Source organism: Mycobacterium sp. IDUB_21 (assembly GCF_055419425.1).
This window is the reverse complement of sequence record NZ_JBVAXQ010000006.1, coordinates 211,704-264,390: the sequence shown is the minus strand read 5'-3', so window position 1 is coordinate 264,390 and position 52,687 is coordinate 211,704. Positions and strand designations below refer to the sequence as shown.

The 52,687-nt window shown below is 67.8% G+C and carries 47 protein-coding genes; 22 read left to right on the top strand and 25 right to left on the bottom strand.

Annotated elements, in window-relative coordinates; translation table 11 throughout:
• The first annotated feature begins 456 nt into the window (after positions 1-456).
• A complete protein-coding gene (locus ACZYY4_RS12060) occupies positions 457-1,275 on the top strand; it encodes an SDR family NAD(P)-dependent oxidoreductase (RefSeq protein WP_463810204.1) in 819 nt (272 codons plus the stop codon).
• Complete coding sequence (locus ACZYY4_RS12055; protein WP_463810203.1) at positions 1,268-2,233, top strand: phosphotransferase family protein; 966 nt, start codon at positions 1,268-1,270, stop codon at positions 2,231-2,233. The genes ACZYY4_RS12060 and ACZYY4_RS12055 overlap by 8 nt, the downstream gene beginning before the upstream one ends.
• Before the next feature lie 52 nt (positions 2,234-2,285).
• Here the strand turns inward: ACZYY4_RS12055 and ACZYY4_RS12050 are convergent, their stop codons facing one another.
• The 6 genes from ACZYY4_RS12050 to ACZYY4_RS12025 form a co-directional block, all read right to left on the bottom strand.
• The gene (locus ACZYY4_RS12050) at positions 2,286-3,584 is read right to left on the bottom strand and encodes an acyl-CoA dehydrogenase family protein (RefSeq protein ID WP_463810202.1); all 1,299 of its coding nucleotides are present in this window, start codon (positions 3,582-3,584) and stop codon (positions 2,286-2,288) included.
• Positions 3,585-3,614: 30 nt separating this feature from the next.
• On the bottom strand, positions 3,615-4,391 hold the full coding sequence (locus ACZYY4_RS12045) for an enoyl-CoA hydratase/isomerase family protein (RefSeq protein ID WP_463810201.1): 777 nt from the start codon (positions 4,389-4,391) through the stop codon (positions 3,615-3,617).
• 1 nt (position 4,392) lies between these two features.
• Positions 4,393-5,607 (bottom strand): acetyl-CoA C-acetyltransferase, encoded by a 1,215-nt coding sequence (locus tag ACZYY4_RS12040; protein ID WP_463810226.1) that lies wholly within the window; start codon positions 5,605-5,607, stop codon positions 4,393-4,395.
• Positions 5,608-5,776: 169 nt separating this feature from the next.
• Complete coding sequence (locus ACZYY4_RS12035; RefSeq protein WP_463810200.1) at positions 5,777-7,915, bottom strand: DNA gyrase subunit A; 2,139 nt, start codon at positions 7,913-7,915, stop codon at positions 5,777-5,779.
• A gap of 11 nt (positions 7,916-7,926) precedes the next feature.
• Positions 7,927-9,960, bottom strand: coding sequence for a toprim domain-containing protein (locus tag ACZYY4_RS12030; protein ID WP_463810199.1), 2,034 nt, complete (start codon positions 9,958-9,960; stop codon positions 7,927-7,929).
• Between the two features lie 77 nt (positions 9,961-10,037).
• Positions 10,038-10,667, bottom strand: coding sequence for a TetR-like C-terminal domain-containing protein (locus ACZYY4_RS12025; protein ID WP_463810225.1), 630 nt, complete (start codon positions 10,665-10,667; stop codon positions 10,038-10,040).
• A gap of 111 nt (positions 10,668-10,778) precedes the next feature.
• Here ACZYY4_RS12025 and ACZYY4_RS12020 point away from each other — a divergent pair, with 111 nt between their 5' ends.
• Positions 10,779-11,756, top strand: a complete 978-nt coding sequence (locus ACZYY4_RS12020; protein WP_463810198.1) for a TIGR03617 family F420-dependent LLM class oxidoreductase — start codon at positions 10,779-10,781, stop codon at positions 11,754-11,756.
• A gap of 4 nt (positions 11,757-11,760) precedes the next feature.
• On the top strand, positions 11,761-14,163 hold the full coding sequence (locus ACZYY4_RS12015) for a PEP/pyruvate-binding domain-containing protein (protein WP_463810197.1): 2,403 nt from the start codon (positions 11,761-11,763) through the stop codon (positions 14,161-14,163).
• 46 nt (positions 14,164-14,209) lie between these two features.
• On the opposite strand, the gene ACZYY4_RS12010 is transcribed toward ACZYY4_RS12015, so the two are convergent.
• Entirely contained in the window at positions 14,210-14,929 is a 720-nt protein-coding gene (locus tag ACZYY4_RS12010) for an SDR family NAD(P)-dependent oxidoreductase (RefSeq protein WP_463810196.1), read from the bottom strand.
• 53 nt (positions 14,930-14,982) lie between these two features.
• The gene (locus ACZYY4_RS12005; RefSeq protein ID WP_463810195.1) at positions 14,983-15,615 is read right to left on the bottom strand and encodes a TetR/AcrR family transcriptional regulator; all 633 of its coding nucleotides are present in this window, start codon (positions 15,613-15,615) and stop codon (positions 14,983-14,985) included.
• A 126-nt stretch (positions 15,616-15,741) separates the two neighbouring features.
• On the opposite strand from ACZYY4_RS12005, the gene ACZYY4_RS12000 reads away from it, so the two are divergent.
• The 5 genes from ACZYY4_RS12000 to ACZYY4_RS11980 are packed head-to-tail and all read left to right on the top strand — an operon-like array spanning position 15,742 to position 21,437.
• The gene (locus ACZYY4_RS12000) at positions 15,742-17,112 is read left to right on the top strand and encodes a flavin-containing monooxygenase (RefSeq protein ID WP_463810194.1); all 1,371 of its coding nucleotides are present in this window, start codon (positions 15,742-15,744) and stop codon (positions 17,110-17,112) included.
• On the top strand, positions 17,109-18,023 hold the full coding sequence (locus tag ACZYY4_RS11995) for an alpha/beta hydrolase (protein WP_463810193.1): 915 nt from the start codon (positions 17,109-17,111) through the stop codon (positions 18,021-18,023). The genes ACZYY4_RS12000 and ACZYY4_RS11995 overlap by 4 nt, the downstream gene beginning before the upstream one ends.
• A 9-nt stretch (positions 18,024-18,032) precedes the next feature.
• Positions 18,033-19,640 (top strand): fatty-acid--CoA ligase FadD1, encoded by a 1,608-nt coding sequence (gene fadD1 / locus ACZYY4_RS11990; protein ID WP_463810192.1) that lies wholly within the window; start codon positions 18,033-18,035, stop codon positions 19,638-19,640.
• A complete protein-coding gene (locus ACZYY4_RS11985) occupies positions 19,637-20,407 on the top strand; it encodes an SDR family NAD(P)-dependent oxidoreductase (protein WP_463810191.1) in 771 nt (256 codons plus the stop codon). The genes fadD1 and ACZYY4_RS11985 overlap by 4 nt, the downstream gene beginning before the upstream one ends.
• 4 nt (positions 20,408-20,411) lie before the next feature.
• On the top strand, positions 20,412-21,437 hold the full coding sequence (locus ACZYY4_RS11980) for an alcohol dehydrogenase catalytic domain-containing protein (RefSeq protein WP_463810190.1): 1,026 nt from the start codon (positions 20,412-20,414) through the stop codon (positions 21,435-21,437).
• A 21-nt stretch (positions 21,438-21,458) separates the two neighbouring features.
• On the opposite strand, the gene ACZYY4_RS11975 is transcribed toward ACZYY4_RS11980, so the two are convergent.
• Positions 21,459-22,436 (bottom strand): pirin family protein, encoded by a 978-nt coding sequence (locus tag ACZYY4_RS11975; protein ID WP_463810189.1) that lies wholly within the window; start codon positions 22,434-22,436, stop codon positions 21,459-21,461.
• A 48-nt stretch (positions 22,437-22,484) separates the two neighbouring features.
• Positions 22,485-22,901, bottom strand: a complete 417-nt coding sequence (locus ACZYY4_RS11970) for a WhiB family transcriptional regulator (RefSeq protein ID WP_463810188.1) — start codon at positions 22,899-22,901, stop codon at positions 22,485-22,487.
• 151 nt (positions 22,902-23,052) lie between these two features.
• On the opposite strand from ACZYY4_RS11970, the gene ACZYY4_RS11965 reads away from it, so the two are divergent.
• The 5 genes from ACZYY4_RS11965 (at position 23,053) to ACZYY4_RS11945 (ending at position 26,758) form a co-directional block, all read left to right on the top strand.
• A complete protein-coding gene (locus ACZYY4_RS11965; RefSeq protein ID WP_463810187.1) occupies positions 23,053-23,829 on the top strand; it encodes a helix-turn-helix domain-containing protein in 777 nt (258 codons plus the stop codon).
• Positions 23,826-24,659, top strand: a complete 834-nt coding sequence (locus tag ACZYY4_RS11960; protein ID WP_463810186.1) for a C40 family peptidase — start codon at positions 23,826-23,828, stop codon at positions 24,657-24,659. The genes ACZYY4_RS11965 and ACZYY4_RS11960 overlap by 4 nt, the downstream gene beginning before the upstream one ends.
• Positions 24,660-24,782: 123 nt before the next feature.
• A complete protein-coding gene (locus ACZYY4_RS11955) occupies positions 24,783-26,102 on the top strand; it encodes a DUF4226 domain-containing protein (protein WP_463810185.1) in 1,320 nt (439 codons plus the stop codon).
• A 15-nt stretch (positions 26,103-26,117) separates the two neighbouring features.
• Positions 26,118-26,432, top strand: coding sequence for a type VII secretion target (locus ACZYY4_RS11950; RefSeq protein ID WP_463810184.1), 315 nt, complete (start codon positions 26,118-26,120; stop codon positions 26,430-26,432).
• On the top strand, positions 26,432-26,758 hold the full coding sequence (locus ACZYY4_RS11945; protein ID WP_463810183.1) for a DUF2694 family protein: 327 nt from the start codon (positions 26,432-26,434) through the stop codon (positions 26,756-26,758). Before ACZYY4_RS11950 ends, ACZYY4_RS11945 begins: the two co-directional genes overlap by 1 nt.
• Here ACZYY4_RS11945 and ACZYY4_RS11940 read toward each other — a convergent pair.
• Positions 26,755-26,913, bottom strand: a complete 159-nt coding sequence (locus ACZYY4_RS11940; protein WP_463810182.1) for a hypothetical protein — start codon at positions 26,911-26,913, stop codon at positions 26,755-26,757. The two genes, ACZYY4_RS11945 and ACZYY4_RS11940, sit on opposite strands and share 4 nt — an antisense overlap.
• Before the next feature lie 146 nt (positions 26,914-27,059).
• Between ACZYY4_RS11940 and ACZYY4_RS11935 the strand changes: the two genes are divergently transcribed.
• Together ACZYY4_RS11935 and ACZYY4_RS11930 are read left to right on the top strand one after the other, a co-directional pair.
• The gene (locus ACZYY4_RS11935; protein WP_463810181.1) at positions 27,060-28,805 is read left to right on the top strand and encodes a DUF5631 domain-containing protein; all 1,746 of its coding nucleotides are present in this window, start codon (positions 27,060-27,062) and stop codon (positions 28,803-28,805) included.
• Positions 28,806-28,854: 49 nt separating this feature from the next.
• A complete protein-coding gene (locus ACZYY4_RS11930) occupies positions 28,855-29,172 on the top strand; it encodes a DUF2710 family protein (RefSeq protein ID WP_463810180.1) in 318 nt (105 codons plus the stop codon).
• A gap of 16 nt (positions 29,173-29,188) precedes the next feature.
• Here ACZYY4_RS11930 and eccA read toward each other — a convergent pair whose 3' ends face one another.
• From eccA to eccB, 12 genes are all read right to left on the bottom strand, one after another.
• Positions 29,189-31,000 carry a type VII secretion AAA-ATPase EccA gene (eccA, locus tag ACZYY4_RS11925; RefSeq protein WP_463810224.1) on the bottom strand — a complete coding sequence of 604 codons (1,812 nt, stop codon included), beginning with the start codon at positions 30,998-31,000 and terminating at the stop codon, positions 29,189-29,191.
• 103 nt (positions 31,001-31,103) lie between these two features.
• The gene (gene eccE, locus ACZYY4_RS11920; RefSeq protein ID WP_463810179.1) at positions 31,104-32,663 is read right to left on the bottom strand and encodes a type VII secretion protein EccE; all 1,560 of its coding nucleotides are present in this window, start codon (positions 32,661-32,663) and stop codon (positions 31,104-31,106) included.
• A complete protein-coding gene (gene mycP / locus ACZYY4_RS11915) occupies positions 32,660-34,345 on the bottom strand; it encodes a type VII secretion-associated serine protease mycosin (RefSeq protein ID WP_463810178.1) in 1,686 nt (561 codons plus the stop codon). The genes eccE and mycP overlap by 4 nt, the downstream gene beginning before the upstream one ends.
• Positions 34,330-35,928 (bottom strand): type VII secretion integral membrane protein EccD, encoded by a 1,599-nt coding sequence (gene eccD, locus ACZYY4_RS11910; protein WP_463810177.1) that lies wholly within the window; start codon positions 35,926-35,928, stop codon positions 34,330-34,332. Before eccD ends, mycP begins: the two co-directional genes overlap by 16 nt.
• A gap of 5 nt (positions 35,929-35,933) precedes the next feature.
• Positions 35,934-36,950: a MinD/ParA family ATP-binding protein gene (locus tag ACZYY4_RS11905; RefSeq protein ID WP_463810176.1), complete on the bottom strand. Its 1,017-nt coding sequence runs from the start codon at positions 36,948-36,950 to the stop codon at positions 35,934-35,936.
• A gap of 94 nt (positions 36,951-37,044) precedes the next feature.
• The gene (locus ACZYY4_RS11900) at positions 37,045-37,893 is read right to left on the bottom strand and encodes an ESX secretion-associated protein EspG (protein ID WP_463810175.1); all 849 of its coding nucleotides are present in this window, start codon (positions 37,891-37,893) and stop codon (positions 37,045-37,047) included.
• Positions 37,894-37,983: 90 nt separating this feature from the next.
• Positions 37,984-38,271, bottom strand: coding sequence for a WXG100 family type VII secretion target (locus ACZYY4_RS11895; RefSeq protein ID WP_463810174.1), 288 nt, complete (start codon positions 38,269-38,271; stop codon positions 37,984-37,986).
• Positions 38,272-38,304: 33 nt separating this feature from the next.
• Positions 38,305-38,622 carry a WXG100 family type VII secretion target gene (locus ACZYY4_RS11890; protein WP_463810173.1) on the bottom strand — a complete coding sequence of 106 codons (318 nt, stop codon included), beginning with the start codon at positions 38,620-38,622 and terminating at the stop codon, positions 38,305-38,307.
• A gap of 114 nt (positions 38,623-38,736) precedes the next feature.
• Positions 38,737-39,921, bottom strand: a complete 1,185-nt coding sequence (locus ACZYY4_RS11885; protein ID WP_463810172.1) for a PPE domain-containing protein — start codon at positions 39,919-39,921, stop codon at positions 38,737-38,739.
• Between the two features lie 3 nt (positions 39,922-39,924).
• Entirely contained in the window at positions 39,925-40,227 is a 303-nt protein-coding gene (locus tag ACZYY4_RS11880) for a PE domain-containing protein (RefSeq protein WP_463810171.1), read from the bottom strand.
• Positions 40,228-40,334: 107 nt separating this feature from the next.
• Positions 40,335-44,537: a type VII secretion protein EccCa gene (eccCa, locus tag ACZYY4_RS11875; protein ID WP_463810170.1), complete on the bottom strand. Its 4,203-nt coding sequence runs from the start codon at positions 44,535-44,537 to the stop codon at positions 40,335-40,337.
• 3 nt (positions 44,538-44,540) lie between these two features.
• The gene (gene eccB / locus ACZYY4_RS11870) at positions 44,541-46,040 is read right to left on the bottom strand and encodes a type VII secretion protein EccB (RefSeq protein ID WP_463810169.1); all 1,500 of its coding nucleotides are present in this window, start codon (positions 46,038-46,040) and stop codon (positions 44,541-44,543) included.
• A 216-nt stretch (positions 46,041-46,256) separates the two neighbouring features.
• Between eccB and ACZYY4_RS11865 the strand changes: the two genes are divergently transcribed.
• The 6 genes from ACZYY4_RS11865 to ACZYY4_RS11840 all read left to right on the top strand — a co-directional run bounded on the left by ACZYY4_RS11865 (position 46,257) and on the right by ACZYY4_RS11840 (position 49,993).
• Positions 46,257-46,811, top strand: a complete 555-nt coding sequence (locus tag ACZYY4_RS11865) for a hypothetical protein (RefSeq protein ID WP_463810168.1) — start codon at positions 46,257-46,259, stop codon at positions 46,809-46,811.
• 99 nt (positions 46,812-46,910) lie between these two features.
• Complete coding sequence (locus tag ACZYY4_RS11860) at positions 46,911-47,153, top strand: type II toxin-antitoxin system Phd/YefM family antitoxin (RefSeq protein ID WP_463810167.1); 243 nt, start codon at positions 46,911-46,913, stop codon at positions 47,151-47,153.
• A 3-nt stretch (positions 47,154-47,156) separates the two neighbouring features.
• Positions 47,157-47,576 carry a PIN domain-containing protein gene (locus ACZYY4_RS11855; protein ID WP_463810166.1) on the top strand — a complete coding sequence of 140 codons (420 nt, stop codon included), beginning with the start codon at positions 47,157-47,159 and terminating at the stop codon, positions 47,574-47,576.
• Positions 47,577-47,700: 124 nt separating this feature from the next.
• On the top strand, positions 47,701-48,912 hold the full coding sequence (locus tag ACZYY4_RS11850) for a DUF4226 domain-containing protein (RefSeq protein WP_463810165.1): 1,212 nt from the start codon (positions 47,701-47,703) through the stop codon (positions 48,910-48,912).
• The gene (locus tag ACZYY4_RS11845; protein ID WP_463810164.1) at positions 48,909-49,454 is read left to right on the top strand and encodes a hypothetical protein; all 546 of its coding nucleotides are present in this window, start codon (positions 48,909-48,911) and stop codon (positions 49,452-49,454) included. The genes ACZYY4_RS11850 and ACZYY4_RS11845 overlap by 4 nt, the downstream gene beginning before the upstream one ends.
• A complete protein-coding gene (locus tag ACZYY4_RS11840) occupies positions 49,451-49,993 on the top strand; it encodes a hypothetical protein (protein WP_463810163.1) in 543 nt (180 codons plus the stop codon). Before ACZYY4_RS11845 ends, ACZYY4_RS11840 begins: the two co-directional genes overlap by 4 nt.
• 35 nt (positions 49,994-50,028) lie before the next feature.
• Here the strand turns inward: ACZYY4_RS11840 and ACZYY4_RS11835 are convergent, their stop codons facing one another.
• Positions 50,029-50,982 (bottom strand): hypothetical protein, encoded by a 954-nt coding sequence (locus ACZYY4_RS11835; protein ID WP_463810162.1) that lies wholly within the window; start codon positions 50,980-50,982, stop codon positions 50,029-50,031.
• Positions 50,979-51,686 carry a DUF5631 domain-containing protein gene (locus tag ACZYY4_RS11830; protein WP_463810161.1) on the bottom strand — a complete coding sequence of 236 codons (708 nt, stop codon included), beginning with the start codon at positions 51,684-51,686 and terminating at the stop codon, positions 50,979-50,981. Before ACZYY4_RS11830 ends, ACZYY4_RS11835 begins: the two co-directional genes overlap by 4 nt.
• Positions 51,687-52,687: the final 1,001 nt, after the last annotated feature.

Below are 52,687 nucleotides of genomic sequence, written 5' to 3'. Positions count from 1 at the left end.
CGACTCATCGACCATCCCTACTGGTGTCACCCATGACGCGACTCACCTGTCACCTATGTCGTGAACTCACACACCCCTTCGCCCACATATGTGATGAGTCGCGTCATAGGTGACATCTGAGTCGCGTCATCGGTTACAGATTGCCCTGGCTCCGCCGGGGCTTTTCTGTTAGTTGGGCCGGTAGTTGTTGTTGGGGCCGATGCCGCACTGACCGGGATGTCCTGACGGATCAAATCCCTCGGACACAGTGCGCGAAAAGCCGGCGAGGACACCTGGCCGAAGAGTTCGAACAACCGCGGCGTCGACGGCCCAAAAGGGCCCAGCCCGTCCTGGGACACCCAGTACTACCCGCAGTACACCCCGGGGTTTCCCTCTCGGTGCCCGAAGCGTCGTCGTCGGCGCGCAGCTCTTCCCATACCTCACCGCAGGTGGTAACGATGTTCTCAGTACCGGAGAATGCGTTATCAACCGGCGAAAGGAACACTTCGGGTGGGACGTTGTGACGGCAAAGTGGCATTGGTGACCGGCAGCAGCCGGGGGCTGGGCAAGGCCATCGCGCAGCGCCTGGCGCGCGAAGGCGCAACAGTTGCGCTCACCGCCCGCACCCTGGAGCCCGACGCGAAATACGAGGGGTCGCTGAGCCAGACCCGAGACGAAATTCTCGCCGACGGCGGCCGGGCCATCGCGGTGCAGGCCGACCTGTCGGCGACCGAAGACCGCGAGCGGCTGTTCGAACAGGTCACCGCCGAGCTTGGCGCTCCCGACATCCTCGTCAACAACGCCGCGGTGACATTCCTGCGCCCGCTCGACGGGTTCCCGGAGCGCCGTGTGCGGCTGATGCTGGAGATGCACCTGGTGGGTCCGCTGCATCTGAGCCAACTCGCTATTCCCGCGATGCGGCAACGCGGCGCCGGCTGGATCCTCAACCTCACCTCGGTCGGCGGAGACTTACCGCCTGGTCCCCCGTTCTCCGAATTCGACACCTCGGCCGGCTTCGGCATCTACGGCACCGTCAAGGCCGGACTCAACCGGCTCACGAAAAGCCTTGCCGCAGAGCTGTATGCCGACGGTATCGCAGTCAACGCCGCGGCCCCGACCAATCCGGTGGCCACACCGGGCGCGGGAACGCTGGATCTGGCCAAGGTCGACACCGAGGACATCGCGCTGATCACCGAGACCGCGTATCGGCTGTGCACCGCGGACCCCCAGACGCTGACCGGGCAGATCGTCAAAACCCAATCATTCCTGCGTGACATCGGCTGGCTGCGTGACTGATGCGGTCCTGACCGCGCTGCGCCGACGGCTGGCGTCGCGTGGTGTGACCGACGTGGCGCCGCTGACCGGTGGCGCGTCGAGTCTCACCTACCGGGGCAGCCAGGACGGCCGCCCGGTCGTAGTGAAGATGGCCCCGCCCGGCCGCGCCCCGGTGGCACACCGCGATGTCTTGCGCCAAGCCAGGATGATCGCGGCACTGTCGGCTAGCGACGTGCCGGTCCCCCAGCTGCTCTGGTGCGACGACGGCGCTCCCCCCGAGGTGCCGCCGCTGTTCGCGATGACGCTCGTCGCCGGCGAGTCCTTCGAGCCGCTGTTCGATGCCCCCTCAGCCGTGGTCGACAACGCTGTCGCGCGACGCTATTGCCATGCCGCGCAGGTGATGGCTCGACTGCATCGGCTGGATCCGGGTTCCTTGGGTTTCGGCGACGAGCCCGTGGGTGATGCAGCCAGCGAGATCGAGCGGTGGAGCGCCACCTTGACCACCGTCGACCCGGAACTGGCGCCCGGCTGGCGGGAGGTCGGCGATGCACTGTGTGCCGGCCTGCCCGCTCCGGTCGCCCCGGCGGTGGTACACGGCGACTTCCGGCTCGGCAACCTGCTGGCCGTCGGCGCCGAGATCACCGCCGTGATCGACTGGGAGATCTGGTCGGTCGGCGACCCGCGTATCGATGCGGGCTGGTTCCTGATCAACTCCGACCCGCAGACCTATCGTCGCGAAACCCCGTATGCCGGCCGTTGCCCCGGCGTTGACGAACTGGCGGACTGCTACATCCGCGTAAGCGGCATCGACGGCACAGACCTGCGGTACTTCATGGCGCTGGCGTGCTTCAAGTCGACGGCGACGTGGTCGTTGATCGTCAAGCACAACCGGCGCAGTAGCGCACCCCGAGCGGAACTCGAAGCGATGGCGGCAGCCCTGCCCGGACTGCTGAACAGGGCGCGGACGTTACTGAGCTGATGTGGCGCCGACCGGCTGCACCCGGCGCCGCCGGTCTTGCGATCGACGCGGGCTAGCTCCGCGGGATCCCGGCCAGCTTGTCGGCGAACTTGGCCTCGGCCGCCGCCCGCAACCGCAGCAGATGTTCGGAGGGGAACAGATCCGGTGCTGGCGCAACATCTTTGAGGAGAAGCTTCGCCAATGTCACCTTGTGCACCTCGGTGGGGCCGTCGGCCAGCCCCAGCACGAACGATTCGGTCAGGTACTGCACGAACGGCATCTCATGCGAGGTGCCCAGTGAACCGTGAATCTGCAAGGCACGCGACGACACGTCGTGCAGCACCTTCTGCATCATCGCCTTGACCGCCGAGATGTCCGCGCGCACCGCCTGGTAATCGTTGTACTGGTCGATCTTCCAAGCGGTCTGCAAGGTCAACAGCCGGTAGGCCTCGATCTCCATCCAGGAGTCGGCGATCATCTCCTGCACCATCTGCTTGTCGGCCAGCACCGTGCCCTGGGTGTAGCGCGACACCGCCCGCTCGCAGATCATGTCGTAGATCCGGCGCACCAGACCCACGGTCCGCATGGCGTGGTGAATCCGCCCGCCGCCCAGCCGGGTCTGCGCCACGACGAAGGCCCCGCCGCGCGGTCCGAGCATGTGGTCGGCCGGCACCCGGACGTTCTCATAGCGGACGTAGCCCTCGCGTCCCCCGCCGTCGGCGGGCTGATACCCCAAGCCGACGTCGCGCAGCACGTTGATGCCCGGGGTGTCGCCCGGCACCACGAACATCGAATACCGCTGATACGGCGGCGCATCCGGGTCGGTCATCGCCATTACGATCAGGAACGAGGCCATGGACGCGAACGACGAATACCACTTCTCGCCATTGATCACCCAGTGGTCGCCGTCCTGGGTCGCGGTGGTGGTGAAGACCTTCGGATCCGCGCCGCCCTGCGGTTCGGTCATCGAGAAACACGAGATGATCCGGTTGTCCAGCAACGGTTCGAGATAGCGGTCCTTGAGCTCCGGGGTGCCGTAATGGGCCAGGATCTCACTGTTCCCGGAATCTGGTGCCTGCGAACCGAACACGATGGGCGCGCATTCCGAACGGCCCAGGATCTCGTTGAGCAGTGCCAGCTTGACCTGACCGTAGCCGGGGCCGCCGAGGTGCGGACCCAGATGGGTGGCCCACAGGCCGCGCTCCTTGACGATCCTCTGCAGCGGCGGGATCAGGGCTTGGCGGACCGGATCGTTGAGGTCATGGGATTCGGTGACCACCATGTCGATCGGCTCGCACTCGGTGCGTACGAACTCGTCGACCCAGGCCAGCTGTTCGGCCCATTCCGGATCGGTGGAGAAGTCCCAGGCCATGGTGGTGATTCCTTTCGGTCGGCGAGCCGGTCAACGAGACCACTTCTGCCGGCGGGCAGCCGCGTCGTCGGTGGCATGGGTCAACACCTGGTTACGGTTCTCCAGCTCAAGGGCGGCGTCCAAGGTGGCGGCGTCGACGTTGACCTGCAACGCGCGTTTGGTCAGCTCCACCCCGAGCGGGGCCAATCCGGCTATCAGACCGGCCATTTCGACCGCGCGTTCCAACAGTGCGTCCGGCTCCACCAGCTGGCTGACCAGTCCCCGCTGGTCGGCTTCGGTGGCGCTCACCGTCCGGCCGGTGAGCATCCAGTCCGCGGCCACGCTGGTGCCAACAATGCGAGGCAGGTGATAACTCATGCCCATCTCTGCTCCCGAGAGGCCGAGCAGGATGGCCGCGTTGCCGAATTTCGCGGCGGTCGAGGCGATCCTGATGTCGGAGGCAAGACACATCGCCAGCCCGGCGCCCACACAGGCGCCGTTGACGGCGGCGACGACGGGCTGCGGCATGGCCCGGATCGCCTGGGGCAGCGCGGCCATGGACTCCTGGAAGCGCATCCGGTCGATCGCCGGGTCGTCGGCCTCGGGGATGCCGGGCCCGAAGTCGCGGACATCCAGGCCCGAGCAGAAGCCCCGGCCCGCACCGGTCAGGACTACCGCCAGCACCGAACGGTCGGCGCCCAGCGCCGTGAACGTCTGCAGTAGCGCGCCGCGCATCACCTCGTTGACGGCGTTGAGCCGGTCCGGGCGATTCAGCGTCACGACGGCGACGCCCCCGTGGGACCGGTCGATCTGCACGGTGTCGCTCATCTCAGACCCTTTCGATGATGGTGGCCGTGCCCATGCCGCCCCCGGTGCACATGGTGACCAGGCCGGTGGTCAGGTCGCGGCGCTCGAGTTCGTCGAGCAGCGTGCCGATGAGCATCGCTCCGGTCGCGCCGATCGGATGTCCCAGGGCGATGGCCCCGCCGTTGACGTTGACCCGAGCCGGGTCGAGGCTCAAATCGCGAATCGTCTTGAGCGGCACCGCGGCGAAGGCCTCGTTGATCTCCCACAGGTCGATATCGCCGGGTCGCATACCGGCGCGCTGCAGGCAGCGCTGCGCCGCCGGACCGGGTGCGGTGAGCATGATCACCGGTTCGCTGCCAAGTGCGGCGGTGGCCCGGATGCGGGCCCGGGGCGTGGCACCGTGGGCGCCTAGCCACGCCTGCGACACCACCGCCACGGCTGCGGCGCCGTCGACGACGCCCGAGGAGTTGCCGGCGTGATGGACATGCTCGATCGCGGTGAGCCCCGGATAGCGGTCCAGGCAGATTTCGTCGAAGGTGCGGGCCTCCCCCTCGACCCGTGCGGTACCCAGCTGTGCGAACGCCGGTGGCAGGCCGGCCAGCTTCTCGGCGGTGGTGCCCGGCCGCGGATGTTCGTCGCGGGTGCACACCTCCGTGCCGTGGGAGTCGGTGACCGCGATCAGCGAGCGGTCGAACCGCTCCTGCGCGATGGCTTCGGCGGCGCGGCGCTGGCTCTCGGCGGCGTAGGCGTCGACATCAGCCCGGCTGAAGCCCTCCAGCGTGGCAATCAGATCGGCGGAAATGCCTTGCGGGACGGTCGGATAATTGCGGCGCAGGGCGGCGTTGTCGCCGTCGATGGTCGGCACCCCGACGGTCACCCCCCAACGGGACATCGATTCCACGCCACCGGCCAGCATCAGGTTCTCCGCTCCCGCGGCGACCGCGGTGGCCGCCACCGTGACGGCCTGCTGGCCTGACCCGCAGAAGCGGTTGAGCGTCATCCCCGGTACCGATTCGGGCCACCCGGCCAGCAGCACCGACAGCCGGGCGATGTCGTCGCCGTGGTCGCCGGACAGGATCCCGTTGCCGGCGATGACGTCGTCGACCTCGGCGGGGTCGAACCCGGTGCGGGCGGCCAGGGCGGTCAGGCACTGCGCGAACAAGGCCTGAGGATGAATGTCGTGCAGCGCCCCTCCTGGGCGGCCCTTGCCCCGCGGCGTCCGCACGGCGTCGAGAATCCAAGCGTCGATGGTGACACTCCCGTCGCATTCACCGTGGCCCGATGAGAAGACTGTTCGTCTAAACCGCACACTAGCAATGTCTGTAAACGGAAACGGTCTTTCCCTCAGCAGTCCGAGGGTTACGCCCTCGAGATGCCGGCGCGTCGGAGGATTCCCAGCTCGCCGATTACGGCGCGGGCGTCACGCCATCACCCGGACTCTTGATCGTGGCCTTCGCGCGGGTCTCGGCCCGCACCGCCCGCTTACCTCGCACGAACCCGGTCGCAGAGACCGTCGCCGAAAACAGCGCGTCCTCACCGTTGACGAACGGGTGGAACCCGACGCCGGCGCCCCCGCGCCCTTTCACCGGGATATCGGCTACTTCGGTGACCTTCCAGCCTTTGTCAGACCTCGACAGGATGGCTTCGCCGTTCTGGCAGGTGAGCGGCAGCGCGGCGATGACCTCATCGCCGTCGGCCGCCAGCTTCACACCCGCGACCCCGTTGCCGGCCGCGCCCTGCGGGTTCACCGCGGCCGGGTCGATGCGCAGCACCTTTCCGCGGCGGGTCACCAATGCCAGGTGGTGACCATCAGCCAGTACGCCCGAGCACAGCAGCCCGGTGATGTCCGGTGCGACGGGAATGTCGCGGATCTTGTACGGCAGACCGCCGCCGGAGGTGAGTTTGATCCGCCCGTCGGTCCACACCGCCCACCCCAGTCCCGAGGTGAGCAGCTCACCGTGGCTGTCGGAGAACACACCACGGTCATCGAGGCGCCAGGCGGCGTTGACCTTGCGCTCGCGCGGCCCGTCCTCATCGACGCTGGACGTCACGGGCGTGGCCTCGGAGTCCAGCACGGTGCGACGGTCGAACTCGGCGCCTTTGAACAGTTTTGCGGTCTCGACCAGCTCCTGGTCGATCACCTTCCGGCGTGCGCCGGGGTCGGCAACCAGCTCGGTCAGTTCCGCGAACTCGGCGTCCAGCTTGTCGGCTTCGGCCTGCAGCTCGATGACGTCGAGCTTCGTCAGCCGACGAAGCTGCAGCGCCAGAACGTAATCGGCCTGCTCGGCGTCGATCTTGAACCGTTCCTGCAGGCCCTGGCGGGCCTCATCGACGGTGTCGGACCCGCGGATCACCGCGACCGCGGCGTCGATGTCGAGGTGAATGGTCATCAGACCGGACACCAGATGCCGGCGCGCAGTGACTTTCTCCAGACGATACTCGCTGCGCCGCAACACCACCGAGTCGCGCAGGGACAGGAACGCCGCGATCAGCTCGCGCACCGACCACCACCGCGGCACCCGGTTCTCGTCGAGTGCGACCAGGCTGGCAGCGAATGTCGACTCCAGCGGGGTAAGCGCGAGCAGCTGGTCGCGGATGGTTTCGGCACTGTGGCCGCGCTTTGCGGTGACCACGATACGAAGCCCGTTGCGCCGGTCGGTCAGGTCGGACATGTCGGCGACGCCGGACATCTCCCCGGACTCGATCAGCGCCCGGATCCGCTCCTGCACGGTGTTACTCGCTACGCCGGGCGGTAACTCCGTGACGATGACGTCCTTCCCGTCTACGGACACTGTCCCGCGTACCGTGAACGCGCCTCGGCCGGTGGTCAGGTATTCGCGTAGCCCGGCTGTGCCTACCACCGTGGCGCCGCACCCCCAGTCCGGGCCGGGAATGAGTCTTGCCAACCTGTCGTCGGTCATGTTCGGGGTGGCCAGCAGCGCCCGGCAGGCAACCATGATCTCGCGCGGGTTATGGGCGGGAACCTTGGTCGCCCAGCCTTCGGCGATGCCGACGGCGCCGTTGCACAGCAGCACCGGCCACCGCGCCGGCAGCACCGTCGGTTCGGTCCACTCGCCGTCGAACGTCGACATCATCGGCACGGCGTGGTTGTCGAGTTCGGCGGTCAGCGCCGCACCGGGCGCCGACAGCCGCATCTCGGTGTAGCGGTCGGCGGCAGGAATGTCACCTTGGATGCGCGGGAATGCGCCCTGTCCGTCAATGACTTTCACCCGCTGGAACTCAGCAGCCATGAGTGCCGCGGCCCCGTACATCGACGCGCCACCGTGCGGGTGCAGATTGCCCGTGACGGCCGAGCAGACCTTCGAGGACTTCTGCGGCTTGTTCCCGGGCAGCAGTTTCGAGTCGTGCATCTGATAGAGCAGACGCCGCTGGCCGGGCTTGAGCCCGTCGAACGCGGAAGGGATGGCCCGGTCGCTGACGCTGTAGAGCGCGAACGTCAGCTGGTAGTGGTTCCAGTAGTCATCGGCACTCTGGTCGAGCACCAGGTCGGGGTTCTGTTCAGCAGCATTCAGGGTGGCGGTCACGATGTCTCTCCCTAGTCAAGATCCAGCGCGGAGGTGTCGACACGGGAGGCGACGTCGGCCATCCAGGTGCGCCGGCCCTCGGGCGGTCCGCCGAACAGCGTGTGGTGCAGGTTGCTCGCACCGTCATCGAGATGCACCCGAATCACCGTGCGCCGCTGCGGATCCAGCACGGTGTTCCAGAAGTCATCGGCGTCCATCTCGCCGAGACCTTTGTTGCGCTGCACTTCCACCTTGCGTTTCGAGGTGGCTTTCAGCTGCGCCACCGCGGCGTCGCGCTCGGACTCGTCCTGGCAGTAGACCCGCTGGCTACCGTCCTTGACGACGAACAGCGGCGGCAGGGTGACGTAGACCATCCCGGCCTCGACGAGCGGGCGATAGAAGTCCAGGAACATCGAGATCAGGCTGGAGTTGATGTTGCCGCCGTCCGGGTCGGCGTCGGAGGCGAACAGGATCCGGTCGTACCGGCACCGTTCCGGGTCGCAGCTGTCTCGCACCCCGCAGCCCAGGATGCGTTCGATCGAATCGAACTCGTCTTTGATCCGCGCCTTACTCAGGGTGAAGCCGTAGACGTTGGGCGGCTTACCTTTGAGCGGGAAGGCCGCCTGAAACGTGGCGTCGCGCGCTGCTTTGATGGTGCCCAACGCCGAGTCGCCCTCACACAGAAACAATTCGGCACCCGATCCGCGACCGGTTTCCTTGCTGGGCAACAGCTTCGGTGGCAGCGACAGGTTGGTCCCCAGGCCCTTGGCCTTGGACGCCGCGCGGGATCGGGCCTTGGCGCCCTCGGCGCTGCGTCGGGCCCGGGCGGACTCCAGTGCCAGCTTCGTCCACAGCGACACGGTTTCGGCGTTGGCGGGGTTGGCCGCCCAGATGGTGACGCTGCGCGCCACGTCCGGGGCCATCGCCATGTTCAGCGACCGTGATGACACGGCGGTCTTGGCTTGGGAGTCCCAGGCCACGTCGGGTGCGCGGGTGTCGACGGCAAGCGCCGTGACGGCCGCGAAATCCTGTCCCTCCGGGCCTTCTTCGCCCTTGGCCAGGCCCAGGTCGCGAATCCGCGATGCCCGGTCGGCCAGGGCTTCCGACAGCCCCTTGACCGCGGCGGTCAGGTGCGATCCGCCGCCGGGGGTGCGCACGGTATTGCAGAACGCGGCCACAGTCGCCGGTTCGGCTGGGCCCGCGGTCAACGACCAGCGGAACGGGGTTTGGCCCCGGCCGGTGGTGTACTCGCCGCGGCCCTCCACGACGGCGCGGACGCCGGGCTTGGGCGTCCCGGCGGCGGTGCACATGAGGTCCAGCAGGGTGTCGGTGCCCCAGGGGCCGCTGAACGCCTCGGTCAGCGCCGGCGGAATCTCCTCGCCGGGCCAGCCTTCGTCGACGACGACCAGGTGCACACCGGGCGACATTCGAGACGCCGCGTGTGCCCGCAGCAGCACCTCGGCGATGTCCACGCTGGAGTCGGGCACCACGGCCGGGTCGAACAGGATCCGCACGGTGGTGCCGTGTGCGTCGGGTTTGCGGTTGGCGGCGCCGCGCAGCTTCTGCGCGTCGGCGCGGGTGAACGGGGCGTCCGGGTCGAAATCTTTGCCGTCGAACACCCCGGGGTAGCCGCGGCCGAAACTCTGCAGATAGGTCTTTCCGGCGCGGCGCACCGTGACATCGGTACGCGCGGAGATGAACACGGCTGCTGCGGCGCCGATCCCGTTCAGGCCGGCACCGGTGCTGGCTGCGTCGGTGTGTGCGGAGAACTTGCCGCCCGCCCGCGCGGTTCCCAGCGTCTTGACGATGCCGTTCTTTCCGTTCACCGGATCAGAGTCGACGGGCAGGCCCCGGCCGTCGTCGGCGACGCTGACCGATCCGTCGGGGTGCAAGGTGATGGTCACGCATGCGCCACCGTGGCTGGGATCCGCCACCTCTTCGATCGCGTTGTCCACCAGTTCGCGCATCGCGGTGTTGAGCACGTCCAGGCCGAGGTTCACCGCCGGCCGCAGGCGGGTGTGCTGGACATCGTCGAGTTCGGTGATGTCGGCCGCGGTGTAACTCACTGCCGGTCCTTCCATCGATGCTCGGGTGGGGTGCCCGAGGAATGGTAGACGGCCGAGGCGACATCTCGGCGCATCACCTACCGAGTGGCCGAACCATGCGTCATCGATGTCCAACCGGAGCTGATCAGATTGGTCACGTCGTCCACCCACGCCGCGTCCAGCGGGGCGTCGTGCCGCACGATGATGCGGAAGATCGCGCTGCCGACAACGACTTCGGCGAGCAGGGGGAGGACGCCATCGTCGCTGGGCCGGCCGGACTCCTGCGCCATGCGGGTCCGGAAGGTAGCGAGACTGCCGGCGAATCGAGAGGTCATTGCGCTGTGCACATCCGGATCGGCGACGGTGTCGGCGATCAACGCGGGAAGCGCGACCCGAACCTCCGGACGGTCGAACATGGTGCGCGTTGCCTCCACCAGCGCTCGGATGTCCTCCTCGACGTCACCAGAAGCACTCGGCATGGCCATGACTTCGGCCGGCAGGATCGCCTCGTGAACGAGTTGTGCCTTGCCTGGCCAGCGCCGGTAAATGGCAGCGGTCGTGGTTCCGGCGCGGGCCGCGATCGCCGACAACGACAGCGCGGGATAGCCCGTCTCGAGTAATAGCTCTCGGGTGGCCTGCACGATCGCGGCGTCGATCTTGCCGTCGCGCGGTCGTCCCGGGGACGACCGGTCTGAGCCCTTGTCATCCTCGGGCCGATCTGTTTTCATGATTCCAATATAACCCGCATCGTATTTATATTTGGAGGGTCTGTTGATCCTGAGTCCGCTCGACGAGTACCCGATCCACCAGGCGCCGGTGCCCATCCGCGCCCCGGCCACGTGAAGGTCATGACCGCCCTGTTCGGCCCGACGGATGCGGTCGAACGGGCGGCACTTCTGCGTGAGGCCGGGGCATCGGGGGTGTTCACCTTCGAGGGCCCCCGGGAGGTCTTCACCCCGTTGACCCTCGCATCGGCGGTCAAGGGCCTTGACCTGATGACCAACGTGGCCATTGCGTTGCCCCGCAATCCGATCCAGCTGGCCCATCAGGCAAACGACCTGCAGGAGATCTCCGAGGGGCGTTTCATCCTCGGCCTCGGCACCCAGATTCGCGCGCAGATCGAGAAACGCTACGGCACCGACTTCGACCGCCCGGTGGCACGGATCAAGGAGATGGTGGGCGCACTACGGGCGATCTTCGCCGCGTGGAACGACGGCGAACGACTCGACTTCCGCGGTGAGTTCTTCCGCCACACATTGATGACGCCGACGTTCAATCCTGGGCCGAACCCGTTCGGGCCGCCGCCGATCTATCTCGGAGCGCTGGGTCCGCGAATGACCCGGGCCACAGCCGAAGTGGCCGACGGCCTGCTGGTGATGCCCTTCGGGTCGAAGCGGTTCCTGCACGAGAAGACCATGCCGGCGGTACTCGAGGGATTGGCGGCCGCTGGGCGAGACGCCAAGGACTTCGCGGTGGTGCCCGAGATCATCGTGTCGGTCGGTGAGGACCACACGTCGACGCGGATGCTCCTGGCGTTCTACGGTTCCACACCCGCCTACCGGCCGGTGCTGGATGCGCACGGCTGGGGGCACCTGCAACCCGAACTGAACGCGATGTCCAAGCAGGGGCGTTGGCAGGAGATGGCCACGCTGATCGATGACGAGGTGCTGCACACGATCGCCGCGTGTGGCACTCCGGCCGAAGTGGCTGCGCACATCCGAGACCGGGTGGACGGCGTCTCGGACCGGATCTGCCTCTATCAACCCGGGCCCATCGCCGTGGATGCACTGGCCGAGATCATCGACGCGTTGGACTGAGGACGTGCACACCACAACGATCGAGTTCGGCGACATCGTCGACGACCGGTTCGGCGGGAAGGCGCTGGGGTTGGCCGAACTGACCCGACTCGGGCTCTGCGTCCCAACGGGTTTCGTGATCGCGCAGGCCTCCCTGCATCCGCTCCCGGACGCAGTGATCGACCGCTTCAGCCGGATGCAGGCCTCGGGTGACTCCCCGGTGGCCGTCAGATCCTCGGCCACCGGGGAGGACGGCGCCGAGCAGTCGTTCGCCGGACAGTACGACACCGTGCTCGGTGTCGATTCCCGTGATGGCCTCGCCGCAGCCGTCCACCAGTGCGTTGCCTCCGTCAGCTCCGACCGGGCCTCCTCCTACGCCGGCCGCGATGCCGACACGGCGGCGGTCACGATGCATGTCGTCGTCCAACAGATGGTCGATGCGCGCGCGGCCGGAGTCGTCTTCACCGCGGACCCGGTGTCCGGCCGGCGGGACCTCATGGTGATCGATGCCATCGCCGGGCTGGGCGAAGCGCTTGTCGACGGATCTGCCCTCTCGGACCATCTTGTGTTGACGACGGACGGCACTCCGGCGGTGCGCGAGGTCGGGGACGTCCCCGTCCTGTCTGAGGAGGATGTCGCGCAGATCCGTGCCGGCGCGTTGCGCGCGTCGCAGCACTGGGGCAGGCCAATGGATCTGGAGTGGGCGATCGACAAGGCCGGGCAGCTGTGCTGGCTTCAGGCCCGGCCGATCACCACGCTGCCCGGGGACCTCAACGAGATGGACACCCCGGTGGCCGGCCCTACGCACGTCTACACACGATGCAACATCGGCGAGATGATGCCGGGGGCTTTCTGTCCGCTCACCGCATCGGTCTCGGGACACGCGATCGACTACGCGATGCAGATGACCCAGGTTGTCGCTCGGTCACAGGACCGCTACGACAAGCCGTGGCTTCAAGTGGGGTACTTCTACGGGCACATGTTCTTGAACATGACCGAGGGGACGGCTCTGAGCTCGGGCCTTCTGGGAAACTCGTTGGAACAGTTCTCGATGTCCATCTGCGGTCGCGTCATCGATGAACTCGAGGCGAAACCACCGAAACCGTTCTTCGCGAAGCTGATCAACACGGTTCTGCTCACCTCCCACGCGCTGTCCGCCGGGCCGGCGATCCGCCGGCTCGCAGATCAGATCACCGCCTTTCCCATCCCTGCCGGTCGCGACGCCAAACAGGTTCTGCGGCAGCTGGAGTCAGGTGTCGAGCTGTACTGCCACGTCACCCTGGTCCACGTCCGATCCTCGTCGCGAGCTGCGGTGGGGGCGAATGTGCTGGAGAGCTATCTGGTGCGCAGCGCGATCAAGGACGGTCGCGACGAGAACGCGGGCCAGGCCGAGGCCGCCCGGCTCATGGCCGGTGCCGCCGATGTCGAGAGCGCCATGATGGTCGACGAACTGCATGAGGTGGTACGTCAGATCGCCACCGAAGACAGCACCGCCGAACAGTTCCTCTCGGCGGCGCCGTCGGAGGCCGTTACCCGGCTACGGAACGCGGAGTGCCCTGGCGGTGTGGCATTGCGGCAGTTCTTGATTCGGCACGGCCACCGTGGGTATCGCGAGTTGTGCATGCGTGACCCCGCGTGGGCCGAGGATGCCGAGGGGCTCGGTTCGATGATGCAAGTGATGTTGCAGGCAGCCCGGGATTCCGCTGGTGAGCGTCCACCTCGCAAACGCGTCGAGAGGCCCGCGTCGCGGACGGTCAGGCTGCTCGCGCGGCTGGCCCAGGGCGGAGCACGCGGCCGTGAGGAGACCAAGTCGAAGATGGCGCTGATGGCGCACCGGCTCAAGCTGGGATACCGCCATCTGGGTGAGGTGCTGGCCGACACCGGGCGACTCCCCGATGCGGATTTGGTCTTCTTCTTCGATCGCGCAGAATTGCCACAGGTGGTGGGCGACAGGGCAGACAGCGCAGATATCGCACACCTCGTGCAGCGGGCATGCCAGCGCCGCGATGCGCTGGGATTCCAACAGGCACTGGAGTTCGATGACGTCTGCGTCGGACGGCCCGCACCCATCCTCGTTCGGCCCTCCGGCGCCGTGACCGACGGGCAGATCCAGGGACGGGCGGCAAGCCGCGGGATCGTGGAAGGAACTGTACGGGTGGCGAAGTCGATCCAAGATGCGCGTGAAGTGCAGCGTGGGGAGATTCTCGTCGCACCCGTCACCGATGTGGGCTGGACACCGTACTTCACGGTGATCGGCGCACTGGTCACCGACATCGGCAGCTCGGTGTCGCACGGCGCGGTGGTGGCGCGCGAGTATGGACTTCCCTGCGTTGTCAACACACTGGTGGCCACCCAAGTGCTCAAGACCGGCGATCGCGTCAGGGTGGACGGCGACCGAGGCCTGATCACGCGGCTCGCATCCAGCTGAGCACCCCATCGACCGGCCTGACCGGCGGCGGGACACTCGGCGCTCGCTAGACCGCTGAACCGCCGCCGTCGACGTGGAGCGTCGATCCGGTCACGTAGTTGGCGCGCGGCGACGCCAGGAACAGCACCGCCTGGGCGATCTCCTCCGGCCGGGCGGTGCGCTGCAGCGGCAGCGTCGCCGCGACGTCGTCGATGAACTCTCCCAATGCCGCGGTGCCCTGTGTTCGCGTCGGCCCCGGCGAAACACTGTTGACGCGAACGCCATTGGCGCCGAATTCCGCTGCCCAGGTGCGGGTCAGCGATGCCAGCGCGGCCTTGGTGGCGCTGTAGACCGACGTGCCGGGGAACCCCTTGTCCGCGGAGGTGGAGGTGATGTTGATGATGCTGCCTCGACCGCGCTCGACCATGCCCTTCGCTACCTCTGCCACCAGGAAATAGCTGCCGCGCACATTCGTGTCGAACATCTGCTGGAACGACGCGACGTCTTGCTCGAGCGTCGGCGCGACCGGGAACACCGCGGCGTTGTTGACCAGGATGTCGACCTCGCCGGCCTGCCCGACCAGCCTCGCGACCGAATCCAGATCGCTCAGATCGGCCTGTACGTATGTCACCTTGCCGCCGATCTCGGCGACCGCTCGCGCGCCGCGTTCGCCATCGCGACCCGAGATCACCACCTCGGCACCTTCTGCCGCCAGCAGGCGCGCCGATTCCAGACCGATTCCAGCAGTGCCGCCGGTGATCACGGCGATCCGATCGAGTAGCTCCATGCGTCGGTGCAACGCATCGGCGAGGAAATTAATCCCCCGCCCGACGATTCGTACTACCCGCCCGAACAGGTTGGACTCGGTGCTACCCGCAGCGCCGGCAGCACGTAGCGCCGCAGATGTCGCCGCAGCGAGGCCGGGTCATCGGGATCGATGTGGCTTCCCGGCACGCTGCCCAGGCTGATCATCACCCGCGCGATCCATTCGCCGGCCTCGGGAATGTCGGTGTCGGGATGGATGTCCCCGGACTCGGCGGCGGCCTCGACGAAGGGTTGCCAGAACGCCGCGAGGTCCGGGACCAGGCCGCGTACACCGGCCCCGGCGCACGCGGTGAACTCGTCGGGTTCGGATGTACGCAGCCGCATCAACAGCGTGCCCGGGTCGTCGTAGGCGCGTCGGCCGATCTGCACGCCGGCCACCAGCTGCTCCTCGAAGTCGCGCAGCGTCGACAGCTCGGCGCGGGTCTGCGCCCAGCTGGTCTCGACCAGCCGGATGATCGCGGCGCCCACCAGCGCGGGCTTGTCCGGGAAGTTCCGGTACAGCCAGGCGCGGGAGACACCGGCGCGCTCGGCAACGTCGATCATCGTCGTGGCCCGGATCCCCTTGTCGGCCAGCAGCTGCTCGGTCGCGTCCAGCAGCCGGTCGGTTGTCGACGACGCCGACGGTGCCGCCGGCTGCTTTGCGTTCACGGTCCACCTCCTGGCCGGTAAGCCTAGCAAGACAGTAGACAGATTCATCGATCTGTGTACTATTGCCAGGCATTGCGTAGACACTCCCGCCGGACCTGTCTACCCCGACGCCGGAGGTTCACCGCCATGCCCGCACCCCGCACCGCGATCATCGGCGCCGGCATCAGTGGCCTGACCGCTGGAAAGATGTTGTCCGACTACGCCGTCGACTACACCTGCTTCGAATCCTCGGACCGAATCGGCGGCAACTGGGCCTTCGGCAACCCGAACGGGCATTCCAGCGCCTACCGCTCACTGCATATCGACACCTCGAAGCACCAACTGTCTTTCAAAGACTTCCCGATGCCCGCCCACTACCCGGACTTCCTGCACCACACCCTGGTCAAGGAGTACCTGGAGTCCTACGCGGAGGCTTTCGAGCTCAAACGCAACATCGAGTTCGACACCGAGGTCGCCCATGCGCAGCGGCTGCCCGGCGGCGGCTGGGAGCTGGAACTGGCCGGCGGGCAACGCCGCCGCTTCGACCTGCTGGTCGTGGCCAACGGCCACCACTGGGACCCGCGGTTGCCAGAATTTCCGGGCGAATTCACCGGTGAGACCCTGCACGCGCACCACTACATCGACCCGAAGACGCCGCTGGAGTTCACCGGCAAGCGCATCCTGGTCGTGGGCCTGGGCAACAGCGCCGCCGACATCGCCGTCGAACTGTCGTCAAAGGCCCTGGACAATGAGCTGACCCTGTCGACGCGCTCGGGTGCCTGGATCGTGCCGAAGTACCTGGCCGGCAAGCCCGCCGACAAGTACTACCGCACCAGCCCGTATCTGCCGCTCTCCTGGCAGCGCAAGTTCCTGCAGTTGACCCAGCCGCTGATCGCCGGACAGCCCGAGGATGTCGGGTTGCCGACGCCCAATCACAAGTTCTTCGAGGCCCACCCCACCCAGTCGCTGGAGCTGCCGTTGCGGCTGGGCTCCGGCGATGTCATCCCCAAGCCCAACATCAGCCGATTCGACGGTGACACCGTGCATTTCACCGACGAAACCAGTGGCAGATTCGACATCATCATCTACGCAACCGGCTACAACATCACCTTCCCGTTCTTCGACTCCGGCTTCATCAGCGCACCGAACAATCGGATCGATCTGTACAAGCGGATGTTCTACCCCGGCATCGAGGATCTGGTGTTCGCCGGGTTCGCCCAAGCCACCCCGACTCTGTTCCCGTTCGTGGAAGCTCAGGCCCGCCTGATCGGCGCCTACGCGGCCGGCCGGTACCGGCTGCCGTCGGTCGCCGAGATGCGCCGGGTGATCGACGCGGACATGCGCAAGTACACCGGCCACATGCTCGACACCCCGCGGCACACCCAGCAACTCGACTACTTTCTCTACGAACACGACATGCGCACCGCCGAGATCCCGCGCGGCACAAGACGAGCCGCCGAACTCGGGGCAGCGCGCTGGGCCGGGGTCGCCGTGGACGAGACGGGAGCATCCGCATGAGCACCACGGTCCGTTTCGACAGCGACGGCACCACCTGCGTCGGGCAGTTCTTCCCGGCCGCCGGTGACCACGACGGCGCGCCGGTCGTCGTGCTCGGGCACGGCTTCGGCGGCACCGTCGACTCCGGGCTGGTTCCGTTCGCGCAGCGGCTGAGTGCCGCGGGCTTCGCCGCGTTCGCCTTCGACTACCGCTATTTCGGGGCGTCCGGTGGGCAACCGCGGCAACGCATTTCGATGAAGGAACAGGTAGCCGACTTCCGAGCGGCATGTGCGGCCGCGGCAGGCCAACCCGGTGTCGATCCGCAGCGGATCGTGGTGTGGGGGGTCTCGCTGGCCGGCGGCCACGTCTTCGAGGTTGCCGCCACCACGAACGGCGTCGCCGCCGCGGTCGCGCTGACCCCGCTCGTCAGCGGACCGGCCGCCGCCGTCGCGGCGCTGCCGCACCACCGCCCGGCGACGCTGCTGCGCTCGACGGTGACCGGGTGGCGCAGCGCGCTGGCCCAGCGGGTTGGCCGCGCACCCGTGACGATCCCCCTGGTGGGCCGGCCCGGCGAGCTGGCCACTCTCACCGCCGAGGGCTACTACGAGGCCTACCTGGCGATGGCGGGCCCCACCTGGCGCAATGAGGTCGACGCCCAAGTCGGCCTGCAGTTGGGCGGCTACCGCCCGGCCGCCAAGCACGCCGCGGCGGTCAAGTGCCCGATGCTGGTGCAGATCGCCGACTTCGACCGGGGCGCTCCCCCGCAGGCCGCGGCGAAGGCGGCGTTCGCCGCGCGCGCCGAAGTACGCCACTATCCGTGCGATCACTTCGACGTCTTTTCCGGCGGGAGCTGGTTCGATCAGGCTGTCGACCACCAGATCGCGTTCTTGGTCAGGCATCTGGCCACACCGAGCGCTACCGTCACGGGTTAGGAGGGCGCAATGGCCGACACGATGCAGCAACTGCTTACCGAACGCGCTGACGCGGACGGGCTGGCAGTGCTCTACAACGACGCCCACGGCGGGCAGACCCGCTGGAGCTGGCGCGAATACATCGACGGCGCGGCCCGTCACGCCGCCGTGGTGATCGCCCGCGCCGACCACGACCGCCCGATGCATGTGGGCGCCCTGCTGGGCAACACCCCGGCAATGCTCACCGCGGTGGCCGGCGCCGGACTCGGCGGATATGTGCTGTGCGGGGTCAACGACACTCGTCGCGGCTCGGCGCTGGCCGGTGACCTGCGCACCGCCGACGTGCAGATCCTGCTCGTCGATGCCGAACACCGGGGCCTGCTGAACGGATTGGACCTGGCCGGCATCACCGTCATCGAGGTCGACGACCCGGACTGGGAGCAGGCCTGCCAGGAGGCCGGTGAGCTCGAAGCCCACCGGCAGGTCGAGCCGTTGGACCCCTTCATGCTGATCTTCACCTCGGGCACCAGCGGCGATCCCAAAGCCGTTCTGGTCAGCCACTTCATGGTGCTGGTCGCCGGGCAGAGTCTTACCGAACGCTTCGCGCTGGGCGCCGACGACGTCGTCTACCTGTCCATGCCGCTGTTCCACTCGAATGCGATCGCAGCCGGTTTCGGGCCCGCGGTGGCCGCCGGTGCGGCGATGGCGCCGGCGAAGTTCTCCGCGTCGCGGTTCCTGGCCGACATTCGGTCCTACGGCGGCACTTACATGAACTACGTCGGCAAGCCGTTCGCCTACCTGCTGGCCCACCCCGAGCAGCCGGACGATGCCGATAATCCGCTGCGGGTCGCCTTCGGCAACGAGGCCTCCGAGCGTGACATCGCAGAATTCGCGCGCCGGTTCGGCGTGCAGGTGGTGGATGCCTTCGGCTCGACCGAGAACGCCGTCACCATCACCCGCGACGAGGGCACCCCGCCCGGTTCGGTGGGCCGGGGCTTTCCCGGTGTCGCGATCTACAAGAGCGACCCGGTCGCCGAATGCCCGACCGCGATCTTCGACGAGCACGGCGTGCTGACCAACGCCGACGAGGCGATCGGTGAGCTGGTCAATACCGCTGGGGCCGGGTTCTTTTCGGGCTACTACAACAACCAGGACGCTACCTCCGAGCGGATGCGCAACGGCATGTACTGGTCGGGTGACCTGGCCTACGTGGATGCCGACGGCTGGATCTACCTGGCCGGGCGCACCGCCGACTGGATGCGGGTCGACGGCGAGAACCTCGCTGCGGCGCCCATCGAACGCATCCTGATGCGTCACCCCGACGTCAACCAGGCTGCGGTGTACGCGGTGCCCGACGACGCCAATGTCGGCGACCAGGTGATGGCCGCCCTGGTACTGCGTGACGGCGCGGGCATGTCCGAGGCACAGTTCACGGAATTTCTTGCCGCCCAAGAAGACCTCTCCCCCAAGGCGTGGCCCCGCTACGTCCGGATCACCGCGCAACTGCCCGCGACGGCGACCAACAAGATCCTCAAACGGGTGCTGGTGGCCGAGGGCAACGCGGTCGGCGCGGACACCCTGTGGGTACGTCCCGACCGGCAACGCACCTATCGACCGGCGACGGAGGCACGAGTATGACCGAGCAGGCGTCGGTCGCCCTGATCGTCGGTGGCGCCTCGGGAATCGGGCTGGCCACCGCGCACGCTCTGGCCGGGCGCGGCGACCAGGTGGTGATCGCCGACATCAACACCGAAGCGGCACAGCAACACGCCGCCGAAATCGGGGGCACCGCCGTGACCGCCGACGTCACCGACGAGGACAGCGTCGCCGCGGCATGCGCGGCGGCGGCTCAGCGCGGACCGCTGCGCACCGTGGTCAGCTGCGCCGGGCTGTCGGTGATCGGCGCGATCCCCGACATCGAGCTGGCCGGCTGGCAGACCACCATCGACGTCTGCCTCACCGGCACCATGCTGGTGATCAAGCATGCGGCCCGCACCCTCGAAGACGGCGGCAGCATCGTCGCGGTCTCGTCCCTGAACGGGCGGCAGCCCGGCACCGCGATGGCCGCCTACTGCAGCGCCAAAGCCGGTGTGCTGATGCTGATCCAAGTGGCCGCCCTGGAGCTGGCCGCCCGCGGCATCCGGGTCAACGCGGTCTCCCCCGGCCTGGTCGACACTCCCCTGGTCGCCGGCCTGACAATGGTGCCCGGCCTCACCGACGAATACCTCGAAAACACCCCGCTGGGCCGGGCCGGCGTCCCCGAGGACATCGCGGACGCCGTGGAGTTTCTGACCTCGCAGCGCGCCTCGTGGATCACCGGGTCCACCTTCGACATCAACGGTGGCGCGCACATGAAGCGCTACCCCGACGTGCTCGGCAAGGTCCAAGCCCTGTTGGAAGGATGACCAGATGCGCAGTGTGGTAATCGATGGCCCCGGATCGATCCGCGTCGACACCCGCCCCGACCCCGGATTGCCGGGCGCCGACGGCGCCGTGATCGCGGTGACCGCCACCGCGATCTGCGGCTCGGATCTGCACTTCTACGAGGGTGACTACCCCCTCATCGACCCGGTCCCGCTCGGGCATGAGGCGATTGGCACCGTCGTCGACGTCGGCGCCGAAGTGACCTCGGTTCGAGTCGGCGATCGGGTGATGGTGTCCTCGGTCGCCGGATGCGGGCACTGCGCCGGGTGCGCCACCCGAGACCCGATCCGCTGCCACTCGGGCCCACTGATCTTCGGAGCGGGTGCGCTGGGCGGCGCGCAATCGGAGCTGCTCGCGGTGCCGGGAGCGGACTTTCAGCTCGCCCGCATCCCCGACGGCCTCTGCGACGAGGAAGCCCTGCTGCTCACCGACAACCTCGCCACCGGCTGGGCGGCGGCGTTGCGCGCCGACATCCCGGTGGGCGGCACGGTCGCCGTGATCGGGCTGGGAGCGGTCGGGCTGTGCGCGGCGCGCAGCGCGCTATTTCTCGGTGCGGCAACAGTTCTCGGCATCGACCCGGTTCCACAGCGCCGGGAGCGAGTCGTCGCGATGGGTGTGACACCGGCGGCGCCGTCGGCGACCATCGCCGCGATGGAGCACACCGGCGGGCGCGGGGTCGACGCGGTGATCGACGCCGTCGGTTCGGACATCACGATGGCCGACGCCCTGACGGCGGTGCGCCCCGGCGGCACGGTGTCGGTGGTCGGGGTGCATGACCTGCAGCCCTTCCCCTTCCCGGCGCTGGCCGCACTCATCCGCAGCATCACGCTGCGGATGACCACCGCCCCGGTGCAGCAGACCTGGCCGCAGCTCATACCGCTGCTGCAGTCCGGCCGGCTGTCGGTGGACGGCATCTTCACCACCGAGATGCCGCTGGACGCCGCGGCCGACGCCTACCGGGCGGTCGCCGCCCGGTCCGGCGATGTGGTGAAGGTGCTGCTCACGCCCTAGCGCCGGCGGTGAGGGGACGCACTAACCGCCGCCGGCCCGCCGGGCCCGCAGCCGTACCGGCGGCACGGGTGGCGCGGGCAGTCGGTCGAGCCGTCCCCGGTAGCCACGGACTTCACCGAAACGCGCCTCGCCGTCCTGCCATTGGCGGCGGAACTCGACGACCTCGTCGTGGCTGCGGCCGATGAAGTTCCACCACAGCACCAGCTCCTCGCCGAACGGCTCCCCACCCAGTAGCAGCACCCGGGCGGGGGAGTCGCCGGTGTTGGCCAATGGCAGGACCGTGCGACCGGGGCCTTGATAGCCCAGCTCGCCGATCTGCAGAGCCGCCCCTCCCAGCACGACCGCCCCCTGGTCACACAGCACACCGTGTTCGAACGCCGGGTCGACATCGAGCACCAGCTCGGTGCGCGGCTTCAAGTCGAGCTGGACGCCGAGCAGGGGAGTGAAGGCCGGCACGGGGGAGCGGTGGCCCGCCAGCTCCCCGAGAAACACCAGCGCCGTGCCGCCGGGCAACGAAACCGGTTCGGGCGCGTAGTGGTTGAAGGCCCGCCCGGTGTGGCGGGCGGCGTCGGGCAGCGCTATCCACAGCTGCACGCCGTGCAGGATCGGCTCGGCTGCGGCATCCACGGAGACCTCGGAGTGGCAGATGCCCGCGCCGGCGGTCATCAGGTTCAACTCACCGGGACGGACCAGTGCGTGCACCCCGGCACTGTCGCGGTGTTCGACTCGCCCGCGAAACAGCCAGCTCGCGGTCTGCAGCCCGGTGTGCGGATGCGGGGGAACGTCCATCCCGCCGTCACGGCCGATGTCATGCGGCCCGTAGTGGTCGACGAAGCACCAGGCGCCGATCAGCGAGCGTTCCCGCTGCGGCAAGGTGCGGCGGACCTGGATGGCGCGCGGTCCGCCCAGCGGCACCTCACGCGGGCGCAGCACCTCGATACCATCGGGCGGTCCTGCGGCGCAGTCGAATTCAGCTGATGTGGTCTCCAGGTTGCTCAACCGCCCACCTCCGTGCCGTGCGACAAGCCGCGCCGGTGACACTACCGGTCACGCCGCTGAGGGGGAGCCGATCCGGTCGGTGGGCAGGTGAAAAACGGCCGCTGTCACCGGCTGCTGCTCTCGTTCGTGGTTGGCCAGCAACGCCTGGTTACCGGGTAGCTCGCGCGTGTTGATCTCGCCGGCGGCGATCGCACGCAGCACTGCATGGGCGTGTGCGAGTGCCTCCCGCTTGCGGTATTGGCCACCGGGGAGCTTCACGCCGGCCCATACCCCGTACTCCTCGCTGCGTTCGACGGCCAGCGCGGCGCACCGGCGCTGTTGTGCCAGCGGGCAGCGGCGCAGGCACAGCAGCCGCGCTTCGATGGAGGACTGTTCGTAAGCCCGGGCCTTGGCGGCCCCGTCAGTGCCGTCGGCATCGGGATAGCCGAACCAGAGTTCGGGGTTGGAGGAGCAGGGGGGTGCCATCGGGAAGACCTCCTCGGGGAAGCGGATCGGATAACGTAGACGGAAACGTATACGATCGAACGGTGCCAACACAAGAGACGCGGATAAAAACATATATGTAAGTAGAGAACGCCGAGGCTGTGTAGTATCCGGACATGGTCGGGGCGCGACGGTGAGCCGCGAGTCAGCGGGCGCGGCCATCCGGGCACTGCGCGAGGCGAGAGACTGGTCGCTGGCAGAGCTCGCCGCGGCAACCGGCGTCAGCATCATGGGCTTGAGTTACTTGGAGCGCGGCGCCCGTAAACCTCACAAAGGCACTGTTCAGAAGGTTGAGAATGGTCTTGGCTTGCCGCCGGGCACCTATTCACGGCTGCTGGTAGCCGAAGACGCCGACGCCGAACTGGCTCAGTTGATGTCGGCGAGCGGACCTCGGATGTCGCGCGGTCGGGCCGCCGGAGCGCTCGTCGTCGACCGCCACAGCGACACCGAAGTGCTGGAGGGATACGCCGAAGCGCAGCTGGACGCGTTGCGTTCGGTGATCGCCCGATTGCCTTCGGAAGCATCAGACGAATACGAGACGTATATTCTTTCCGTGATCACGCAGTGCGTGAAGGCGGAGATGCTGGCGGCCAGCTCGTGGCGGGTGGCCGTCAACGCGGGCGCGGACCACGCCGCCCGGCTCATGGCGCACCTGCAGGCCCTGGAGGCCACCCGTAGCGACCTGCTGCAGCGCATGCCGGCCAGCCTGACAGCCCGGTTCGACGACGCGTGCGCACGGTCGTCGCTGCCCGAGCCGGTGATCGCAACGCTGCTCGGTGTCAGCGCCGAGGAGATGTGGGACATCCGCAACAGGGGAGTCATCCCGCCGGGCGCGCTGGCCCGGGTACGCGCATTCGCCGAGGGGGCTGCGGACGCGCCGGAGGGTGCCGACGGAGGGAGACGACAGTGACCGACGGTGAGTTGGAGGTCTTGGACCGCGCCCACCGGCTGTTCGCGGCCCGCCCGCAGCCGGTGTCATTGGATGCCGGGCTGGGGCACTATGTCGACTTGCTCGAGCGGACCGCAGGCTACGACACCGGTCCGGGGCGCGGGCGTTACCGGCAGGCGGTGCTCGCCCAGCGGGATCTGTTGCTGGCGAACGCGCGCACCGACGCCGCCGCCACGGCCGTGCTTGCCGCCGCGAACGCCGACTATGCCCGAGCCGGGCAGCAGACCAAGGGCCTCGCTTCGGCCGCTCGCGCCGACGCCGCCGTCATCCCGGACACTCCACTGGCACAGCGGGAGGCGATGCGCCGACGAGCGGCACGGCTGCGTGCCCAGCGAGCGCACGTGGTGTCGGCCCGGCACCGCGCACAGGTTCATCGGGCGGGGCTGCGACGACTCCGCTACCGGGGGGTGCGGCGGCGGATACCGAGCCTGGATCGGTTGCGGCTACCCGACTCTCGTGCCGGACTAGCGGTCCGCGCAGCGCTGTCGAGGCTCGGGGCGCCCTACGTGTGGGGCGCCACCGGTCCGGATCGGTTCGACTGCTCGGGGCTGACCCAGTGGGCCTACACCCAAGCCGGAGTACCGCTGTCGCGCACCACCTACACTCAAATCCACGATGGAATTCCGGTGCAGCGCTCCCAGATCCGGCCCGGTGACCTGGTGTTCCCCAGCACCGGTCACGTACAGCTGGCGATCGGCGACAACATGGTGGTCGAAGCCCCTCACGCCGGGGCAACCGTTCAGATCAGCCCACTCGGCGCTCATGTGGCGATCCGGCGTCCGGTGCCATGATCGGCCTGTCCCGACCGGCGCGTCGGGTGAATTGTCGGCCCTTTCCGCCAGCGGTACAGTCACCGGCCATGGAGCGGTCAGCGGATGAACGCCGGCCCGGCGCACCGACGTTGGGCTGAGTAAATGGCGACCCGCGACGACGTTCTTGACGCGATCAGGCGTATCGAGAATTCCGGCGGCGCAGGTGAGGCGACCCGCGCTGCGCAGGCGGCGCTGACCCTGCCGCTGCCGCCTGAGGGCTACCAGCGCGTGCTTCATCGATTGACGCCGGGCGAGGAACAGCATGGAAGCGCGGCGCAAGCGATGAAGACGGCTGAATCGGCTCTGGCGCAACAGCTGTCGACGGCGGCGCAGTTCGATCGGCAGATCATCGAAGCACTGCGGCACGCGCACAAGACCACACTGGAGGGTCGTCGGCGCCTCGACAGTTTGGAGGCTGAAATCGTCGGCGCCGCACAAAGTTGGGATCTGGGCACGGCGGCCGGTGCGCGCGAGTTCCAGCGCTTTCTGGTCGTCAAACTCGGCGAGATCATCAGGGTGGTCGAAGAGGCCAACGACGACAACACCTCCAAGCAGGCGCTGGCCACTGCGTTGACCGCGCTGTATGCGGCACAAGCGGACCAAGAGGACCCCGCGCCGGTCGAGTCGAAGCCGAACCCAGACGACGAGGCGGCCCGGGTGGCCTCCGGTCCGGCGCCGGATGAGAATCCCTACCTCGACCCGCTACCCGAAGAGGAGCTGGAGACGGATTACCCGCCTTCGCCCCAGCGGTCGTCGGACGTGCCCGCGATGCCGATGGTCCCGGGTCTCGGCGGGGATGGCCCCGGTTTCGGCGCGATGCCCGCCACCATGCCGGCTGGGCTTACGCCGGCGGGATTGCTGTCCGGACCGGGCGGCGGCGACGAAGCTGACGACGGGTTTCTGCCAGAAGGGGCGACGACGGACGATGACGCCGACGGCGCCGAGGGCGATAACACCGAGGACGACCCGGCGCCGGAGACCCTGCACGACAACGGTCCCGTTACCGTGACGCTGCCCGATGGCGCGACGATTACGGTCGCTGATCCGCAACTGGCCGCGGCGATGCAGGCGGCCGCTGACGGGACACCCGTCGCAGAGGCGTTCCGCCGCCAGGGGATTGAGATCCCTCCACCCGGCACACCGGTGACGGCACCGATTGACGAAGCCCGGTTGCGGCCCGGAGACGTCGGGGTGTTCACCGATCGCCATGCACTCGCCTTCGGGGAAGGCAAAGCGCTGCTCGATGGACAGATCCACCTCGCCGCCAATTTGCACGGTCCCGGCTTCCTCGGCTGGCAGCATCCGCCGGTCCGAAGCGAGGCGCCCCACGTGGAGGCCGAACCGGCGCCGACCCGGCCCGCCATGTCGTTTCGCGGCCCTGCGAGCTTGAAAATCCGCGTTCCAACCGTCATCGTCGACTAGCCAGGGAGGTAAGAGATGCCAGAGAACATCCATGTCAATCAGGCCGTTCTGACCAATGCTGCCGGGAACCACCAGCAGGCCTCGGATTACCTGGCCACCGTCCCGTCATCCCACGAGGGAATCCAGACGGCCCTGAGCGCACTCGGACCTATCTATGGCGATTTTCGTCGGGCGGCCGGTTCGTTGCTCGATGCCCGCAAGAACTGTTACGAGGATCAATCGAGCGAACATTCGGAGATGTCGGACAATCTGAACCTGGCCGTGACAACGTGGAACAAGCATGAAGAAGACGCTGCCAGGGCCTTCCGGGGCCTGACCGATGGGCGCTGATGACTGAGCCGAACCCGGCATTCGACACCACCCATCCGAGCGGCGATGTGCTGTTTCGGTCCTGCCGCGGTGGCTATCTGCACAGTGTGGTGCTGAGCGAGGCGGCCATGGCGGCCGACGCCCCTCGGCTGGCGGAGGCCATCATCCTGGCCGCAGACGTGTCGTTTCTCAAGGCCGCGTTGGAGATCCGCGGCGAGATCGTCACGAGCGGGCACGCTCCCTCGGCGGCGGTGCCGACCAATGAGGATCTTCGGGTGGCCACCGAGCGCCTGCTGAACCATCAGCTGCACGCCGGGCGCCAGGCCGGTGACGGCGTGGGACGTTAAACCACCCAGCGTCCGGCCGCGTCGGCCTGCGGCGCGATGTCGGTGGGAGGATCAACCACCATGTCGCCAAACAGGTTTCGGGCGCGTGCCAGTAGCGCGAGCACTTCGCTCAGCTGCGCTGCACATCCCGTGGCGGGAGACCCGACGTCGGCCATGGTCTGCACGCTACCGACCTGCAGTTGGGCTGACAATTCACGGCGCGTACGGGTTGTTGATGACCGCCTGACGGCGTTGCAGCGGTGGGTTCGGCGAGGGTGAAATTCCGGCAGGGCGGCAAGGGCGGCAACGGTAGGCTTGCGCGGTGGCAATCTTCGGTCGACGGTCGGCGCGCCAGCGCCTCCGGAGTGCGGCGCGGGAGTCGCTGGCGATCCCGGCCTTCAGCACTCCGGTCGACTGTAGTGCCTGGGTGCTCGGCGGGCTGTGGCCGGCCGAACTGGCATCGATCACCCCGTATACGGCCCCGCTTGCCGACTACCTGAACGCGGATCTGCAGCGCATCGCGAATTCGGCGAACGAGAAGCTGCACGCGATCGGTCGATCCGGTCTTGCCGGGCAGGCTCGGCAGACCGCCGAGGCCAGGGTCATCAACGTCGCCAGGGCGTTCGCAGTCCTTCGGGTGGAGTCGACTGTGCGGCACCTCCACAAGCAAGCTCTGGAGTTCCGCACGGAGTACGTCAGCCTGAATGCGGCACCGGTGCCCGTCGAGGCGCCCGAGCAGATTCCGACGAGCGCCGAGCCGCCCCGCCCGGCCGAGCCGCCCCGCTCGGCCGAGCCGCCCCGCCCGGCCGAGCCGCCCCGGGAGATCGGCAACAAACGGGCCCGCCACCGGATGCCCGAACCTGTTGTCATCGAGATGTCCGCTGATCTCAGGGCGCCGACCCCGAGTCCGGAGCCCCCGCCGGTCGAAGTGCCCCCGACACCGGCGCCCCCAGCGCCCCCGCCACCGCCACCGGCTCCGGAAGTGCTGCAACCGCCGCCCGTGCCCCCACTACCGGCGCCCGAGGTCGCCGAAGTGTTCGACGTGGTCGAGCCGGATCGGCCTGCCGCGCCGTTCCGGCCGGCTCCGCTGGTCATCGACAGTGTCGAGGAGGAATCGCCGACCACCGCATTCCTGGCCGAGCCGGTCGTCTCGCCGGTCGAGCCGGTCGTCTCGCCGGTCGAGCCGGTCGTCTCGCCGGTCGAACCGGTGCTCTCGCCGGCTGAGCCGGTGGTCGCGCCGGTCGAACCGGTGGTCGCGCCGGTCGAACCGGTGGTCGAGCCGGCCGTCGCGCCGGTCGCGCCGGCCGAGGCGCAGGAGGACCTGACCGCCGTCATTCCTGCTGTCCCCGAAGTGGCCCCCGAACCGCCACCCGAGCCACCGATACCGCAACCCGCTCCAACGACCCCCGCTGCGCCTGCGGTCACCGAAACCAGCGATCAGCGACTACAGCGCCTGCTGGCCTTCGTCGCCCGTCAGCAACCCGGCGTGCGCTGGGCGATCGGTACCTTCGCCGACGGCGTGACGCTGCTGGTCACCGATATCGCCAACGGGTGGATCCCGTCGGGGATCGAGCTACCCGCCGGAGTGCAGCTGCTCGAGCCGGACCGCCGGACCGGGACGGCCACAGCGATGTTGGGCACCCCGACCGAGGCGGCCTCCTACAGTCCCGGCGATCGCCTGGGTTGGGCCAGTGACTTCGGCGCGACGGACGCCTCGGTGCAGCCCCGTGAGCTGGCGGCCGTCGACGATCTCGGCTGGCAGCTCAGTGAGGCCACCCACTGGCGCGACGGGCTGCCGCGGATGGCCAACACCCTGGCGAAGGCGGGATCCGCCGGAACCGGTGTGGTCGACGCCGAAGTCGACCTTCTCCGGGTGCATCTGGACACCCTGCGCTACCAGCTGCTGGCGCAGTACCCCGACACCGATAGTGCGTTGGTGCTGAACTGCATGCTGCTGGCCGCCACCGAGGGCATCGCGACCGGCGACACGGTGTCGGCCAATTACCACTACAGCTGGTTCCGGGCGCTCAGTGCGCCGCCGGTCAGCCAGTGGGATTCGCAGACGTAACGCAGATGATGAATTGACGCTACTCACACCGGCTCGACATACTTAGCCAATGTCGGGGCCGGACAGCCGCGCGGAGCTCAGCGACAAGGACCTCGTTGAATCCGTACTGCGGGATCTGCGAGAGACTGCCGAGAAGTGGGAAGCGTTGGTCGCCGAGGCCGAGAACACCACCTACAGCGTCGATCTCGGAGATGTCCGCGCCGTCGCAAATTCGGACGGCCGATTGCTCGAGTTGACGTTGCATCCCTGCGTGGTGAGCGACTACACCTATAGCGAGCTGGCGGATCGGCTCAACGTCGTCTTCGCCGCGCTGCGTGAAGAGGCCGAGTCCGATTTCGAGGCTCGGTACGGCAGTAGCCCGGTCTGACGACCGGCTTCTAGGCCTACCAGCTGATGGTGGCCATCTCACGTTTGGTGTCGCAGACGGCACGAACCGCGGCCTCGATGTCGACGGCGGTGATGGTCTTGAGATCGTCGATCGTCACCTCGTGCCCGGCCCGCTTCTGGGCAGCCACCCGGGTGTCGCGGGCCAGTTCGGCTTCCTCGATCACGTTTCGGGCGAACCGGCCGTTGTGCATGACGTTGATGCCATGCTCGCCGCGGGCGCTGACATAGCCGCGAATTGTAGTCACCATCTCCAGGAACCGCTGTTGCGCTTCCGAATTCAACTCGGTAGCGCGGCTGGAGCCGTACCGCTGACCGATCTCGACGATCTCTTCGGGCGAGTAGGACTCGAACCGGATCTTGCGGTTGAACCGGCTTGCCAGGCCGGGGTTGACGGTGAGGAACTCGTCGACCTGATCCTCGTAACCGGCGGCGAGGAAGCAGAAGTCGAAGCGGTGCTTCTCCAGCGCGATCAGCAGCTGGTTGACCGCCTCCATACCGATCATGTCGGGAGTCCCGTCCTGGTGGCGTTCCACCAATGAGTAGAACTCGTCCATGAAAAGGATTCCGCCCAAGGCTTTTTCGATCAACTCGTTAGTCTTCGGCCCCGACGAACCGATGTGCTCACCACAGAAATCGGAACGTCGCACCTCGGTGATCTCCGGATTGCGGACGATGCCCATTCCGGCGTAGATCTTGCCCAACGCCTCGGCGGTGGTGGTCTTGCCGGTGCCCGGCGGACCGACCAGCAGCATGTGGTTGGTCTGACCCTCCACCGGCAGGCCGTGTTCCAGACGCATGGCCCGAATCTCGAGCTGATCCTCCAAGGCCTTGACCGCGCGTTTCACCTCGGCCAGCCCGACCTGCTTCTCCAACTCGGCGCGGCCCTGTTCCAGCAACTCCGCGCGGCGGCCCAGCGCGTTGTCTTCGTCGAGTTCGGCCCGGCTCTTCGCCGATTCGGCGTCCCAGCGGTCGGTGCGGCTGTCGATGAGCTGTTCCTCGGTGACCACCAAACGCAGATTCGGCTCGGCCAGCGCGGCTTTGGCCGGCTCGGTCAGCACACCGTTGATGGCAGCCTTGGACAACCAGACCTGAGCTTTGTCCTCCTCGCCGAGCTGTCGGTGCACCATGCCGCGCACATAGGCCAGATCCGCGGCCAGCAGCGGGATCTCGCTGGGGTTGATCGATGCGGTCAGCACGCCGGCCTGAAACCGTTCCGAGTTGCGGGCCTGCCCGGCGATGTCGACGCGGTCCAGCCAGTCCAACGCCACCCGGCCCTGGCCGAGATGCGCGGCCGCGTAGGCGGCCAGCGCGCAGACCGACGCGGTGACCGCGGGCATGATGATCGCCCGATCGGGCAACTCCTCGGCGGCGACGGTCAGCAGATCCGGCCACCGCTGGGTGACGAACATCAGGTAGGCGCGTGCCAGTTGGTGCCACTGGTGGTTGATCCAGCTGTCCAGTAGTCCCTTATCTGCCAGCAGGGCGTCGGCACGCTCGTATTCACCGGCTACCGTCAGCGCCGACGCCAATGCCAGCCCCACGTGCGAGGCGTCGGTCACCGTGATCGACAGGTACGGCCCCAGCGGAATCTGGGCGGCCAGGTGCCGGCCCAGCCGGGTGGTCTCCTTGTGCAGCCAGTCGCTGTTGGCGTAGAGCCGCTTGAGTGTGTCGAGCCCGGTGTCGCCGCAGGCGATACGGCCCAGCCAGGCGTCTGCCATTGAAGGATCGGCTGCGGTGGCCGCCTCGAACTCGGCTTTCGCTTCGGGGGACGGCTCGGGGGAGCCGTACCGTCCGTCCAGGCTCACCATGGCCCGGTCGAAGTGCCGACGGGCCGCCAGCAAGTCACTCAATGTCTGTCGTCCTCTGTCGCATGTACGGGTGGTCCGGCTGATTGTCGATCCGGCGTCGATGTCATCGCGACGACATCGGCGCCAGCGCCTCCGGGCTGCAGTACCGGTTTTCGGCCCGGAACAACTCCACCGTAGCCAGCCACGATTTGCCGCCGGCGGTAACCCGCACCGCGGTCCGGTCGATCTGGGCGATACTCACCTCGACTGCGTCCGGTGGCGGCGGGGGCGTGCCGGGCGGTGCCACCGTGATGACGGTGGCCGGGCGGGGTGAGGGGGCGATCGGCCCGTCGACCACACTGACCGTGGAGCGCGGCGTCGGCCTGGACTCGCCCACTATCGACACTTCCGGCATCCGAACGCTGGCCCAGCGCGCCTTGTCCCGGGTGTGCACACAAACCCGTTCCCCGGCCCCGGCGGCACGGATGATGAGCCGTTTCGCGATCAGGTCCTCGGCGGCGATGAACACCCGGCTCAGCTCGCCGGAGTCGGTCAGCGGAACCATCAGCCGATCGCCGTTGGCCAGCTTGCCGATCAGGACACCCGACGGGCCGATCTCGACGGGCAGGCTGCTCGGCAGCGGCCCGGGCCGCAGACCGCGCAGCCGCGGGCGGGGAGCGCACATGTTGGCTTCCACGGCGGCGGATTGTTCCCCGTTGAGCCGCCGTAGTACCACCGCCGGGGGCGTGGGCGCCGGTTGCGGTGTCTGCAGTGTGACGGTGGCCGTACACGTCCCGTCCGGAAACACCGTGATGTTCTGGATCACCTGATCGACGGGCAGCGTCCACACCTGCGCCAGCAGCTGCGCGTTGATCTCGCGGGCCGGGTAGGCGTAGGTGGTCACCCAGCCGCCGTCGGTGCGCAGCGTCCTCCAGCGTTCGGCGTCGGCCAGCATCTGTGCGCCACCGAGCCGGCGGTCCAGTTCGACCAGGTCACTGGCGGTGGCGACCCGGGCACGCAACCCCTCGCAACGCAGCAGGCCCGCGATCCGTTGTGCGACGGCGACCGCGGTCGCGCCCAGGGTGGTGCGCCAACGCAACGCAGCGGTGTTGTCGATGACACGCAACCGCAGCAACAGCCAGGTCTCACGTTGTCCGGCGTAGGGCGGCGTGCCGATCTCGGTGTCGTAGACCCGCGGATAGTCGCCGGTGGTGGCGCGGCGCGCTCCGATGCTGATCACACTCATCGACTCCAGCACCAGTCCGAGCGCGTGTTGCAGCATCGGCAGCAGGGCGGCCACATCGATGACGTTGTCGGTCTCCACGTTCACCGATCCGGTGGCGACGGTGGGGGTGTGCGCCCGGCCCAGCAGGTGCACCGCCACCACCGCCACACCGTCCTGGATGCGGACGCCGCCCCCGGCGCGGTTGTTGGCCACCGTGATCGGCTCTGTCCAGCCGGCTGTAGACCGTCGCCGAAACCGCAGCAACGCCCATGACCACGCCGGCTGGCCCCACCACGGCACCAGCACCAGTAGCACCGCGAGCGCAAGGGCCACCGCGAGGCCGATCAGCCCGCCCAACGCCCAGCCGCCCAGACCGGCCAGCGCGATCGCCGTCGCGCACAGCAGTCGCCGGTTGTTCGAGGCGGGGAACCCGGTCAGGCGGACCCGGTCCTGACTCACTTGGCCGACCTCCGGATCCGCGCGGTGACGGCGGCAACGAGCACCGCAGCGGCGATCGCGCCGAGGAATCCGAGGGCAACGGTCCGGGCGCGATGATCCGGCGGCGGTGGCGGCGCGGCCGGGGTGATGACGCGGGCCTGCGACCCGGGGGCCAGCGGCTCACCCGGCGGCACGTTGAACGTCAGCGCCGCGACCGGATCGACCAATCCGTAACCGACCCGGTTGTCCACCCCGGCGGGCGGGTTGTGCGCGGTCTGAACGATCCGGTTGATGACCTGGTGCGCGGTGAGCTGGGGATATTTCGCCCGCACCAGGGCGGCGACACCGCTGACGTAGGCCGCGGAGAAGCTGGTTCCCCAGAACGGCATGTTCTTCTCGCCGACCCGGACGGGCGGGTAGGCGTTGACCGGTCCACCACCCTGCGGGGACAAGCCCATGACGTGGGTGGCGGGCGCGGCCACCCCCACCCAGGGCCCAGACATGCTCTTGTCGATCGGCGCCCCGGTGGAGTCCACCCCACCGACGGACAGGACGTAGTCGGAGAACCACGACGGGCTGGAGATCACCTTGACCTGGCTCCAGTCTCGGGGATCGCTCGGGTTCAGCGGGTCGAACATCGGATTGTTGGCGCAGCCGGCTTCGCCGACGTTGCCGGCGGCCGTGACGATCACCGCATCCTTGACCGTCGAGGCGTACCACAGCGCCGCCCCCAGTGCCCGCTGGTCGAGCGCGGCGGCCACCTGAACGCACGAGGTCACCGAGATGTTGATCACCTTGGCGCCCATGTCGGCCGCGTGGACGACGGCCTTGGCCAGCGTGGCCAGCGTGCCGGCTTTCACCCGCTCGTCGTCGTAGCCGAACCGCTGCGGGTTGACCGGCTCAAACGCCCGGGAGGACTGGCGGATCGAGATGATCGTCGCGTGCGGGGCAACTCCGACGACGCCGTCCGGTGCGCCCGGTGGGGGCGGTGGCACAGCCGGCTCGTCCTCGGTCTGCGGGTCCGGCGGCCCCGATGCCGGCGCCATGCCGCCCTCTTCCGGCGGTAGCGGTGGGGGTGGTGGCGGTGGCGGTGGCGCGACCTGGGTGATGGTCACCGGAACCGGTACTGGCGGAGGCGCCGGCGGCCCGGGAATGTCGGCGGGCGGTGGCGGTTCGCCGATGCTCGGCGGCGGGCCGGCCGGCGGCGGGTAGGCGGGGACCTCCGGCATCGGGCGTGGCATCGGCAGCACGCCCAGCGGGGCCGCGGCGATGATCGACGCCGCGATCGTGCCGTGGGCATCGCAGTCCTGCAGTCCGCCGAGGCCTTCGGCTCCGCCCATGATGTAGTCGCCCCCGGCGACCGCCGGCAGCCGCGGGTTCGGTGTGACCCCGGTGTCGATGACCGCCACCGGCACGCCGTTGCCGGTGGAGTACTGCCACGCTGCGGCGATGCCCAGCATGTCGAATCCGGGCGCCAGCTGCGCCACGTCGGGGTTGCTGACCGTGATCGGGACGCTGCAGGAGTTCGAACGGCGCATCGGCTGGTCAGGACCGGGGTGCCCGTCGGCCGGTGCCAGCGCGGGATCCACCGCGGGTGGTTCGATCGCCCGGGCCATCGGGGGGATGTCCGCGAGGCCCGCCAGCAGCACCACGGCGGTCAGCGCGACGGCCCGGGTGCGCAGGCGACTCAGTTGCGCACCCACACGAACAGTCCTCCCAGCCAGGCGCCAAGCACCCCCACCACGATGAATGCCAACACTTCCAGCCATTCGACGGCCAGCCGAATCCACGGGACGAACTTCGTCTCGGGAACCAGCAGACCGGCGGCCAGGCCCAGCCCGGCGAAGACCGCTACTGCCGCGGCCGGCAGCAGGAAACCGCCGGCGGTGTAACCGGGCGCCGCCAGTGCGTACTTGGTGATCCCGACGAGTACAGCGGCGCATGCGCCGCCTACCAGCGCGATAGCCTGCACCCGGCCGGCGAACCCGCGACCCTGGGTGATGAACAGTCCCGCCACGAGTCCGCACAGTGCCACCGCGCCGCGCTGATGCGCCGCGCCTGGGGCCAGCACCATCCACACCGCGATCGGCAATGCCACCGCGATCGCCAAACACATGCCGACCTGTACCGCGTTGATCAGCCGTGCCGACGCCGCGATCGCCGCACCCCGAGCCGAGATGTCGACCAGGTCGTCTTCGTCGTCTTCGCCGTCCTCCGGCGTGACGGGGGAGACGGTGTCGATCGGCATGTTGGCGCGGCGGGCGAACAGATCCCGCCCGGTGATCGACCCGAAGTACGGTGGCCGCACCCGCGCCACCCACAGCGCGATCGTGGGCGACATGCGCACCAGGATCAGGACGCCGAGCAGCATGCAGATGCCGACCACCTGGGCGGACACCGGGTGCCACATCCGCGCTGCCGCGACCGCCCCCCCGATTCCGGTAGCGGTGACGACGGCGGTAGCCACCGCGGTCTGCGAGCGCAGCAGGACGCTGAGCGCGATCGCGCCCATCGCCAGGACCGTCACGCCGATCAACAGGTGGGGCGCCCCCAACGGCCCGGGGGCCGCGCACAGCGCCGCGCAGGAAAGTGCGATCACCGCCAGCCAGCCGAAGCCGCTGAGCAGGTCGTCGCGCGCGGGCCAGTTCCGCCGGACCACCGCGGCGCCGACCGTCAGCAACCCGCCGAGACCGGCCAGGACGACCGCGGGCGGCCAACTGTCGCTGAACATGCGGGCACGCACCGCCAGCGCGGACAGTACGACTACCGCCATCGCCATCAGCCCGATTGCCGTGTGTGCGGCTGCCACCGCCGTGACCGGTGCGAACATCCGGTCAACCTTCACGTTGAGTAGCCGGGTGACGGTCTGCTCATCGGCTTTGTGTCCGCACTCCGGGCACTGAATCTCGGGCTGTGCACCGAGTCGGCGGGCCGTCGCGGCCAGGGCACTCGACAGCGACTCGTATTGCGGTTCGAACGAGTCGCCGCCGACCACCGGTACCAGAACCAGGGTGTCGCCATCCTGCACGCCCAGGTCATCGAGGCTGCGGGTGATATCCAGTCGCACCCCGTTGACTTTATGAAGTTCGTAACTTCCGGGTGGGAGCGCGACACCGTCGAAGCCGTGGTGCTTCAAATCCTCGTCGAGCAGCTCGACCATTCCCTCGAAGAATTCCTCGACCGGTATTCCAGCCGGGAAGACCTGTGACACGAGGTGTTTGTCATAGGCGACGCTTACTGCGCAGCGTGCCGGAAACGCGACTTTAGCCGGTGTCGGGGAAGTCACCGCTACTACCTTTCGGTGTCCGGCACGAATTTATCGGCCAAACCGGCGGTAATTTCAAATAGCCGCAGCCGCGTCTTCTTCTTGACCTCATGGAGTACATCGATGATGCCGCCCTTAGCCAGGTGGGCGTCGTACGGCATGACCTCGACGGTGGCGCCGGTTTTGCTGAACCGCTCGGTCAGATAGGCCACGGCGGCGCTGTCCTCGGTGTGCGCGGAGTGGTTGAGGATCACCGTCGCCCGCGACACCAGCTCGTGGTAGCCCTGTGCGGCCAGGTAGTCCACCGCCCGCAGTACCGGCCGGGACCGGTCCGCGGTGATACCGGAGACGAACACCAGCGTGTCGGTGTTCTCCAGCACCGGCTTCATCACCGGGTGCTCCAAGTCGGCCGCGGTGTCGACGATGATCACGTTGTGGGTTCGGCGTAGCCGCGACAACACCCCGCTGAACATGGCCGGGACGAGCGGACGAAGCTGATCCGAAGTCCGGTTGCCGGCCAGAACATCCAAGCCCACGGCATTTTGCCCCAGGTGTTCGCGAATATCGGAATATCCCTGTACATCGGTGTCGCTGAGAACGGCCGAGTAGTCACCGGGCGGGTGCTCATCGATGCGGTCCGACAGTGTCCCGAAGCCCGGAACGGCATCAATCGCGATCACATTTTCAGGCCGGCATTCACGGAAGACACTGCCGATAGCGGCGGTCATGGTCGTCACGCCGTTGCCGCCTTTTCCGGACACCAGTGTGATCACGTACTGCCGACGGATGTGCCGACGAATTCTATTCCGCAGGTCGCGGTAATGGCGCTCGCGTGGCGATTCGCCCGGATTGATCACCTTTGCCGACGCTGAATACACTAGTTTGCGCCAGCCCGAACCGGGCGGAATCTTGCGCGGTGTCGCCAGGTCGGAAATGCGCATGGAGTCTGATACGGAATCCCGGTAGCGGTGGCCGGTTGCCGGATCCCGCCGCCCGGATGCGCCTTCGTCAGGCATATTGGGGCTATTCCATGGGCTTGTCACGTGCGTGATGTTAACACGGTCGCAGATACCTCGTTTACGTCGTTTCTAACGACTGGCAGTAATGCGTGATAATGGTGTTCCTGCAAATTCACTGTTACACAACCCGTCGGTGTGAATGCCAGTCGGCACCGGCCGGCAGTCGGCGGATGAGCCCCAGGATCGCTTTTGCGACATCGGCGCGTGCCCCGGGAGAGATGATCTGGTAGCGCCGCCCCCCGTTGTCGATGTTCTCGACGCAGACCCGGCCCGCCGGGGTGTCGGAGATCAGTACCGCGGTGTCGCCGATGGCCATTCGGGCCAATTCCTCGGGACCGGCACCGGGCTGGATCGCGACGATATTGGCCTGCCCGGAGACCTTCGGGTCGGCCGCCATCATCAGAGTCTGCTGCTGGTCGATATCGAGTCGCTGATCCGTCAGATACCTGCGGAGGCTTTCCTGGTCACGCACGCGCTCGAGCAGCTCTTTGGTTTCCAGGGTGACCGGACGCAGAGTTGCGGCTTCGGTGACCCCGCACAACCGCTCGATCTGGCCGACAAGCAGATCACCTGCCGCCGCCTCGTCGGTGGCGCTGCCGGCCGGGTACAGCCGCACCTCCTGGTCATGTCGCTCCAGGACCACCCACCAGGAGGCGAACCGGCTGATCGAGACCCGCGTCATGTACTGGGGATCGCCGTACGGTCGCCCGGGGAAGTTCAGGTGCAGCATCAGCGCGATGTCACGGCGCATAATCACCGTCAGCCACTCGCGGATCATCGGGTCTACTTCGCCCTGACCGTCGAGTGCGCCGATCTCGGTCAGTTCTTCGGCGATCGGATGCCGCAGGGCCCGTTCGGCGGTGTCGAGCCGGGGCAGCAGCGGCCGCAAGCCGAGTTCCGGGCAGAGCGTTTCGATCCCGGACACGGCCTGCAGCACCCACAGCCCGTCAAGCGTCGTCGTCAACACGTCACTGCCGCCTCATGAATCCGGTATCCGGTCCGAAACACGAAATGGGGCACCTGCGCGTGTCGCGCAGACACCCCACCTCGACGACGATCAGAAAAGACTGTTGATCGTCTGGTCGGTCTGCATGGCCCCTTCCAGTACGGAGCCGATGGTGGACCCGTGCTGTCCGATGGTTTCGATCAGGCCCTGCAGGCCGGAGAGCATCTGGGCCTGTGCCTCGAAGAACCCGGTGGCGCCGTGGCCGCCGAAGTACTCGGTCAGCATCTGGGTGAGCTGATGAGAGTCTGCGTGAATCTGGTCCAGAGTGCCGGCGCTGCTGACCACGCTGTGGGCGTGGTCGGAGACGGGGCCGGGGTTATAAGTGATGCCGTCAGCCATGGGGATCAGTGTCCTTTCAAGTACGGGGAGGGGCTAGGCGGACTGTCCGCCGAAGAGCGAGTGGAAGGCGTGCTCGGAGTGGGACTCGTGCGATTCCATCAGGGCAGCGGCCTGGTTGAGGCCCTCGGTCAGGCGGGTGCCGCCGATGAGGACTTTCTGCATGTCTTCGTGGATCTGGGCGGCGGTGGCATACGAGGCCTTGGAGCCGCCGCCGTCCCACGTCCCGGCGCCCAGGATGTTCTCGTGGTCGGCCAGGTACTGGTTGGCGATCGCCTGGGCGTGTTCGATGTGCTGCGACAACTTCGACGCGGTGTTCCGCATCAGTTCGGGCGTGACGACAATGGCTGCCATCGATTCCTCCTCGGTTGTAGAGCAACCCCCCGGGTTCGGCGGGATGTGCCTGGCGGTAGTGTATGAGCTTCTCTGGAATGTGTCGATTCACCCTGTGGGTGACGAACACCCAGTTCACACGCGGTCATCGACAACCTGCACCGTATTGGTCCGGTCGGAGGAACGACCGCCCTGACCCTTTCCACCGGCCCCTGCCGCGTGCCCCATGGGCATACCGCCCATGCCGCCTCCGGCGCTGGTGGTGGTCACTCGCTGCGATTCGACGGAGCCCAGCGCGCCACTGGCCCGCATTCCAACCGGACGGCCGCCACCGGACTCGAAGGCGCTCACGGGCCGGGTGAACGCCGACATTGGCGCGCCCGCTCCGCCGCCCCCGAAACCTGCCCCGGGCGTGGAGGTCGCATTGGCCAGCATCGCCGATGCCGGCATTCCGCCAGCCCCGGCCGGGTTGAGAGCGCCGCCCAGCATGCTCGGGTTCATGAACATGCCCATCATCGACTGCATCGGGCTCATCATCGACTGCGGCATCTGCATCAGTGACTGTGGCGCCTGCATGAGCGTCGAGCCGATCTGTTGGACCGGGCCCAGCATCGAACTCATCTGGCCCCCCATGCCCTGGGCGGTGGAGGCGCCCTGCCCGGCGGCGTTGCTTGCTGCCGAAGTACCCGTGTGGGCGGCGCGCATGGCGCCGCCGGCCGCAACTTGGGATGTCGCTTCGCCGACGGCACTGGCCGCGGCCGCCGGTGCCGCAGGTGACGCGCCCATCCCGGCCACCGGGGCGGGGACCGTCAGGCTGGAGGTGAGCGCCGTCAGCGTCGCTCCGTAAGAGGCGCCCACCGCAGCGTTGTTGGGCCAGAACATGCCGAAGTACTCGAACTCGAGCGAAGCGATCCGCGGCGTCAATGTTCCGAACACCGCTGGGTTGATGTCGTAGTCGACCGCGGTCTCGATCCGGTTCTCTTCGCACTCCTGAGTGGTGCGCATGCTTCCGTAGGCCAGCTGATATGCCTCGACGGCCGCGGCAACTATGGGGGCCTTGACGTCGACCCAACCCGCCAGCCCGTGCAGAGCGATGTTCAGCAGGGTTGCGTTGAGAACCGACCCCTCCGATCCGGCGCCGACCCATCCGATCGAGGTCAACGCGGTGTTGACGGCTGAGGCGATTCCCGACGCGTGGTGGGCCACACCTAGTGCCGTCCATGCCGCCGCGTTGGTCAGCATGGTCGGAAGACCCGCGCCGGACTTGATCAACATGTCGTTGGTCTCCGGCGTGCGGGCGGCCCACCCCGGGTCGGCCACGGACTAGCCGCCGAGTGCGACGGCGGCGGCTCGCAGCGCTTCGGTAGCGCCGTAGACACCCGCCGCGCTGGCCTGCGTGCCGGAGAACAGCCCGCGCTGCGCTGAATGTTCGGCGACGATGCCCAGGTATTCGCTGCCGGAAGCCAGCAGGGCCGCGTGGAAGGCGATGGAATCGGGGTCGTTACCCATCGGCAGCACGCCGAGCAGTCCCGGACTGGCCGAGGCGGCGGCCGCCTGCGTTTCGGCGGAGATCCCCGCTTCGACGCCCGATGACGCCAGGACCGCTTCCGGTTCTACAGAGAACATGTCGTTTCCTCCCGATGCCTCATCGCTGATATGCCGACGTTGGCAAGTCCGGAAAAGATCCTAAACCGAAGGGGAGGCCTGCGTCACTTCACCGACTTAAAAAACGGCTATTGCTGCTCGAAATTGTGGATCATCGATGACGGCACGCCCACCAGCACGCCCTCTACCTCGGAGTCGTTGACCAGCAGGCCGCGGCCGGCAGGCAGCGCCTGAGCCCGCACCATCCGGTTGACCTTGTTCTGCGGGTCGTTGTCCATGAACAGAGTCGGCACCTTAGCGCTGCGCTGCGTCTTCACCCAGGGGTCCATCTCCAACTGGCCGAAGTTCGACGAGTTCCTGGTGGCGAACACGTGCAGCCCGATCTGGCGGCCACGTTCCATCAACTTCCACAGTGCCGCACCCACCGGTGGCTTGGCCGGATGGATCTGCGCCGGCCGCAGGTCTTGAACGTCGTCGACCAGCACGAAATGGCGCGGTCCCTCCCAGGGTTTGAGCGCCCGCAGTTCCTCCTGGCTCAGGCCCTTGGCGGGCAACCGGGGGAGCAGCACCTGCTGCGCCAGCATGGTGAGCGCTTCGTCGATCTCGTCCTGGTCGTAGGCGTAGGTGTTGACGTAGTCCGGGCCCTGCAGGTCTCGCAGCGGCCCGGTCTTCGGGTCGATGATCGTGATCTGTGCCTGCTGCGGGCTGAAGCGCGCCATCACAGCTTCGCCGATCGCGGCCAGGGTGGCGCTCTTGCCGCACAGTGCACGGCCCAGGATCATCATCCCGGGGTGTTCGGTCAGGTCGAGGGGTACCGGCAGCAGATCGTGCTGTTCACCGATCATGAACGCGATCGACGGAGCGGAAGTTGCCGGCGGCCGCTGCGTAACGTCGTAGGCCAGCACCTCCGACAGCGCCACCGCCGGCGGAAGCCGCTTGAGGGTGGCGTGCTTCGTCACGCCCGCGACCTCGGCGACCCGGGCACCCAGGTCGCGGGTGCCGATCCGGGTACCGTCGGCGGCCACCAGTTCCGGCACTCCGATGAGTATTTCGTGTAGGGACTCGCTGAGCCCGAAACCGGGCCGGTTCACGGTGCGTTTGGCGGCATCGCGCGCGTCCAGCGAGGCGGTGCCCATCTCGTTCTCGCCCGGGTTCTGCAGCCGCAGCTGGATCCGTACGTCGGAGTTCTGCAGCAAGGTCTGGCGCTGGCCGTGAATCCAGCCCGAGGCGCTGGTCATCAAGTGCACGCCGTATTCCGGGCCGACACCGCTGAGTGCGATGATTCGGTCACCGAGGACGGTGTCGGTGGCGTAGAGGTCGGAGAAGTCGTCGATGACCAGGAACACGTCGCCGTACGGGTCGCCGGCGTCGGTGCCGCCGAGGCCGGCGCCGCCGGATCCGAAGCGACGCTCCCGGAACTCGTTGATGTCGATCTTGTCCCGACGGAACGTGTCTTGGCGTGCGCTGATCAACGACGCCATGGTCGCCACGGTGCGCTCCACGCCTTCGCGATCGGCCGGTGAGACGATGTCGGCCACATGCGGCAGGGTCTCGGCGTAGCCCAGCGTGGCACCGCCGACGCAGAAGAACGTGAGCCGCGCAGGGGAGTACATCAGCGCCGCCGAGCACATCAGCGTCATCAGCGTCGTCGTCTTGCCGCGGCTTTTGGCCCCGACCACCATGATGTTGCTTCGCAGCACGTCCACGCAGTGCACAAGCTGCTGGGCGTCCTCAGGGATGTCCTTGACGGCCAGCGGCCACACCAGCCCGGTGTTGCGGCCGTAGTCGACGTCCCAGGGCTTGCCCCGATAAAGCTCCACCAGGGTGTCGGCCGCTTCGGAGACCTCCAACGGGGCCAGCCACGGCAGGTGGGGCGCCTTGCGGTCGGCAGCGACCAGGGACTCGCGCAGCACGTCGACGATCTTCTTCTTCTTGAAACCGTCGGGGTGCAACAGGAACTCGTCGGGTTCGGCGTCGGTGGCCGACATGTCCTGCAGCGCTTGGGCGTCCGCCTCCTCCAGTGGCTGGTACTGCCACGTGAACATGCGGGGTTTGGTCAGCGTCATGTCGAGCGTCTTGCCGGTCGAGGCCTTGCGTTTGGGCACGATGAACGGCGCCGACAGGTAGAAGCAGCGGAACGGGTCCAGATCCCGCGGACCGACCTTCAGCAGGCCGAAGCCGTTCTCCTTCGACGGCAGGTGATAGGCGGCATCCGAGCCGATCACCTCGCGGCTGTCGTCGCCGGACTCGGCACGCAACGCGACCCGGAAGGCGATGTTGGACTTGACCTTCTGCAATGACGAGAGATCCAGGCGTTGCCCGCCGAGCATGAAGAAGACGTTGGCGCCGCGGCCCTCCTGGCCGATGTGGATGATCAGGTCGATCCACTTGCCGTGGTTCTGGAACAACTCCAGGTACTCGTCGATCACCACCAGCAGGATCGGCACCGGTTCCAGGTCGCGGCCGGCCAATCGGATCTCTTCGTAGTCGTTGGCGTCGCGCGCGCCGACCGAGTTGAACAGCCGATAGCGCCGAGCGATCTCGCCGTCGATCGCCCGACGCATCCGCTCGGCGAGGTGGCGTTCGTCCTTGCCGAGGTTGGACAGCGCCGCCGACACGTGGGGGATTCCGAGGATGTCCTGGGCTGCGGACTCGAACTTCATGTCGACGAAGATCACGTTGAAGGTCTCCGGCGAGTGGGTCAGCGCGATGCCGTAGACCAGTGAGAGGAAGAACTCCGACTTGCCCGAACCACTGGTGCCGACCACCACCGAGTGGAAGCCGAAGCCGCCGAAGTCCTTTGCGCGGAGCACCACATTCTGCAACTCGCCATTGGGTTTGGCCCCCACCGGGATCTCGGCCCACCGCTCGTCACCGCGGCTGCGCCGCTCGGCCCACAGCCGGTCCACGTTCAGCTCGCGGGCGTCGTCGATTCCCAGTGCGCGCAGCAGTTCGAGGGCGCCGCTGCCTGAGTCGGTGACGTCCACGCTGGCCGTCGGCGACCAACGCGCCATCGCGCGGGCGTAGCGGTAGGCGCGCGGTACCGACAATTGGTCGGCGTGGGCAAAGAACTTGCCGCCGGCGCGCAGCATCGGCGGCTGTGTCGGCTCGGTGCCCCGGCCGTTCCTGCGGTGGGTGGGCTCCTCGGCGTGGCTGTGCCGGACCGGATGGTCGGCGACCTCGAAGATCTCGTCGCGGGCGAAGCCGACACCGGTGCCGAGCCGGGAGGCCACCCGCAGCACGGTGATGCCCTCCTTGCCGACCCGTCCGATCACGCTCTCCCACGCCTCGGGACTGCCGGTGTTGTCGTCGACGATCACCCAGTGCGGCCCCAGATCGTGCCCGTCACCACCGGTCTCCAGCGCCGACCCCATGGTCGTCGGACTCGGGGTCGACTGCGGCCGCCACGCGCCGCGCTTGCCCTTCATGTGCAGGTCGGCGCCGAGCGTCGACTCCAGCTCGGTGGGGGTGGTGAACACCAGGCGGCGCCATCCACATGCGTCGAACAGCTCGTCGTGCTGGTTGTGCGGCAACCACACCATCCAGGACCACAGCTCGGGATGCCGGGTCACCACCATCACCTTGACGTCGAGCGGATTGTGGAACACCGCCAGTGCGCTGAGCACCGACCGCAGCAGGGAACGGACCCGGTCGAGGTCCTCGCCGACGAAGCTGAAACCCGGGCGTGAGCGCAGATTGACCACTTTGGCGATGTCACGGATCTTGCGTTGTTCGAGGATGAAGTCGCGCAGCGCCTGGCCGGTGACCGGCTCCAGTTCTTCGTCGACCGGGATCTCCGGCCACTGCACCGACAGCACCGAGTCCGGAGCGTGCTGCACACCGACGCCCACCCGCACGTCGAGGAAATCCGGGTCGGAGCGGCGGCGCTCCCACATCTGCGGTCCGCCGATGACCGCACCCAGCCCCTGCGGGCTGGCGTGCACCAGCTCCTGTGCATTGCGCTGGGCGCAGACCGCCTTCTGGATCTCGTCGCGTTCGCCGTCGAGGGAACGCAGATAGCTGCGTCGGTTCTTCTCCTGCTCGCCCCAGCTGATCTTGCGTGCCCGGCCGAACCGCCCGGAGAACATCAGCATGCCCAGGCCTGCCATTCCGACCATCGGGAACATGCCCGAGCCCAAGCTGCGCACACCGGAGACGTAGAGCATCACGATGGTGCCGATCAGCGCGACCACCAGGGCGGGAAGGCCGATCATCACCCACAGGTTGCGCGGCTCGCGTTCGGGCAGGGCGTCGGGTGCTCGCGGGGCGACCCGCACCGGCTTGGGCTCGGGAACATTGAGGCGGACCGGAACGAATGCTCGTTTGGACATCGGTCAGTGTCCTCCGGGAATGGTCTGCTGGTTATTGGGTGCCACCGGCGTCACCGCGCCGGTGGACGCCAGGGTGTCGCGGGCCAGCAGTGCGGCATGGCGGGACAGTTCCGGGCCGGACGCGAAGGTGCGCAGCAGCGGCCACGGTGCCTGCTGCGCCGACGCCGGGTCCAGTCCGAGGCCGCGCAGTGTTTCGTCCTCTCCCGCAATGCCGAACCGAACCCCGTTGGGGGACACCCAGAACAGCGTCTCGCGGGAATCGGACTCGAGCAGTTCGCTGGTCGAGGTCACGAAGTTGGTTGCGCCCGGCAGCACCAGTACCTGGTTGGCCACCACGGATCCGGGCGTGCGGTCATCGCGCACCAGCCGCACGATCCGGTTGTCCATGCCCGGCGACACCGGCAGCCCGCGCCCGTTGAACAGGGTGATTCGGGCCTGGCGGTCGCCGGAAGCCTTCTCCCAGCCGACGCACGTCGTCGGGTCGGCGGCCGTGTCGACGAACTTGAGCCGGCTGTTCGGGTAGTACTCGACCGGCAGGGTGCCCACTTCGGGGATATTGACCAGCTTGTCCGGACTGAGCACCAGCGGCGCCACTGATCCGAACGAGTTCGCGCTACGAATCAGGTCGGCCACGAAGCTGGTGATCTTCTGCACCCCATCCGGCAGCAGCACATAGAACTGCGAGCCACCGCCAGACGTCCGGGTCTCCAGCACCGCCCCCACCTGCGACCCGGGCACCCACTGCGACGGGGTGCCCGCCAGCGGGATCAGCGGAACCCGCAGGGGTTCGGTGCTGGGCAGCGCGTCGAAGAGCGCCCGCGACATCTCCACCGGGACCGTCGTTCCCGGGTCGATACCCAGGCTCAGCGTGATCGCCCGATCCGCGGGATCCACCTGGGAACGCTTGCCGCCCCAGATGACATAGGTGGCGCCCTGGAACCGGGTCAGCACCGCGGCGTCAGAGGCCAGCGGTGCTGCGCGGCCGGAGTGGGTCAGCGATCCCGCGATCGCGGTCACCACTGGCGGCTCGGCCCGGCGCGGGGAACCTGCGGTGTCGCAGACCGCCCAGGCCGACGGAGCGCCCGTATTGGCGATCAGGGCCGACGGCGCTCCGGGTATGCCGATCATCGGGCCGGTCGGGTACTTGCCGATCTCCGCGGGCTTGACCCAGGTGGGCAGCTCGGCGTTGCCGACGGCGAGCCGTGCGGAAGTCATGTTCAGCGCCGGATACAGCCGGCCGTTGATGCGGGCGTAGATCGCGCCCGAGTCGCGGTCGCCGACGATCGCCGACGTCCGCACGATTCCGGCCGGACGCAGCACATTCAGCAGCATCATCCAGCCCATACCGATGAAGATCAACACGATGGAGAGCACGATCGCGGCGGTCTGCTTGCGGTCGTCGTGCTTCATGCGCACCGAGAACTTGGTGGTGGCCGCTCGCAGCCGACGGTTGTAGAAGAGGTGCCCGGAGTTCTGGTCCCGGCTCGACAGACTCAGCGGCATGCCCTGCCACCCCTTCGGCTCCTTCGACGCGATGACCGCACCGCGACGACAATACTGGCCTCAGCCTGCGGGAACCAGTCACCGCCGGTGACGCGATGACGCCGATGCGCGTAGTTTCTGCGCTATGCCGCAGGAGTTGGGTGCTTTCGCCGATGCCGGCCGGGCGCGCACCAATTGGTTCGAAAAAGATGCCGGCCCGCACGACGGCGGCTACGAGTGATCCGCCACGTCGGGGCGTTGCTCGGGTTTGTCGTGGTGTTGCTGGCGGGCTGTCGTACCGACCAGGGTTGGCATCCCAGCGCGCCGTTCGCGCCGTCTTTGCGGCCGGCGTTCGGTGCCCGGGTCAGCGACGGACAACTTCGAGTCTGGACCGGATCACCCTGCGTGGGGATCCGTTTCGCTTTCACGTTTGAGCCGAGCGACGCCGAACTGCTGCTGACTTCTTCTGCCGACAAGGGGGCGGAGGTCGAATATCTGACACTGGGCGGGCCTTACCCGCCCGGCTTGATGCTCGCCGGGTCGCTGCCGGAGGGTTTCGACTGGCGGAGCGAGGCGTCGATGCGCATCTCGATCTACGGCGGTCGCTACAGTTTCGGCGGCTGGGGGTCGCACACCAATCTCGCGACGGTCATCGGCGAATCCGGGCAGCATCCCGAGGACACCTACTGGTTCCAGGACGTCGGCTGGCTGAATCCCGCGCAGGTGGCTGCCCAAGACGGCAAGACGTTCCTGGCTACCTGCACTGCTGATCCGGCTAAAACGGATCACTGAACATCGACCGCACGTCCGTCGTCGGCGACGCCCGAATGCGACTGGAATCGGCAGTATTCACGGAACGCATCACGGTAGCAGTTCTGCTACCGTGATGGCATGGCAGTCATTCCCCAGAAGGAACTTCGCAACAACGTGGCAGGGGTGCTGCGCCGCGCGGAGTCGGGGGAACAGATCGTGGTCACCGTCGCAGGCCGGCCGGTCGCCCAACTCGGCCCTACCGCTAGCCGCCAGTGGGTCTCCGGTGCGGAGTTGCGGCAGGTTTGGGCCACCGCCGCCCCGCGGACCCTGGCGGCCGACCTCGACGACTTTGCCAGCGACTTCACCGACCCGTTCGCCTAGTCGATGCGCGTACTGCTCGACACCTCAGTGCTGATCGCCGCCGACCCACCGCCCGAAGTGGAGGCGGCGATCAGTGTGGCATCGATCGCGGAGTTGCACTTCGGTGTTCTGGTCGCCAGCGATGACGAGGAACGTGCCCGACGAGTCGCACGACTGGGCACGATCGAAGCCACCTTCGATCCCCTGCCAATGAGCGTCCAGATCGCACGGGAGTGGGGCCGACTGTCCGCCGCAGTGCGCCAGCGCGGTGGACAGCCGCGTCGTCGGGCGGTGGACCTGGCCATCGCCGCCACCGCCAACGTGACGGGCGTGCCCCTGCTCACCCACAACACCGCTGATTTCCGCATCATCGACGACTTGGTTGATGTGCGGCGACCCGTTGACCTGAACGGGCCAGACGCCGCCGATTCAGACGAGGGCTGATCCGTTGGCAGGGGTCGGTGTGCCGGCAATTCCGCAACCTGAGTCCCCAACCACGTTGTCGATGACCGCATTAGCTACGCGTCGATGAATTGTCCACGAGTTGGTCGAGGGCTAGATTTCTGGCATGCCCAACGAGCTCGGCGCGTTCGCCGATGCCGCCCGGGCACAGGAAGAGCAGTTGGTGCGGCGGTTGGCGACGGCGGTGGAGCTCGACCGGTCCTTTGAGGGGATCTTGCGCGGCGCCCACCAGAACAAGCTCTTGTCGCGGGGGCGACTGGACGCGCTTGAAGCCGAGATTCGCCAAGCCGCCGCCACCTGGCGAGGCCTGGATACCCCGACCGGCGCGCGGCAGTTTCAGGCCTACCTGACCGGCAAAACCCGGGAGATCCACAAGGTCGTCGCCGACGCCGCCGCGGATAGCCAGCAGCGCGCGGCGCGGGTGCAGGCGTTGACAGGGCGTTATCCGCTGGGCGGTGTAAAGCTGGGCGGCGGACCTGGCGAGCCGCTACCGGGTGCCCAGGACCCGGTGAACAAGTACGAGCAAGCGCTGCGTGACGCCGGCCTGCTCGATGGCCCCAGCCCTGGCGGCTATTACAAGCGGTGGCTCGAAAACGCTGAGCGCCGGGGTGTTTCGCCGGAGGACATCGTCGATATCGCGCGACAACAGCACATCACGCCGGACAGTTTCAAAGTCCTCGACGGCATGGAGGAGATCAAGGATCCGGACGGCAAGTCGTTTTTCCTCTTCCCCAAGGGCGCCAGCCCGAGAACGATGCGTGAAGCGACGTTGATGACCTACATCCTCAACGCAGGCACGGACTATGGGGCCGCGCCCGGGACGAAGGACTTCAAGGAGACGCCGTATTCCGCCGCCGAAGTGAAACGAATCGCCGACCGTCAAAATGCAAATGACGGCAGCTATGTCAACGCATGGGCGATGAACCATGCAGGGGGGCGATTTGTCGCTACGCCGAACGGCATGCTCATGGGCCTGGGCGGCAGCTGGGTCGCGGACCAATTCAGTCAACAAGGCGGCACCACCTACGGGGACATCTTCATGGTCAATATCGATCACTCTGCTGATCCGGCCCAGCAGCTTCGCCAAATCGTGGGGTCCGGACATTCCTGGTACGACGTCGGCGGCCAACCGGCCGAAATCGGCTTGGACTTGGACCGAGTACTGCATCACGAGGAGCGGCACTCCCAACAGTGGGCCAGATTGGGCACAGAACGCATGACCGTCGCATACCTGGCGGAGGCCGCACGAGTGAAGGTGTTCGGCGGGACCAATTGGTTCGAAAAGGATGCCGGCCTCCACGATGGCGGCTACGAATGATCCGCCCTGGCCGTGCACTCGTCGCGTTGGCTGTCGTGTTGCTGGGTATCTGCGGTTGTGATCCCTGGAACAGCGCTTCGTTCGGGCCACCGCATCCGGTGGCGTTCGGAGCTCGCGTCACGGACGGGCATCTGAGGATCTGGACCGGATCGCCTTGCCTTCGTGCCACCCGGATCATGCTGAGCTTTGAACCAAGCCGGGCGGAGTTGGTCCTGACCGCGTCCTCCGCCGAGGGTGTCACATTTGAGCGCGTTACCGTCGGCGGACCGTATCCATCGGGCCTGGATGTTTCCGGGCCACTTCCCGATGGTTTCGACTGGCGCAGCCAGCAGTCGATGCGCATCTCGGTTGCCAGTGACTCTGACGGCTGGGGTACGAGTACCGATCTGGCCCTGGTGATCCGCGAATCCGGCCAGCACCCGGCCGACACCTACTGGTTCCAAGACATCGGGTGGCTCGATCCCTCCGAGGTCGCCGCGCAGGACGGCAAGACGTTCCTGGCCACCTGCACCGATCCCCGAGTGAATACAGGTTCACAGTGACCCGCCGCGTCGGGTCGTTGCTCGCGTTGCTCGCGGTGTTGGCGGCCGGCTGTCGTACCGAGCAGGGTTGGCATCCCAGCGCACCGTTCGCGCCGTCATTGCGGCCGGCGTTCGGTGCCCGGGTCAGCGACGGACAGCTTCGAGTCTGGACCGGATCACCGTGCGTCGGAACCCGTTTCACGTTCGCCTTTGAGCCGGGCAGAGCCGAACTGGTGCTTACCGCGGGCGTCGAGAAGGAGGCGAAGGTCGAATATCTGACTCTGGGCGGGCCTTACCCGCCCGGGTTGGTGGTCTCCAGGTCGCTGCCGGTGGCCTTCGACTGGCGCAGCCAGGCGTCGATGCGAATCTCTATCTACGGCGGCCTTACATTCTGGGGTTCGACGACGGATCTTGGCGAGGTGATCCGGGGATCGGATCAGCACCCGGCGGACACCTATTGGTTCCAGAATGTCGGCTGGCTCAATCCTGCCGAGGTCGCTGCGCAGGACGGCAAAATTTTCCTGGCCACCTGCACCGCCGATCCCGCCAAAAAGGGCTGACGACAATCTGGCCGATCAGCGGTACTGCCGACGCGTCACTTCGACGAGTCGTTTTTGTCCACAATGCGTTTCAGCGGCGTTATACCGGGTTGGCCGGCGTCCTTGGCGACGGATTTGGTCACCGGTACGTTCGGCGGGGCCGTGGTGCGGCCCTTGACGGGTTGGCCGTTGGGAATCCCGGGGGCGGCGATGCGCTTCTCGCCGGCCTTGTCGTCTTTGCCGCCCTTGCCGCCGGCGCCCGCCCCGCCCGGCATCATCGGCATCATCCCGCCACCACCCGCGCCGCCGGCGGCAGGACTGCCGCCAGCGGGGCCGGCTGAGCCGGTATTCGCCATCGAGCTGGTAGGAGTCGTCGGCGTCGAGGTCCCCGGAACCGGGGGCGGGCCGAGGTTGCTGGCCGGAGTGGTGCCCATGCCCAGTCCGCCGCCTCCGCCGCCCGAGCCGAAGTCACCGCCACCCAAACCGCCGGGGTCGGGGCTGATGTCTGAGGCCAGTGACGCGCCGCCGAGTCCGGCTTTGCCCAGGGACTGCGCGGCACTCATCAGTGGCGACAGCGCACCCTGGCCGGCCTGCATTAGCCCCTGCGGCAGCTTGCTCACCGAACCGAGCGCGCCGCTGAGTGCGCTGGTGATGCCCTGCATCGCGCCATTCATGCCCTGCATCGCCCCGCTCATGGGGTCCTGCTGTGCCATTGCGGCGTCGCCCTGGCCGGCGACGTCCTGGAACTTCGATACCGCGTCACCCTCGTTGGTGGCGAATTTTTGCATGGCGTCGCCGGCGCCCGCTTTGCGTTCGGCGGTGTCAGTGGCGACTTGGGTGTTGGTCTCGGGTAGGTCCGTGTTGGTCGTGAAACCGAACGCGGCGGCGGTCAAGTCGGTTGGACTTTGCCCACCCAAGTGCGCCGGACCTGTTGGGATCGGTTCAGGGGGTAGGCCGCGCAGAATGTCCCAATAGTCCATGGGGTTGACTTCGATTTTGTCGCCCGTCATCGCAGTACACCTCCATGCCGCTCCGCCACCGTTTCGTGCCAGGCTAGGTGGTAGCGGGCCAGCTCTTCGCTTCCGTCAATGAGGGCGTCGATTGCCGCCAACAGCATCCAGTCCGCGACGTCCTTAAGGGTGTGCTCGGGATAGGCCGACAGTACTCGCGTTGCGGCGTTGCTGACCACCTGCCGGAACAGTTCGATCTCGTTATCGGCGACGCCGGATCTGCGGGCCATCGCTTGTGCGACGGTCTGCACGATCCGCGGCAACCGCGTGTTGGCCACGGCGGCGTCAATGAGGGTGGGGCCGAGTTCATCGACCTGTTGGCCGTAGCGGGCGCGTTCCCCAGCCCCCGGGATCGGGTCATGCGGGCCGGCCTCGGTGATATAGGTGTTCGGTTGGTGGACCGCCGCGGCGATCACCGCACCGAGCAGATCGACCGCACTGGTGTCACGGCGGCGGTGCGCTGGATCCAGCAGGGTGACCCCGGGCGGGAGCTTGACCGTAGGGGGAATCCAGCCGCCGGCGAGGTCGGTGACCAGCACGGTGGTGGTCTCGTCGTCACGCAATCCGGCCGCCCAGGCGAGGTTGGGTGCTTGGCGGGCAACGCCGTCGAGCGTGCGCTGCAAGTCCTGGTGTTCGGCCAGGCGTCTAGCCGCGGTGCCGGCCCCGGCCCCGGCGGTGCCACCAGCTCCCATGCTGCCGGCCACCGATGCGCCCGATTGCCCGGGCGCGCCGGAGCCCGGCTTGCCCGGTGCGGGACGGTCGCCCGAGGAGCCGACTGTAGTCCCACCGGAGGTTGGGGTTGTGGGGCTGCCAGCAGGTGGCGTCGGGGCCGCCGGGCCAGCGGGCGTTGCCGGTGCGGCGGGGGCCGCGGCCCCCCCCGGGCGTAGGTCGGCCCCGTACCCGGGCAGCGGACCCGACGGTGCTGCTGGACCGGCGCTGATCGGTGCTGACGGTACCGAGGCCGGCCCGGCTGTCATGGGTGGCGTCGCTGGCGTGGGCGTCACCGCCGCGCCGGTAGTTGGGGCTGTTGGGGCGACCTCCGGGCTGGAGCCGGCCAGATGGTTCAGGTTGCCGAGCAAGCCGCCGGCCATCGGCGTCGACGATGGCGACGGGGAAACCTGGGGAGCTGACGACTGCGAGAGCCCAGAGCCATCGATTCCGCCATGCGCCAACGGTGGTTGCGGGCCGCCCAGCCCGCCGGGCCCAGATGGGCCTCCGGGAATGCCGGAGCCGAGAGGTTGGCTCAGGCCGCCGCCGCTTCCCCCGCCGAGGCCGGCCATGGATGACAGTGGGGGCGACCCGGCGCCACCTCCTCCGCTCGAAGCTGGGGAGGGCATTCCAATGCCTGCGCCACTTGCGGGGGCAATCGTCGCACTGTCGAGCGGTCCGCCACCGCCGCCGTTTCCGCCGCCGCCGACTGTGGCGGCTGAGCCGCCGCTACCGCCGCCGTTTCCGCCGCCGCCGACTGTGGCGGCTGAGCCGCCGCTCCCGCCGCCGCCGACTGTGGCGGCTGAGCCGCCGCCAGCGTCGCCGCCTGGGCCACCGCCGTTCCCACCGTTCCCGCCGCTGCCGACTGTGCCGGCTGAGCTACCGCTAGCGCTGCTGCTGTTTCCGCTGCTGGCAGTGGTTGTGCTGGCGGCTGGGCTGACTCCGCCGGGTGTGTTGGTGCTGCCGGGTGTGGCGCCGGCTGGGCCGACAGTGCTAC

Bases quoted from the DNA above. Each gene is read 5' to 3' on its own strand.
- ACZYY4_RS12060 (WP_463810204.1), top strand. From the start codon at position 457: ATGCGTTATCAACCGGCGAAAGGAACACTTCGGGTGGGACGTTGTGAC.
- ACZYY4_RS12050 (WP_463810202.1), bottom strand. From the start codon at position 3,584: ATGGCCTGGGACTTCTCCACCGATCCGGAATGGGCCGAACAGCTGGCC.
- ACZYY4_RS12045 (WP_463810201.1), bottom strand. From the start codon at position 4,391: ATGAGCGACACCGTGCAGATCGACCGGTCCCACGGGGGCGTCGCCGTC.
- ACZYY4_RS12025 (WP_463810225.1), bottom strand. From the start codon at position 10,667: ATGAAAACAGATCGGCCCGAGGATGACAAGGGCTCAGACCGGTCGTCC.
- ACZYY4_RS12010 (WP_463810196.1), bottom strand. From the start codon at position 14,929: ATGGAGCTACTCGATCGGATCGCCGTGATCACCGGCGGCACTGCTGGA.
- ACZYY4_RS12000 (WP_463810194.1), top strand. From the start codon at position 15,742: ATGCCCGCACCCCGCACCGCGATCATCGGCGCCGGCATCAGTGGCCTG.
- ACZYY4_RS11995 (WP_463810193.1), top strand. From the start codon at position 17,109: ATGAGCACCACGGTCCGTTTCGACAGCGACGGCACCACCTGCGTCGGG.
- fadD1 (WP_463810192.1), top strand. From the start codon at position 18,033: ATGGCCGACACGATGCAGCAACTGCTTACCGAACGCGCTGACGCGGAC.
- ACZYY4_RS11985 (WP_463810191.1), top strand. From the start codon at position 19,637: ATGACCGAGCAGGCGTCGGTCGCCCTGATCGTCGGTGGCGCCTCGGGA.
- ACZYY4_RS11980 (WP_463810190.1), top strand. From the start codon at position 20,412: ATGCGCAGTGTGGTAATCGATGGCCCCGGATCGATCCGCGTCGACACC.
- ACZYY4_RS11970 (WP_463810188.1), bottom strand. From the start codon at position 22,901: ATGGCACCCCCCTGCTCCTCCAACCCCGAACTCTGGTTCGGCTATCCC.
- ACZYY4_RS11955 (WP_463810185.1), top strand. From the start codon at position 24,783: ATGGCGACCCGCGACGACGTTCTTGACGCGATCAGGCGTATCGAGAAT.
- ACZYY4_RS11950 (WP_463810184.1), top strand. From the start codon at position 26,118: ATGCCAGAGAACATCCATGTCAATCAGGCCGTTCTGACCAATGCTGCC.
- ACZYY4_RS11945 (WP_463810183.1), top strand. From the start codon at position 26,432: ATGACTGAGCCGAACCCGGCATTCGACACCACCCATCCGAGCGGCGAT.
- ACZYY4_RS11940 (WP_463810182.1), bottom strand. From the start codon at position 26,913: ATGGCCGACGTCGGGTCTCCCGCCACGGGATGTGCAGCGCAGCTGAGC.
- ACZYY4_RS11930 (WP_463810180.1), top strand. From the start codon at position 28,855: ATGTCGGGGCCGGACAGCCGCGCGGAGCTCAGCGACAAGGACCTCGTT.
- eccA (WP_463810224.1), bottom strand. From the start codon at position 31,000: ATGGTGAGCCTGGACGGACGGTACGGCTCCCCCGAGCCGTCCCCCGAA.
- ACZYY4_RS11895 (WP_463810174.1), bottom strand. From the start codon at position 38,271: ATGGCTGACGGCATCACTTATAACCCCGGCCCCGTCTCCGACCACGCC.
- ACZYY4_RS11890 (WP_463810173.1), bottom strand. From the start codon at position 38,622: ATGGCAGCCATTGTCGTCACGCCCGAACTGATGCGGAACACCGCGTCG.
- ACZYY4_RS11880 (WP_463810171.1), bottom strand. From the start codon at position 40,227: ATGTTCTCTGTAGAACCGGAAGCGGTCCTGGCGTCATCGGGCGTCGAA.
- eccCa (WP_463810170.1), bottom strand. From the start codon at position 44,537: ATGTCCAAACGAGCATTCGTTCCGGTCCGCCTCAATGTTCCCGAGCCC.
- eccB (WP_463810169.1), bottom strand. From the start codon at position 46,040: ATGCCGCTGAGTCTGTCGAGCCGGGACCAGAACTCCGGGCACCTCTTC.
- ACZYY4_RS11860 (WP_463810167.1), top strand. From the start codon at position 46,911: ATGGCAGTCATTCCCCAGAAGGAACTTCGCAACAACGTGGCAGGGGTG.
- ACZYY4_RS11855 (WP_463810166.1), top strand. From the start codon at position 47,157: ATGCGCGTACTGCTCGACACCTCAGTGCTGATCGCCGCCGACCCACCG.
- ACZYY4_RS11850 (WP_463810165.1), top strand. From the start codon at position 47,701: ATGCCCAACGAGCTCGGCGCGTTCGCCGATGCCGCCCGGGCACAGGAA.
- ACZYY4_RS11845 (WP_463810164.1), top strand. From the start codon at position 48,909: ATGATCCGCCCTGGCCGTGCACTCGTCGCGTTGGCTGTCGTGTTGCTG.
- ACZYY4_RS11835 (WP_463810162.1), bottom strand. From the start codon at position 50,982: ATGACGGGCGACAAAATCGAAGTCAACCCCATGGACTATTGGGACATT.